Raw genomic sequence first — 54,250 nt, 5'->3', positions numbered from 1 at the left:
CGTCCGCCTGATCCCCGCCCTGATCGCACGGGGCTTGCGGGTCTCGACCATCAAGCATGCGCACCACGCCTTCGACATCGATCAGCCGGGCAAGGACAGCTACGAGCACCGTCGTGCGGGGGCGACGGAGGTGCTGATCGCCTCGGCCAATCGCTGGGCGCTCATGCACGAGTTGCGCGGTGCGCCGGAGCCTTCGCTCGCCGACCTCCTCACCCGCCTCTCGCCGGTCGATCTCGTCCTGGTCGAGGGGTTCAAGCGCAACCCGCATCCCAAGCTCGAGGTCTGGCGTGCGGCGACCGGCAAGCCGCCGCTCTTCCCCGAGGATGCCATGATCCGCGCCGTCGCCTCCGACGGGCCGGTTCCGGACTGCGATCGCCCCGTCCTTCCTCTCGACGACGTGGACGCGATCGCCGACTTCGTCATCCGCTCGGCGGGGCTTGCGGGGCGCGCGCGCGCAGTCGGCTGAGGCGGTGGCGCAGCTCTCCGACGACTGTTTCGCCTTCGGCGGCGCGCTGATGTCGGTGGATGCCGCGCTGGCGGCGTTGCGCGAGCGTCTCGTTCCGCTGACGGGCGTCGAGACCGTGCCCCTGCGTGCGGCGGTGGGGCGGATCCTGGCCGAGGACCTGATCGCGCCGATCGACCTGCCCCCGTTCGCCAACTCGGCGGTGGACGGCTACGCGGTGCGCCATGCCGATCTCGCGCCCGACACCGACACCGTGCTGCCGGTGACGGGCCGGGTGCCGGCGGGTGGCGCGCTCGGCAGGCCGCTGCGGGCGGGCGAGGCCATCCGCATCTTCACCGGCGCGCCGATGCCGGAGGGGGCGGATACGGTGATGATGCAGGAGGATGCGGAGGTGCTGCCCGACGGGCGGGTGCGCCTGCCGCCGGGTCTGAAGCGGGGGGCGAATGCGCGCGCCGCCGGCGAGGACGTGCCGAAAGGGACGGTGGCGCTCGCGCGCGGGACCATGCTTCGCCCGCAGGATGTCGGCATGGCGGCTGCGCTCGGTTTCGCCGCCCTGCCGGTCCGCAGGCGGCTGCGTGTTGCCGTGTTCTCGACCGGCGACGAGCTCGCCGAACCCGGCACCGCGCTCGCGCCAGAGCAGGTGTTCGACAGCAACCGCTTCACCCTGCAGGCTGCGCTTGCCCGCCTCGGCTTCGCGGTGAGCGACCTCGGCATCCTGCCCGATCGGCGCGAGGCGGTCGCCCGGGCGCTCGCCGCGGCCGGGGAAACGCACGACCTGATCCTCACCTCGGGCGGGGTTTCCACCGGCGAGGAGGATCACGTGAAGGCCGCCGTGGAGTCGGCGGGTCGGCTCGACTTCTGGCGGCTGGCGATCAAGCCGGGCCGCCCCGTCGCCCTCGGCCGCATCGGGCGCGCCGCCTTCGCCGGCCTTCCCGGCAACCCGGCAGCGGTGGTGGTCACCTTCGTCCACGTCGCCAAGCCGCTCGCGCTGTTGCTTGCGGGAGCGGTGCCGAAGCCCCCCTTGCGCTTTCCCGTGCGCAGCGCGTTCCGCTACCGTAAGAAAGCCGGGCGGCGGGAGTACGTGCGCGTCAGCGTCGCCGCCGCCGAGGACGGGGTGCTGGAGGCGCGCAACTACCCGCGCGAGGGGGCAGGGCTGATTTCCTCGCTCACCCGCACCGACGGCCTCGTCGAACTCGCCGAGACGCGCACCGACCTCGTCCCCGGCGAGACGGTCGCCTTCATCCCCTGGAGCGAGATCCTCTGAGACTCAGAGCCGTACCCCGGAGGTGGAGTAGGCCGCCTCGACAGAACGCTGCAGACGGGTGTCGAGCACATACGCCGCTCCGATGGCGATCACCACGGCGGCGAGAATGGCGAGCAGGAACGACTTCATGGCGCGTGCACCGGCTGTTGTGCGTCTCCCGGCGGCGATTCTTGCCGCCTCGCGCGTCAGACGCAAGCCGCCGCGGCGGCAACCAGGCTCAGGCCGCGGGGAATCGCGCGGCGAGCGACTGCGCGATCGCCGCGTCTTCGGGGGTGTTGACGTTGAAGAACGGATCGAACGGGTCGGCCGGCCATTCAGCCACCGCCACACCGTGGCGCGCCGTCCAGCGGTCGATCTTGCGCTCCCCCTCCTCGGTCAGGGCGCGCCGAAGGTCGGCGCGCAAGGCGACCGGCCACAGCCCGATCGGCGGATGGGTGCGCCCGCCTGAGGCGGCGCAGGCGAGCGGCACACCGGCTGCCGCGCGCGCCGCGTGCAGGCGGGCGACGAGGTCGCGCGGCAGGAACGGGCTGTCGGTGGAGACGGTGACGATCCAGGCGAGATCGGGCCTCTCCGCTGCCGCCCATTCGAGGGCGGCGAGAATGCCGGCGAGCGGGCCCGCGTAGCCCGCGATCGGATCCGGCACCACGGGAAGGCCCAAGCCCGCGAAACGGGCGGGCTCGCCGTTGGCGTTGATGATGAGGCCCGCGCAGGAGGGGGCAAGCCGCGCAACGATCCGCTCCAGGATCGTTCGCTCACCCACACGAATGAAACCCTTGTCGGCTCCGCCCATGCGCCGGCCCTGCCCGCCGGCGAGCAGCACCCCGAGCGTGGGCGGATGCGCCCCGCCCGTACGTTCCGCCGCGTCCACGCCGGCCTCAGTCGTCGTCGCGCGCACCCTTGCGCCGGTGCTTCGCACTCTCCTCCTCGACATAAGCCGGGTCGAGGTCGAAGACGATGCGATGCTCGCCGGAGAGGGCGAGGAAGCGCTTGCCGCGGGCGCGTCCGATCAGCGTCAGCCCCGCTTGGCGGGCGAGTTCCACCCCCCAGGCGGTGAAGCCGGAGCGGCTGACCAGGATGGGAATGCCCATGCGTACGGTCTTGATCACCATCTCGGAGGTGAGGCGGCCGGTGGTGTAGAAGATCTTGTCGGCCGGATCGATGCGGTGTCGATACATGTACCCGGCGATCTTGTCCACCGCGTTGTGCCGGCCGACATCCTCCATGTAGACGAGCGGGCGGTCCTCGCGGCAGAGCACGCAGCCATGAATCGCGCCGGCCTCGAGATAGAGGCTCGGCATGGTGTTGATGGCGTGGGTGAGGCGATAGAGCCAGGAGGTGCGCAAGGTCGCCTCCGGCAAGCGGATGCTTTCGAACCGCTCCATCAGGTCGCCGAAGGCGGTGCCCTGCGCGCAGCCCGAGGTCAGGGTCTTCTTCTTCAGCTTCTCCTGGTAGTCGGTGGTGCGCGCGGTCCGCACCACGACGACGTCGAGGTCCGGGTCGTGCTCGACCGCCGTCACCTCGTCGTCGGGGCGAAGCATGTTCTGGTTCAGGAGGTAACCGAGGGCGAGGTACTCGGGATAGTCGCCGATCGTCATCATGGTGACGATCTCGGTGCCGTTGAGGAACAAGGTCAGCGGCTTCTCGACCGTGACCGCGGCCTCCACCTCGGCCCCCGTGTGGTCGATGCCGCGCACGCGGCGCGTCAGCCGCGGGTCGGTCGGATCGGGAACGATGCGCGGGGCGTCGCAATCGGCCTCCATGCCTGCTAGATGCGGGGGCGACGAGTGGGCTTCAAGCTCCGGTCTGGGGGAAACGGATGGCGGATCGGCTGCTCGGCAAGGTCGCGCTGGTGACGGGAGGGGCATCGGGCATCGGGCGGGCGATCGCGCTGCGCTTCGCCCGCGAAGGCGCGATCGTCGTCATCGCCGATCAGACCGACCATCCGCCCGAGGGGGGCGAGCCGACGCGGGCGATCCTCGATCGCGAGGGCAGGGCGGCGATCTTCCGCAAGACCGACCTCACCTCGGAGGCCGACACCGAGGCGGCGGTCGCCTGCGCGGCGGATCGCTTCGGCCGCCTCGACGTGCTGGTCACCACCGCGGCCATCGGCTGGGGCGGGCGGATCACCGAGACCACGCTGGAGGCGTGGGAACGCACGCTGGCGCTGGCGGTGACGGGCGTGTTCCTGGCGAGCCGCGCGGCGGTGCGGCAGATGAGCGGCCAGGTGGAAGGCGAAGACGGGGTGCGCGGGCGCATCCTTGCCGTCGGCTGCCCGACGGTGACGGCGACCGCCCCCGGCACGGCCGCCTTCGCCGCCGCCAAGGCCGCGGTGCACGAACTCGCGCGCCGCATCGCCGTCGACCACGCGGCGGACGGCATCGTCTGCAACGTGATCGACCCGGGCGCGATCGTCGTCCATCGCTCCAATCGGCCGGAGGAGGTCGCGGCGGCCGAGCGCGCCGCTGCGCGCACGCCCTGGCGCCGGCCCGGGCGACCGGAGGATGTCGCCAACGCCGCCCTCTTTCTCGCCTCCGACGAGGCGTCGTTCATCACCGGGGCGGTGCTCGCCGTCGATGGCGGGCTCGCCGCCCATTGAGGGCGGCGTCGGCGGCGCCATCTCGCCCTTCGTGATGGAACCACCCTTCGTCAGCCCGACCGAGCCCAGCCCCGAAGCCGCGATCGCAGCCATCCGCGAGGAGCTCTCCTTCTTCGACGACTGGATGGACCGCTACGAGCAGGTGATCGACTGGGGGCGGGCGCTGCCGCCCTTTCCCGAGGCTTGGAAGGAGCCCGCGCGCCGGGTCGAGGGCTGCCAAAGCCAGGTCTGGCTCGAACACCGCGTGGCGGAGGGGCGGCTTTGGCTGGCGGGGGCATCCGACGCGGCGATCGTGCAGGGACTCGTCGCCCTGCTCTTGCGCGTCTATTCGGGGCGGAGGCCGGAGGAGATCCTTGCCGTCGACCCGCGCTTCCTCATCGAGCTGGACCTGATCGGCAACCTTTCGGCGAACCGCGGCAACGGGGTCGCGGCGATGATCCGCCGCATCCGGGCGCTCGCCGAGGAGGCGAGGGCGCGGGCGGGGTGACGCTCGCGAACGAATTCGGCTTCTGGTTGCGGTTGAATTGGACCTTTGTTGACCGTCATACTGACGTGTGTGGGGCGTCAACGGGGAGCGGCCCATGGGGCGAAATCCATTTCAGGACAATCGGCGCGGGTTCTTGCTGCGCTTGCTTGTCATCGGAGCGGCTGGGGCCGCGCCGGCGACACCCGCGACCAGCGCAAGGGCGCCAACCTCAGTTGAGGCCATGGCTGACCTGAAGCGGCGCGTGGCTGCGCTTCGGCAGCGCCTGGAAGCACCCATGAGCCCGTTGACGGCCCCTAGCGACGACCCGGTCCCCCTCTACAGTGCGCAGGAGGTTCAGTTCGGTTGCAACTCCGCTGCTGTCGATGAATTGGGTCAACGAGTTCTAGCCCAATGGTGGAACTGGTGGAATAACTGGCCGAACTGGGGAAATTGGGGAAATTGGTGGCGTAATTGGTGAGGCGGGATGCAAGGCCTAACCAAATGTCGCCTTGTTGTCCTCCAAAGCACGCCATTCTGTCCGTTCGAGTGTTCGTACTGCTATCTGCCTGATCGTGATGATCGGCGCTGTATGTCGGAGCGCGTGCTCTCCGCCGTCGCCGAACAGATCCTCCATCCGCAGTGGGCCGACCCCGTGCCGTCGGTGGTTTGGCATGCCGGTGAACCGTTGGCCTTGCGTGCCGATTGGTACGACGCGGCGATGAGCCTGATCGGTTCGCGGACCTTCCCCACAGTCTCGCCACGTTGGGGGTTACAGACCAGCGGAATTGGCCTCGACGATGCTTGGCTCGCGCTTCTCCGCCGCTGGAACATCGGGATCGGCCTTTCGCTGGACGGGCCAGCGGACCTTCATGATGCGACGCGACGTACGCGAGGCGGCAAGGGGACTTTCGGCGCAGCGATGCGTGCCGTCGGTCGGCTTCGGGAGGCAGAGATCCCGTTTCACGTCATCACGGTTCTCACGCGCGCTCATCTCGGCGAGGCGGATCGGCTGTTCGACTTTTACCTCGAGGCGGGAATTCGGCGAGTGTGTTTCAACGTAGAGGAGGTCGAAGGCGCACATCGCGCGAGCTCGCTCGCTTTCGCGGGCGTCGAACGGGCGTATCGCGCCTTTCTGGAACGCTTTCTCGAGCGATGGTCGGCATGCCCGGACCGCATTTGGGTGCGGGAGTTCGCCGAGGCGATTGCACTCCTGGCGACCGACGAGCGTGATGGTTTCAACGAGCAAACCGAGCCGCTCGCCGCCCTCTCGGTCGCCGTCGACGGTGGGGTGTCGAGTTTCTCGCCAGAGTTGCTGGGTCTCGCCAGCGACCGTCACGGCAGTTTCGTGTTCGGCAATCTCCTTGAGGAGCCGTTCGCGGTCATCGCCGAGCGGATCCGAAGTTCGGAGATCGCGCGCGAGATCGCGAGCGGCGTGGCGGCGTGCCGTGCGAGCTGTTCCTACTTTCCGCTCTGTGGCGGCGGCGCGCCGGTCAACAAGTTGGCCGAACATGGAAGGCTCGATGCGACCGAGACCCTCTTCTGCCGCCTCACCCGGAAAGTCCTGTTCGACGTCGTGCTCGACGCGCTGGAGCGGGGCCTCAGGCTGACCGACGAGGCGGTCGTCGCGTCTGACGGTCAGGAGGTCCACCTGTGATCCGGCGCGCGGTCGCCTTCGTCCTGACGGCGCTCCTCGGCGCTGCCGCTGCCACGATTGTCCTGTCACGCCTCGAACCGGACAGCGGCGGCGTGGTCGTCGGCACCCCCGAAATCTACACGCGCGAACGGCTTGTAAACGACCGTCTCGACCACGTCGCGTGGATCGACAGCAGGCTGAGGGAACTCGAGGAGAAACCGGAAACGTTCCGTTCCCAGATCGTCGAGACCCAGATGGTGGCCGAGATCGTCGCTCGGTTGGGGACGGGTGAGAACAAGCCTGAGCAAGGTCCACTTCGGCGGGACGAGAAGCTGACTGGAGCAGAGGCCGCACATCGCGAACCGACCCTGGATCTGTTTCACCAGATGAACCGTTATCGCTCCATCCTGCGTGAGGAACGGACGCGGGCCATGCTCGATGACCGGCACGACATCGACGGCAGCACGCTCCTGCAACTCAACCTGGATGCCACGGTCCTGCCGCCCGCGCGTAGGATCGTCGAACCGGTTCGGTGGAGCCGCCAGATCCTGGGGCGCTCGAGCAAGGGCCATGCCGCCGTGGTGGTTAAGGTCGAGAGGGAGCCTTTCGACGCTGAACGGAATGGCTGGGCGCTGTATCGCGACTGGGCCGAGGTCATGCAGCGCGAGATCGACTTTGCGATCTTTAGCCGCCAGGCCGTCCTGTTCGACCATCCGGTGCAAGCGCCGAACCGGGGCCTCGTCGAGCTTCTTCAGTCGCTCAGGATCGCTCTCTGCGCGCAGGTTCTCACGAAGGCAGGGGCGCAGGCGAACACGAACCAAGTTGATGTTCTGGCTCGCTGCCTGGAGGATTGGCAGCAGAAATCCCTGCCAGTGACGAGAGCAGACGCGAATACCGGATCGTACCAAGATATGACGCTAGCACAGCGTCTTCGTTCTTGGGTGAAGGAAGCCGAAGAGGCTTTCAATCGCCAAGCGCGAACCCACCACGGAGAAGTGCTGAAGAAGCTAGGCAAGGACCAGTACCTCGAAGCCCTGCGGGAAGCGTTCGTTGCGATCCAAGTTGCAGCCCGGCTGCGGCCCGCGGACGAGGCAAGGAGGCAGGCCGTGCAGGAGGCCGAGCAAGAGTGGCAGGACGCGTTCGTCCGCTTGTTCGGCTTCAATGCCCTTCATGAGCATCCAGCGTGCAAGGACCGACGTTCGCACCACCTGCCCTTTGCGCTCGTCGAGATCCACCCGCAGTTCCAGCACGTGATCAAATATCTCGAGGCGCTTCGGGCGACGTCGGGTGGTCAAGTGCCGATGGCTGTAAGACTGGCCCCGTTCCTTGTGCCCGCCCGTTCGGACACCTCCTCTTCGGGAGGTGCTGCAGCGCATTCCGGTCATGCCCAAGACCTCAGGTTCCAGCCGGTGCCGGTCCCATGCCCGCCCTCGTTCGGGGCGGTGGAGGAGGCGGCTCTCCTCGTGGCGCTCATTCGCGAGGTCCGGAACTCACCGTCGTCTTCGTTCCTCGACGATCATGTCAACCGATGTTTGACCTTTGACCATCCCGCCCTGCGTCGGTCCGATGCGGAAAGCGAAGTCTCCCAGCGCCAAGCTCGCGACGACCACTGCTCGGGTTCTTCCAGCTTTACCCCCCTTCGGATCACGGTGGATCGCGGAACTATGCTCTGTGCAGCCTCCGTGGCGCGCTGGGTGGAGTTGCACCGACCTTTGCCGACCACGGGCCGTCCCGAAGAAGGGCTTCGGCTGAGCGACCTTCTCGACCTTACGATCGTCGAGGACGCGAAATCGGGCCTCGGCTGCAGTCTCCTTGTTTCTCCAGTAAGGCAGGGAGGGCCCGCCGGCAATCCAATCCTCAGGGCCGACAAGTTGATGCGGGCGCTCGACGCCATCCATGCCGAAGTCTTCGCCTACGGCTTGACCCCGCGCGCGGTGACCGAGGTCGTCTCCACCTCGCAGCGTGAGGCCTTCGACCTGCTGGTCGCAGCCAGCCGGGCCATTCGCGATGCCGATGCGCAGATCGGGCGGCGGGCAGAGCACGCCCTCCGCCGTCACCGCTCGCCGGCCGTCGTGGTTAGCTTCACCCTTCCGCCGGAGGAACGATCGGAGCGCGCCGGCATGAGAGATGCGGGGCGGGACATCTCGACCACCTTCGGCTGGGTCTTTTCAGCACCGACCGGCGACGACGACCCGGACATGCAACTGCACAATCTCGGCGCCATGGTGTCGATCCCGTCATGGTGGCGAGGGTTACGAATCACCACAATCGGCTGCTGGCTTGCGGCTGACGAGCCGGCACGAGACCTGATAGCCGTCACGGAATGGGCGCGCCGCCGAGCCGACACGCCGACCCGCACAACCGCGTACGCTTCGGTGACGACCGGTGCCGGGCATGCCGACCCGCTCCCGCCGAACTGTCGCGAGCACGTCCATCACGTCCGGGTGCCGGGCGGTACGTCGGAGTTCCTGCGTGCGCTGCGCCTGGAGATCATCCAGACACCCTATCTTCGCCCATCGAACCCTACTCGCTTGTCCGCCACGGTCGGCCGAGGGGCGCGGTTCCTATTGCAAGGTGGCCGCCTGTGGCGAAGCCCAGTGGTCACCCTGGGCGGGCAGCCGGCGGATCGCGTCCGCATCCTGCCTGACATGATGGGAATCGTGGCCGAATTCGAGTGCGTCGAGGAACCCAACGAGTTCGAGCCGCGCGAACCGGCCTCGGCGCATGGAGGTCCTTCTCCCATGCCCCCGGCGCGCCCGGACTGGGAGGGACACCGTGAATGGAGTGTGCCTCTTCGCATCTTCACGAGCGAAGGCACGACGCAACCGATCATGGTTCACGTCATCGCCCCGCCAAGCGACCTCAGGATAACGACCCAACCCGGACAGGGAGTGTGCCCGAAACGCGGTGCGCGAGCTCCCGCAGCGCCGCCACCGTCTCCGGGATGAAGCGGAAGAACTTCGGCGCGAGCTCGTAGATCAGCACGCTGCCCTCCCGCAACGGCACGAGGGCGAGAAGGTCCGCCAGCGGAACATCGCCCCAGCCGGGTGGTGCGTGCAGGTCGGCCACCCCGAACGCCAAGGCCTCGCCGTGGCCGGGGACACGGATGCCGTCGGGGTGGCCGAACTGATCCTGCACGTGGACGTGCACCACATGCGGCGCCATCGCCCGCACGCTGGCGGCGAGGTTCTGCTGGCGAGTGCGCGCCGTCATCGCGGCATGCCCGAGATCGAGCGTCGCACCGACCTGCGGATGCGCCACACGCTCGAGCTGGGCGGCGATGCCCCAGGCGTCGTGCGTCTCGGGAATGGAGGAGATCGGCGGCAGGTTCTCGAGCGCGAGCGTCACCCCGCGCCGGCCTGCCTCGTCGCCGAGCCGCTGCAGCGCCTCAACCTCCAGCGCGCGACGCCGCTCGAACTCCACCGCCGCCAGCCCTTTCGGCCACACACCCCCGTGCACGATGAGCACGGCGGCGCCGAGCGCGGCGGTGACCTCGATGAAGGCCCGCGCCACCGCGACGTGGCGGTCGTGGTGGTCGGCATCCATCAGGTTCAGGCCCAGAGGCCCGTGCATGGTGTAGCGGAGGGTAAAACGAGCGAGCACGCGCCCGATCGCCTCCACCTCCTGCGCCTTCACCCGCCCGCCGCACACGGTGAAGCCGTTCTGCAGGGAAATCTCGGCCGCGGTGCAGCCGGCGGAGACGAAGCGGTCGAGCTCGCGCGGGAGCGCGTCGGGCTCGCAGGGGCCTTCGGTCGAGAGGCCGCAGAAGACGGGCGGGACGTGCGGGTCCATGCCCGTCCTCTAGCGCAGGCGGCTCAGGCAGCGGATGACACCGCGGTGTCGTTGCGTGCCTGAACCGGCTTCGGCAGGTCCTCGGGGCCGAGCGTCTCGCGCCTGAGCAGCTCCGCCGCCAGCCGGTCGAGCTCGGCGCGGCGTTCGGCGAGGATCGCCCTCGCCCGCTCGTGCGCCTCGCGCACCAGCTCCTTCACCGCGAGGTCGATCTCGCGTGCCGTCTCCTCCGAGAAGCGCCGCCCGCCCCCCTCGATGGGCAGGCCCAGGAAACGGCTCGTCTCCGTCTCGTAGGCGACCTCGCCCAGCTTTTCCGTCATGCCGTAGCGGGTGACCATGCCGCGCGCGATCTCGGTCGCGCGCATCAGGTCGTCCTGCGCCCCGGTCGAGATCTCGCCGAAGACGAGGTCCTCCGCCGCCCGTCCGCCGAGCAGAACCGCCATCCGGCCCTTGAGGTCGCGTTCGGTGAGCAGGAAGCGATCCTCCGTCGGCCGCTGCAGCGTGTAGCCGAGCGCGCCCACCCCGCGCGGGATGATGCTCACCTTGTGCACCGGGTCCATGCCGGGGATGGACAGCGCGACCAGGGCGTGGCCGAGTTCGTGGTAGGCCACACGACGCCGCTCGTCCTCGTTCATCAGTCGCGACCGACGCTCGATGCCGGCGACGATGCGCTCGATGGCGAGCGTGAAGTCCTCCATCGTCACCGCGGTGCGCTTGGCGCGCGTGGCGGCCAGGGCCGCCTCGTTCACCAGGTTGGCGAGATCCGCCCCCGTGAAGCCCGGCGTCAGGCCGGCGAGCGCGTCGAGATCCACGCCGGGCGCCAGTTTGATCTTGCGCACGTGCACGGCGAGGATGTCGCGCCGCCCCTTCTTGTCGGGCCGGTCGATCGTCACCTGGCGGTCGAAGCGCCCCGCGCGCGTCAGGGCGGGGTCGAGGATCTCGGGCCGGTTGGTGGCGGCGAGCACGATGATGCCGACCGAGGGATCGAAGCCGTCGAGCTCGACGAGCAGCTGGTTCAGCGTCTGCTCCTTCTCGTCGTAGCCGCCCGAGATCGGGCCCGCGCTGCGCGCCCGCCCCAGCGCGTCGAGTTCGTCGATGAAGATGATGCACGGCGCCGCCTGGCGGGCCTGCTCGAACAGGTCGCGCACCCGCGCGGCGCCGACGCCGACGAACATCTCGACGAATTCCGAGCCCGAAATGGAGAAGAACGGCACGCCCGCCTCGCCCGCCACGGCGCGGGCGAGCAGAGTCTTGCCCGTGCCCGGCGGCCCGACCAGGAGCACCCCTTTCGGCGGGCGCGCCCCCAACTGCCCGTAGGTCTCCGGGTCCTTGAGGAAGGCGACGATCTCCTCCAGTTCGGCCTTCGCCTCGTCGCAGCCTGCGACGTCGGCGAAGGTGACGCCCGTGTTCTTCTCGACGTAGACTTTGGCCTTCGACTTGCCGACCGACATCAGGCCCCCGAAGCCGGCGCGGTCGGCGAAGCGGCGGACGACGAACCACCAGAGGCCGAAGAAGACCAGCGCGGGCAGGGTCCAGGAGAGGATGTTGGTGAGGAAGGTGTTGGGCACCGCGCCGGTGAAGGTGACCCCACCCTTGAGCAGCTCCTCGGCGAGATCCTCATCCACCCGCTGGGTGACGAAGAACTGCCGCCCGTCCTGCGGCTCGCGGAACCGCCCGGTGATGGTGGTCTGCCCCACCCGGGCCTCGGCGATCTTGCCCTCGGCCACCAGCTTGCGGAACTCGGAATACGGAAGCGTCTCGGTCTGGCGCGAGGCCTGCAACAGGTCGGTGATGAACAGATAGGCGAAGATCGCGGCGAGAACGTACCAGAGGTTGATCTGCGTGCGTTTCTCCACGGCGAGCCACTCCGCTTGGCGTCACGGCACGAGCCAGGTTGCGCGCGGCTCGTCGCCCTCCCAGGCGAACCCTGCGCGCAAGTGGCCTTCGGCGGCAAGGGCAAGACGATCGATCGTCATCACCCTGACCCGGATGACGGCGAAATGGGCGGCCCCGTCGCCGTGCGCGACGTCCTCGGGGGCGGCGATCGGCGTGCCGGGCGGCAGGCGCGTCGCGTAGTCGCGCCGCGCGGCGGCGGGGGTCGCGGCCCAGGCGCGGGCGTGCTCGGGCCCCTCGTGCAGGACCTCGGCGCGGCCGCGCAGGCGAAGCTGCACCCGCGCGCGGGGGTCCCAGAACACGAGGGTGACGCGGGGGTCGCGCGCGAGCTCGGCCGCCTTGGCGCTGCGCCGGTCGGAGTGCAGGCGAAGCGTGCGCGTGGCGGGGTCGGCAGCGCGCAGCACCACCGTGCGGGCGTTCGGCGCGCCGTCCGCCGCGACGGTGGCGAGCACCGGCGTGCGCCAGGGGTGGCGACGGTCGGCGGCGGCGCGCACGAGGCCGCGCCAAGTGTCGTCGAGCAGGGCGGCGAGGGTCGAGTCCATGGCCAGCGCATGACACTGCGGCGGCCGTCGCGCCAGCGCGGTTGCACCGCCGCGCTGGCGCGCCGATATGCCGGGCATGGACGCGCTCGCCGAACGGATCCTCGACGCCGCACTCGATCGCGCCGCCTTCGAGGGCTGGCCCAATCTCCGCCTGCACGACGTGGCGGGCGAGGTCGGCATCACCCTGCCCGACCTTCTCGCCCGCTTCCGCGATGCGGACGCGATCGCCGATGCCCACTTCACCCGTCTTCTTTCCCGCATGCTCGCGCCCCCCGACAACCCCGCCGAGTTCGTGCTCGCCCCCGCGAGGGAGCGGGCGGAGACCGTGCTGATGCGCTGGTTCGCCGCGGCGGCGGAGCGGCGCAAGGTGACGCTGGAGATGCTGGCGGTGAAGGCGTGGCCGTCGCATCCGCACACCTGGGTGCCGATGGTGTTCAACCTCTCGCGCCTCATCCACTGGGTGCGCGAGGCGGCGCGGCTCGATCGCGGCGGGGTGGCGCGCATGGTGGAGGAGGTCGGGCTGACCAAGACCTTCCTCGCCGGGCTTGCCGCCTTCGCGCTGGATCGGACGGAGGATCTGGCCGGCACGCGGCGCGCCATCCGCTCCGCCCTCCGGTTCGTCCCGCTGGCCTGACGAGGGCGGCGGCTCCGTCACGTCCGTGTGCGGATGGGTTTTCCCGATCGCGGCGATGGGCGAGGCTCGCGGGAGGGACAGGGGGGTCGCCACGAACGGTGGTCGCCTGCTGCTTGCTGCCGCGCTCACCGCCGGCATCGGCCTGCCCGCCGTCGCCCATCACGGCTGGGGCGCCTACGACGCGCAGAATCCGCAGACCCTCACCGGCACCATCGAGCGCATCGCCTTCGCCAACCCGCATGCCACGGTCTGGCTCGCCACCCAAGGCAAGACCTGGGAGGTGGTGCTCGCTCCGCCCTTCCGCATGACCAACCGTGGCCTGACCGAGGCGGGCCTCGTCGTCGGTGCGAGTGTGACGGTGATGGGCTACCCGCATCGCGAGCGGGCGGAGGAACTGCGCGCGGAGTGGATCAGGGTCGGCGAGCGCACCACGCAGCTGCGCTGAGCCCCGGTGGGCGGGCACGGGGAGGCGGGCGTCGGGCCCGCTTGGGCCGTCGCGCTGGAAGCCTCCGCCCTCGGCCGCTTCGCCCGCGAGGACCTGCTGCTCTATCCGGCCGCCTCGGTGCTGCACGTGCTCGGCGTCGGGCTGCTGGTCGGCGCCATCCTCGCCTTCGACCTGCGCGTGCTGGGCTTCGGCCGGGCTGGTCAGCGCGATGGCGGCGAGCGGAGCGGCCGGCAGCAGGCCGGTCGTTCGCGCCACGCTGCGGCCGGACAGGTCGGCCGTGGCGGCCGGTGCCGTGGCTGCACGGCACGGCAAGGCATCACGCAGGGTTCTCGTTTCCCTGCCTCCCCAACCTGCGGACTGCGGAGCCCCCCGCCCGTCGTCACGCTCAAACGCGACGGTCATCTTCCGACCGGTTGCAAGGGGTGTTTTGCGTGGAGGCCGGGCTGATGCGAGCTATCCGGCCGTCCGCCCGCCGATGGCGCGGGTGACGTCCTCCGCCGCCCGCGCCACCGCGGGGCCGAGTGTGAGCACCTGCGCCTTGGTCAGGCGCACGGTGGGGCCCGAGATGGACAGGGCGGCGACCGGGGCCCCGGTCTCGTCGCGGATGGCGGCGGCGACACAACGCATGCCCTCAAACCGTTCCTCGTCGTCGATCGCGAAACCCCGCGCGCGCGTCTTGATCAGGTCGCGCGCGAGCGCGGTACGGTCGGCGAGGGTGCGGTCGGTGAAGCGCTCGAGGCTGAGGGTGGCGAGCCGCCGCTTCAGCGCCTCGTCGTCGAGCGCGGCGAGGATCGCCTTGCCCGCGCCGGAGGCGTGGTAGGGGCTCTTCGTGCCGGGGCGGAAAAAGGCACGGATCGGCGCGTGGGTTTCGACCTGCGCGACGAACAGCACGGCGTCGGGTTCGGGCAGTGCGAGGTTGGCGGTCTCGCCGGTGGCGGCGACGAGGGCCTGCAGGGCGGGGCGGGCCCGGTCGGTGACCTTGCGGCGGGCGAGGAAGGCCGTGCCGATGCGGAAGGCTTCCGCCCCGATGTGCCAGGTCTGGGCCGGCTCCTCGAACTCGACGAGGCCGTGGTGCTGCAGCGTGGTGAGGATGCGGTGCGTCGAGGAGGGCGGAAGCCCGGCGGCTTCGGCCGCGGCGGTCAGGCCGAGGCCGGGCCGTTCGGCGAGCAGGCGGAGCAAGGCGACCGCGCGATCGAGGGTGACGAGCGGGGCCTCGTTCGGCGTGGCGGCGAGACGGGGGCGTCCGCGCGGGCGTTTCTGCACCGTCATGGCGGGGGCTTGTTGCCACCGGCGCGCGGGCTCGTGAAGCGGAAAATCCTTCCGCGCTGCGTCGGAAAATCCTGCCGGAAAATCGCAAGACATTGGAACGGCAAGGCTTTCCTGGCTCTGCGGCCTGCGCGGAAAATCCTTCCGAAAAAATTGCGCGGCGGGCGAGGCTCAGGCATTGACGCGGCAGCAGACAGGGAAGGAGAGGAGACCGTCCGATGCCCAAGATGCGCGCCGTCGATGCCGCCGTGCTGGTGCTGGAACGCGAGGGGATCGAGTGCGCCTTCGGCGTGCCGGGGGCGGCGATCAACCCGCTCTACTCCGCGCTGCGCGCGCGGGGCACCATCCGCCATATCCTTGCCCGCCATGTCGAGGGCGCCTCCCACATGGCGGACGGTTACACCCGCGCCAAGCCGGGCAAGATCGGGCTGTGCATCGGCACCTCGGGCCCGGCCGGGACGGACATGATCACCGGCCTCTACACCGCGCAGGCCGACTCCCTCCCCATCCTCTGCATCACCGGCCAGGCGCCGCGCGCCAAGCTGCACAAGGAGGACTTCCAGGCGGTCGACATCGAATCGATCGCCAAGCCGGTGACCAAGTGGGCGGTGACGGTGCGCGAACCCGCCCTCGTGCCGCGCGCCTTGCAGCAGGCCTTCCACCTGATGCGCTCGGGCCGCCCGGGCCCGGTGTTGATCGACCTGCCGCTCGATGTGCAGTTGGGCGAGATCGAGTTCGACATCGCCACCTACGAACCGCTCCCCGTCTACAAACCCGCCGCCACGCGTAAGCAGATCGAGGCGGCGATGGACCTGCTCGAGCAGGGCGAGCGGCCGCTGATCGTCGCGGGGGGAGGCATCATCAACGCCGATGCCGCCGACCTGCTCGTTCGCTTCGCGGAACTGACCGGGATCCCCGTCATCCCGACCCTGATGGGCTGGGGCGCGATCCCCGACGATCATCCGCTGATGGCCGGCATGGTCGGGCTGCAGACCTCGCACCGTTACGGCAACGCGACCTTCCTCCGCTCCGACATGGTCTTGGGAATCGGCAATCGCTGGGCCAACCGCCATACCGGCTCGATCGAGGTCTACACGAAGGGCCGGCGCTTCATCCATGTCGACATCGAACCGACCCAGATCGGCCGCGTCTTCTGCCCCGACTTGGGGATCGTCTCCGACGCCAAGGCGGCACTCGCCCTGTTCGTCGCGGTGGCGGAGGAGCGCAAGCGCGCGGGGCGGCTGCCGGATCGTTCGGCCTGGGCGGCCGAATGCCTGCACCGCAAGCGGGTGATGCAGCGCCGCAGCCATTACGACGACGTGCCGCTGAAGCCGCAGCGCGTGTTCCAGGAGATGGTGGAACATTTCGGCGACGACACCACCTACGTGACCACCATCGGCAACGGCCAGATCCAGGGCGCGCAGTTCCTCAAGGTGTTCCGCCCGCGCCACTGGATCAATTGCGGCCAGGCCGGCCCCTTGGGCTGGACCCTGCCGGCCGCACTCGGCGTGCGCGCCGCCGACCCCGACCGGCGCATCGTCGGGCTTTCCGGCGACTACGACTTCCAGTTCCTGATCGAGGAGCTCGCGGTCGGCGCGCAGCACCGCCTGCCTTACGTGCACGTGGTGCTGAACAACGCCTATCTGGGCCTCATTCGCCAGGCGCAACGCAACTTCAAGATGGACTTCGAGGTGAGCCTCGCCTTCGAGAACATCAACATGAAGGACGGTTCGGGGCCGACCGGCTACGGGGTCGATCACGTCGCGGTGGCGGAAGGGTTGGGCTGCAAGGCGATCCGGGTGGAGAGCCCGAACGCGATCCGCGGCGCGCTGGCCGAGGCCGAACGGCTTGCCGCCGAACACCAGGTTCCAGTGGTGGTTGAGTTCGTCGTCGAGCGTCAGACCAACGTCGCCATGGGCACGGAGATCGACGCCATCAACGAGTTCGACGACACGCTCTGCCTCGATCCGTCACTGTCGAAGGAGAACGGCTGGGTGCCGGCGCCGGAGACGATCGAGGCGACCCGGCAGGAGGTGCTGGCGGCGGTCGGGTGAGCGCGACCGTGCTCAGGCGGCCGGCACCGGGCGCGGCGCGGGGCCGAAACGGTTCCCATCAACGCCGGCCGAACAGGCGTTCGAGGTCGGCGGCCTCGAGGCGGATCCAGGTCGGACGGCCGTGGCTGCAGGTGCCTCCGTTCGGCGTGGTCTCGAGCGCGCGCAGGAGCGCGTTCATTTCGGCCTCCGTCAGGCGTCGCCCGGCACGGATCGAGCCGTGGCAAGCCATGCGCGCCAGCACCGCATCGAGCCGCTCCGCCAGGGCACGGCTCTCCCCGCTTTCGGCGAGCTCCTCGGCGAGATCGCGCACCAGCGCCGCCGCATCGCAGCCCGAAAGGGGGGCCGGCACCGCCCGCACCAGCACCGCACCGCCGAAGGGTTCGACGACGAGGCCGAGCCGCGCCAGCGCCTCGGCCCGCGCCAGCACCGCCTCGGCCTCCCCGGGCGAGAGTTCCACCACGGCAGGCACGAGCAGCGCCTGCTTCGCAACACCGCCGGCAGCCAGCGCCTGCTTGAGCGCCTCGTGCCGGATGCGTTCGGCGGCGGCGTGCTGATCGACCAGGATCAACGCCCCGTCCGCCGTCTCGGCGAGGATGTACGTCGCGAGCAGCTGCGCCCGCGCCGCGCCGAGCGGGTGCTCGACGGGGGCGGGGAGAGGAACCGGCGCGGGGCGTGCGGCCGGCGGGGCGGTGAGGGGAAGGGCGGGGGCCTCGGCCAGAGCCGGGGCGGCCGCGCGCGGGGCGGCGAAGCGGAAGGCCGGCGGGCGGAGGGGCACCGGGGCCACCGTGCGCGCCGCCCCCAGCGCCTCGCGCACGGCGGCAATCACGAAGCCCCGAACCGCCTCGGCGTCGCGGAAACGAACCTCGGCCTTCGCCGGGTGCACGTTCACGTCCACCGCTTCCGCCGGCAGGTCGAGGGCGAGCACCGCGACCGGATGGCGCCCGACCGCGATCGCGTCCCCGTAGGCGACGCGCAGGGCGGTGCGCAGCAGACGATCCGTCACCGGGCGGCGGTTCACCGCGAGGTGCTGGTCCGCTTGCGTCGCCCGCGTCAGGCTCGGCGGGCCCACCCAACCGGCAAGGCGCAGCGCGCCCTTTTCGGCGGCGAGGGCGATGGCGTGGCGTGCCATCTCCTCGCCCAGCAGGTCCGCCATGCGACGGAACGGCTCCCCGGCCGCCAAGGCCAGCACCTCGCGCCCGTCCACCGTGACACGGAAGGCGACCTCGGGGTGGACGAGGGCGAGGCGGCGGAGGACGGCGAGCGCGGCGTCGGTCTCGGCGCGCGGGCTCTTGAGGAACTTCAGTCGGGCGGGGGCGCAGAAGAAAAGGTCGCGCACCGTCACGCGCGTGCCGAAGCCGGCGGCGGCCGGGCGCACCGGCCCCTTCACCCCCGCCTCGACGGTGATCTCCGCGCCTTCCGGCGCCCCGCGCGGGCGGGAGATCAGGGAGAGCCGGGCGACCGCCCCGATCGAAGGCAGCGCCTCGCCGCGGAAGCCCAAGGTGGCGATCTCGATCAGCCGTTCGTCGGCGAGCTTGGAAGTGGCGTGGCGTTCGACGGCGAGCGGCAGGTCCTCCGCCGCGATGCCGACCCCGTCGTCCTCGACCGCGATCCTCTCCACCCCCCCGCCCTCGAGGGTCACGGAGATCCGCCGCGCTCCGGCATCGAGGGCGTTCTCGACGAGCTCCTTCACCACCGAGGCGGGGCGTTCCACCACCTCGCCGGCGGCGATGCGGTCGGCGACCGCGGGCGGCAGGAGGCGGATCGCGCCCATCAGCCGAGCCTGCCGAGAAGCCGCACCGCCCCGGCCGAAGCAGGATCGAGCCCGCCGGTGTCGCCGGTGGCGAGCGCCTGCTCGAGAGGTCCGGCAAGACGCTTGCCGAGCTCCACCCCCCATTGGTCGAAGGCGTCGATGCGCCACAGCGCCGCCTGCAGCGCCACCGTGTGCTCGTAGAGGGCGAGCAGCGCGCCGAGATGGAAGGGGTCGAGCCGCGGCAGGTGGAGGAGGATGGAGGGCCTCTCACCGGGGAAGGTGCGGTGGGGGGCGAGGGCGAGGTCTTCGCCCTTCGCCCGGGCCTCGGCTTCGGCCTCCGCCTCGCTTCGCCCGAGCGCGAGTGCCGCTCCTTGCGCCAGCGCATGGGCGAGCAGGATGCGGTGGTTGTCGGCGAGGGCGTGGTCGGGGCGGGCGATGAGGATGATGTCGGCGGGGACGATGTCCGTGCCCTGGTGCAGCAGTTGCAGGAAGGAGTGCTGGGCGTTGGTGCCGGGTTCGCCGAACACCACCGGCGCCGTAGGATACGGCACGGGTCGTCCCGCCTCATCCACCCGCTTGCCGTTCGACTCCATCTCGAGCTGCTGCAGCCAGGCCGGCAGCCGGGCGAGGCGGGAGTCGTAAGGGAGGCACGCATAGGCGCGGTGGCCGCAGAAGGTGGCGTGCCAGGTGTGGGTGAGCGCCAGCAGGAGAGGGAGATTGCGGCGCGGACGCGCGGTGACGGCGTGGCGGTCCATCGCCTCGGCCCCGGCGAGCAACCCGGCGAAGGCGTCCCAGCCGCGGGCGAGGGCGATCGCCGCCCCGATGCTCGACCAGAGCGAATACCGCCCGCCGACCCATTCGCCGAAGGCGAAGATCCGGTCGGGGGCGATGCCGAAGGCCTCAGCCGCGGCCGGGTTGGCGGTGAGGGCCACGAGGTGCCGGGCCGCCCCCTCCTCGCCGATGGCGCCGGCGAGCCAGCCGCGCACCGCGCGCGCGTTCGCCATCGTCTCCTGGGTGGTGAACGACTTCGAGGCGACGAGCACGAGGGTGCGGGCGGCGTCCAGCCCGGCGAGCGTGGCGGCGAGCCCGTGCCCGTCGACATTGCCGACGAAGCGGGCGGCGAGCCGGGGGCGAATGGCGGCGAGCGCCTCGGTCGCCATCGCCGGGCCGAGGTCGGAGCCGCCGATGCCGAGGTTGAGCACCGCGGCGAACGGCACGCCCGAGGCGGTGGTGATCGCGCCCTCATGCAGGGCCTGCACGAAGGCGCGCAGACGGTTCCGCTCGCGCTCGATGAGGGCGGAGGCGTCCTGCCAGCCGTCGGGGGTCTCTGCGCGGATTCCCGCCCCGTCGGGGGCCCGCAACGCGGTGTGCAGGGCGGCGCGCCGTTCCGTCGCGTTCACCATCTCGCCCCGCATCTGCCGCTTCAGCCCGCCGATCAGGTCGGCCGCCTCGGCCAGCGCGAGCAGGTCTTCGAGCAGCGCCTCGTCGAGGGCGGTGCGGGAGAGGTCGAGCACCAGCCCCGCGCCCGAGGCGGAGAGGCGGGCGAAGCGGTTGGGGTCGCGGCCGAGCTTGCCCCGCACGCCGCGCGAGGCCGGGTCGGCGGCGCGGGCGGCGAGCCGGGCCCAGATCTCCTCACGGGCGGTGGGGGGCTGAGGGGCGGAGTCGGGCATCGCCGGCAGTGTCGCACGGGCCGAGGGCCGGCGGGGAGGGGCTCGACAGGCGCGGGCGACCGGGCTTAGGGCAGGCTCATGCCGAAACCCGCCACCCGCTTCGTCTGCACCGCCTGCGGGGCGGCCTTCGCCAAGTGGGCCGGGCAGTGCGGCGCCTGCGGGGCGTGGAACACCCTCGCCGAGGAGGCCGTCCCACGGCCGGGGCCCCCGGGCAGCGGGGCGGCGGCGCTGGGTGGGCGGGCGGTGCCGCTCGTCGGGCTCAGGGGCGAGAGCGAAGCCCCGCCGCGGCTTGCTTCGCGCATCGCCGAGCTCGATCGGGTGTTGGGGGGCGGCTTCGTCCCCGGCTCCGCCGTGCTGGTGGGGGGCGATCCCGGCATCGGCAAGTCGACCTTGCTCCTGCAGGCGGCGGCCTCCCTCGCCCGCGCCGGCCGGCGGGTGCTCTACCTCTCCGGCGAGGAATCCGTCGATCAGATCCGGCTGCGCGCCGCCCGGCTCGGTCTCGCCGAGGCTCCCGTCGCGCTCGCTGCCGTCTCCGCGCTCCGCGACCTGCTCGCCACGCTGGAAGCCGAGCCCCGGCCCGATCTCGCCATCGTCGACTCCATTCAGACCGTCTGGCTGGAGGAAGTCGGAGCAGCACCCGGCACGGTCGCCCAAGTGCGAGCCGCCGCGGCGGAGCTGATCCGCGCGGCGAAGGCGCGGGGCTTCGCGCTCGTGCTGGTCGGCCACGTCACGAAGGAGGGCGCGCTCGCCGGCCCGCGCGTGCTCGAGCACCTGGTCGATGCGGTGCTGTATCTCGAGGGCGACCGCGGCCATGCCTTCCGCATCCTGCGCGGGGTGAAGAACCGGTTCGGCGCCACCGACGAGATCGGCGTGTTCGAGATGACGGCGCGGGGCCTCGCCGAGGTGGCCAACCCCTCCGCCCTCTTCCTCGCCGAGCGACGTGGCAACGTATCGGGCTCGGCGGTGTTCGCCGGGGTGGAGGGGACGCGCCCGGTGCTCGTCGAGATCCAGGCTCTGGTGTCGCGGCGTGCCGGCGAGGGCCCCGCCCGGCGCGCCGTGGTGGGGTGGGATCAGGGCCGGCTTGCCTTGCTGCTCGCCGTGCTGGAGGCGCGCTGCGGGGTGTCGTTCGCCGACCGTGACGTGTTCCTCAACGTCGCCGGCGGCCTCAAGGTCAGTGAACCGGCGGCGGATCTCGCGGTGGCGGCGGCGCTGGTTTCGGCGCTGGTCGATCGCCCGACCGAGGCCGACTGCGTCTTCTTCGGCGAGGTGGGGCTGTCGGGCGAGGTGCGCATGGTCGGCCAGGCCGAGGCGCGGCTGAAGGAGGCCGCCAAACTGGGGTTCGCCACCGCCTGCCTGCCGAAGCGGGTGGCCGGGCGCGGCCGGGCGCTCGCTGTGCCGGAGGGCTTGCGCCTGTGGGAGGTGGGGCATCTCGCCGACCTGGTGGCCGCGCTCGCCTTCCCTGAGCGGCGAGCGGGCCGGGAGGAGGCTCCCCGGCCCGCCGTGCGCCGATCCTGAGGCAGACGTTCAGCCGCGCCAGTGGAGGGCGACCGGGCCTTCGACGCCGCGCTTTCCCCGGCCACGGCCCTATCGTATGCCGCCCGCATGCCCTGGTTCGACATCGCCGTCCTGCTCGTGCTCGGCCTTTCGGGCCTGCTTGCGGCTCTGCGCGGCTTCGTGCGCGAGACCCTCGCCATCGCCGCCTGGGTCGGTGCGGCCGCCGCTGGCTTGTTCGGCTACCCGCTGCTCGCGCCCCATCTCGTGGGCCTGGGCGGGCTGATCGAGCCGGGGCTGGTCGCGAACGGGCTTGCCGGGGGGGCCATCTTCCTCGTCTCGCTGATCGTGCTGTCGCTGATCGCGGGCAGCCTCTCCGACCTCGTGCAGGGGTCGCGGCTCGGCGCGATCGACCGCACGCTCGGCCTTGCCTTCGGCTTGGTGCGGGGTGCGGCGATCCTCTGTTTCGCCTATATTGCAGCGGCATGGCTTGCCCCGCCCGACCGCTGGCCGGACTGGGCGGCCAATGCCCGCACCCGCCCCGCCCTCGAGGCCGGGGGGCAGTGGATCGTGCGTCAATTGCCGGAGGGTCTGTTGCCTCTGCCGCCGCCAGCCCAGCCCGCCCAGGCCCGCCCGGCCGGCCGGGCGAACTGAGCCGCAGTGCGGGGCACGGGGTGAAGCCGGGAGCGGTCGGGTCGAGGGGTCGCGAGGGGGACGGGGTGATCGGACGCGACGAGGACCATCTGCGCGAGGAATGCGGCGTGTTCGGGGTGTGGAACGCCGCCGACGCCGCGGCGCTGACCGCGCTCGGCCTGCATGCCCTGCAGCATCGCGGCCAGGAGGCGGCCGGCATCGTCTCCTTCGACGGGGCGCATTTCCACAGCCACAAGGCGCTCGGCCTGGTCGGCGACATCTTCTCGGATGCCCGGGTGATGGCGCGGCTGCCCGGCCGCGCCGCCATCGGCCATGTGCGCTACGCCACCACGGGCGATACCGTGCTGCGCAACGTGCAGCCCCTTTATGCCGATTTCGAGTTCGGCGGGCTCGCGGTGGGCCACAACGGCAACCTCACCAATGCGCATGCGCTGCGCCGGGCCCTCGTTCGCCGCGGTTGCCTGTTCCAGTCCACCACCGACTCCGAGGTGTTCGTCCACCTGATCGCGATCAGCCTGTACGGCACGGTGGTCGATCGGCTGATCGACGCGCTGAAGCAGGTGCAGGGCGCCTATTCGCTCGTCGCACTCACCAACGACTCCTTGATCGGCGCGCGCGATCCGTTCGGCGTGCGCCCGCTCATCCTGGGGCGGCTGCCGCAGAAGGACGGGGCCTGGGTGCTCGCCTCCGAGACCTGCGCGCTCGACATCGTCGGCGCCCAGTTCGTGCGCGACGTCGAGCCGGGCGAGATCGTGGTGGTCGAGCAGGCCGGCATCCGCTCGATCAAGCCCTGGGCGAAACAGGCGCGACGCTTCTGCATCTTCGAGCACATCTATTTCGCCCGGCCCGATTCGATCGTGGAAGGAACACCCGTCTATCAGGTGCGCAAACGGATCGGGGCCGAGCTCGCGCGCGAGGCACCGGTGGCGGCCGACATCGTCGTGCCCGTGCCCGACAGCGGGGTTCCCGCCGCCATGGGCTTCGCGGCCGAAGCGGGCGTGCCGTTCGAGTTCGGCATCATCCGCAACCACTATGTCGGCCGCACCTTCATCGAACCGACGGATCAGATCCGCCACTTGGGTGTGAAACTGAAGCACAGCGCCAACCGTGCGCTGCTCGAGGGCAAGCGCGTGGTGCTGGTGGACGATTCGATCGTGCGCGGCACCACCTCGCGCAAGATCGTGGAGATGGTGCGCGCGGCCGGGGCGCGCGAGGTGCACATGCGCGTCTCCTCGCCGCCCACCACGCATTCCTGCTTCTATGGCATCGACACGCCGGAGCGCGAGGAACTGCTCGCCGCCCGCCACGACGTCGCCGCCATGGCGCGCATCATCGGCGCCGACAGCCTCGCCTTCATCTCCATCGACGGGCTCTATCGCGCGGTGTCGGGCGCGCCGCGCGATGCGCGGCACCCGGCGTTCTGCGATGCCTGCTTCACCGGCGACTACCCGATCCCGCTGACGGACCAGGCCGACCAGGCGAACGACCGCCAGCTCTCCCTGCTCGCGGAACGGCCGTGAGCGGACCCGCGCCCGCCTCTGCCGGCGAGGGGCCGCTCGCCGGCCGGGTCGCCCTGGTCACCGGGGCGGGGCGAGGCATCGGCCGGGCAGTGGCGGTGGCACTCGCCCGCGCGGGGGCCCACGTCGTCGCCCTCTCCCGCACGCAAGGCGCACTCGAGGAGACGGACGATCTTATTCGCGCCGCCACTGGGCGGTCCGCCACGCTGCTCGTGCTCGATCTGCGCGAGGGCGAGGCGATCGACCTCATTGGGCCCAATCTCGCCGCCCGCTTCGGCCGTCTCGACGTGGTGGTCGGCGCGGCGGCGTTGCTCGGGCGGCTCGGCCCCCTGACTCACCTCCCCGATCACGAGTGGAAGGACCTCTGGGCGGTGAACGTGACGGCGAACTGGCGGCTGATGCGCACCACCGAGCCGCTCTTACGCGCCTCCGACGCCGGGCGGGCGGTGTTCTTGACAGATTCCGTCGCTGGCGCGCCGCGCGCCTATTGGGGGCCGTACGGCGCCTCGAAGGCCGCGCTCGAGCACCTCGTCCGCGCTTGGGCGGCCGAGGTCGCCATCACGCCTCTGAAGGTGAACCTCGTCGACCCGGGCCCGGTCGCCACCCGCCTGCGCGCCGCCGCCTTCCCGGGCGAGGATGCGGGTCGTCTGCCCAAGCCCGAGGACGTGGCGCCCGCCATCGTCTCCCTCTGCCTGCCGGCGGAGACCCGATCGGGGCAAGTCATCGCCCTTTCGCCTGTGGCCCGCGCCGCGGCGTGACCGCTGGGCCCGCGATATGGACCTTGCGACGACGGAATCATTCGACTATCGTTGAACTATGGAAGAAAGAGCAGCCGCCGCGCAGCTCGCCGCCCTCGCCCACCCCACCCGGGTGGCGCTGGTGCGGCTGCTCGCCGCGCATGCCCCTTCGGGGCTGCCGGCGGGCGCCATCGCGGCCGAACTGGGGGTTTTGCCCTCCAGCCTCTCCTTCCACTTCCGCGAGCTCGAGGCCGCCCGGCTGATCCGCCCCGCCCGCGTGGGGCGCAACATCCTTTATGCGCTCGAGCTCGCGCAACTGCGGGCGCTCGCCGCGTTTCTCACCGAGACCTGCTGCGGCGGGCGGCCCGAACTCTGCGGCGAGGGCTTCGCCGCCGCTGCACGCCAGGAGCACGACCCGATGGCCGAGACCGACGCCGAGGGGAACAAGGTCTACAACGTCCTTTTCCTTTGCACCGGCAACTCCAGCCGCTCGATCATGGCCGAGTGCATCCTCAACCGCGAAGGCCAGGGCCGCTTCCGCGCCTTCTCCGCCGGCAGCCAGCCGAAGGGCGAGATCGACCCGCAGACCCTCGACTTCCTTCGCCAGCTCAACTATCCGACCGAGGGGCTGCGCTCGAAGTCGTGGGACGAGTTCGCCCGCCCCGGTGCGCCGGAGCTCGACTTCGTCTTCACCGTCTGCGACGACGCGGCGGGAGAGCCCTGCCCCGCCTGGCCGGGCCAGCCGGTGACCGCGCATTGGGGCGTGCCCGACCCGGCCAAGTTCGAGGGCAATCTCGCCCAGCGCGGTCAGTTCATCGCCGACGTCTATCGCATGCTGTTCAACCGCATCAGCGTCTTCGTCAGCCTGCCCATCCGCAGCCTCGATCGCCTCGCCCTGCAGAAGCGGGTGGACGAGATCGGCCGCATGCCGCGCATCCCGGAGGCGACCGGGCCTGCGGCGCAGCCCGCGGCCTGAGGGACCGATGCGCGTCGGCATCAACGGCATGGGCCGCATCGGCCGGCTCGCCGCGCGGGCGGGGCTCGGCGGGGTGGAGCGGGTGCCGGGAGACCCGCGCGCGGGCAACCGGCTCGACCTTGTGCACGTGAACGAACTGAAGGGCGGGCCGGCAGCGACCGCGCACCTGCTCGAGTTCGACTCCATCCACGGCCGCTGGCGCGCGCCGATCGCGGCGGAGAAGGACGCGATCGTCATCGGCAACCGCCGCATCGGCTTCTCCGCTCATGCCCACCCGCGCGACATCCCCTGGGGCGACTTGGGGGTCGATCTCGTGCTCGAGTGCACGGGAAAGTTCCTCAGCCGGGACGATCTCGAGGCCCATCTCGCGCGCGGCGCGAAGCGCGTCATCGTTGCCGCGCCGGTGAAGGACGGCTCGGCGCTGAACATCGTCGTCGGCGTGAACGACCATCTCTACGACGGCAGCCAAGCGATCCTCACCGCCGCCTCCTGCACCACCAACTGCCTCGCCCCGCTGGTGAAGGTGCTGCACGAGGCGATCGGCATCCGCCACGGCCAGATCACCACCATCCACGACCCGACCAACACCAACGTCGTGGTCGACGCGCCGCACCGCGACCTCCGTCGCGCCCGCTCCGCCATGCTGAGCCTCGCGCCGACCACCACGGGGTCGGCGACCGCGATCGGCCTGATCTACCCCGAACTGAACGGCAAGCTGAACGGGCATGCGGTGCGCGCGCCGGTGCTGAACGCCTCGCTGACGGATGCCGTGTTCGAACTCGCCCGGCCCACGACGGAGGACGAAGTGAACGCGCTGTTCGCCGAGGCCGCGGCGGGGGCGCTCGCGGGCATCCTCGGCATCGAGCACCGCCCGCTCGTTTCCGCCGACTACCGCTCGGACAGCCGCAGCGCGATCGTCGATGCGCCCTCGACCATGGTGACGGACGGCACCATGGTGAAGGTCTACGCCTGGTACGACAACGAGATGGGCTATGCCTGCCGCATGGTCGATCTCGCCACCATCGTCGCCGACCGGACGTGAGCGCCGGCGCGGGGGAGTGAGCCGGATGACGCACGAGGGCGGAACGATGCGTGAGCGTGCCGAAGCCGCTGCAGGGTGGGGGCGATGAGCGCGCGCCGCGCCTACGCCTCGGTGGTCGCCGCCTACTGGGGCTTCACGCTGACCGACGGCGCGCTGCGCATGCTCGTGCTGCTCCACTTCTTCACCCTCGGCTACACGCCGTTCGAGCTCGCCTTCCTGTTCGTCCTCTACGAGGTCGCCGGCATGGCGACCAACCTGTTCGGCGGCTGGGCGGCGGCGCGCTTCGGCGTCAACGTCACCCTCTCGGCCGGGCTCGCCCTGCAGGTGGCGGCCCTGCTCATGCTCTCCGCCCTCGACCCAGGCTGGTCGCGCGTCTGGTCCGTCGCTTGGGTCGTGCTCGCGCAAGGCCTCGCCGGCGTGGCGAAGGACCTGACGAAGACGAGTGCGAAGAGCGCGATCAAGCTCGTCACGCCGGAAGGTGATGCGGGAACGCTGTTCCGCTACGTCGCCTGGCTCACGGGGTCGAAGAACGCGCTGAAAGGGGTGGGGTTCTTCCTCGGCGGCCTGCTGCTTTCCGCCTTCGGCTTCGCGGCCGCGCTGTGGCTGATGGCGGGGATCCTCGCCCTCGTCTTCCTCGCCGTCGCGGCTACCCTGCCGCGCCTGTTCGGCAAGGCGAAGAAGGCCTCGCGCGTGCGGGAACTCTTCGCCAAGACGCGCGCGATCAACCTGCTCGCCACCGCGCGCATCGTGCTGTTCGGCGCGCGCGACGTCTGGTTCGTGGTGGGGCTGCCGGTGTTCCTCTACGGCGCGGGCTGGAGCTTCGCCGAGGTGGGCGGCTTCCTCGCCCTCTGGACCATCGGCTACGGCATCGTGCAGGGCCTTGCTTACCGCGTGGTGCCACGCTCGCCCGACGGGCTTTCGGCCGAAGTGCCGGCGGCACGGCTCTGGGCCGGCGTGCTCGCCCTCGTCCCCCTCGCCATCCTGGCGGGGCTTGCCGCCGCGCCGGCGCGGGCCGAGACGATCGTCGTGGGCGGGCTCGCGCTGTTCGGCGTCGTGTTCGCGATCAATTCCTCCGTGCACTCCTACCTGATCGTCGCCTACGCCGGGTCGGAGAAGGTGGCGGAGGATGTCGGGTTCTACTACGCGGCGAACGCGACGGGGCGTCTCGCCGGCACGCTCTTGTCGGGGCTCCTCTATCAGGCGGGCGGAATCGAGGCCTGCCTGATCGGTGCGGCGGCGATGCTCGCCCTCTGTTTCGCCGTTTCCTTTCTCCTGCCGCGTGATGCGGCTGCCGCCGCCGCGGTGCCGGCGGAATGAGGGATACGCCCGAGCTCGCCCCACCGCCCGGCTTGGGGCTCGTCGAGCGTTACCTCACGCTTTGGGTGGCGCTGTGCATGGCGGCCGGGGTCGCGATCGGCACCTTCGCCCCGGGCCTCGTGCGCGCCCTCGCCGCCGCCGAACTGGCGCAGGTGAACATCCCCGTCGCCGTGCTCGTCTGGGCGATGATCGTGCCGATGCTGCTGAAGGTCGATCTCGGTGCGCTCGCCGCGGTCGGGCGGCACTGGCGCGGCATCGGGGTGACGCTCGCGGTGAACTGGGCGTTCAAGCCGTTCCTGATGGCCGCCCTCGCCTGGGCCTTCGTCGGTTGGCTGTTCGCGCCGCTTTTGCCCGAGGATCAGATCGAGTCCTATATCGCGGGGCTGATCCTGCTTGCCGCCGCGCCCTGCACGGCGATGGTGTTCGTCTGGTCCAACCTCGCCGATGGCGAGCCCAATTTCACGTTGAGCCAGGTCGCGCTGAACGACGTGATCATGGTGGTCGCCTTCGCCCCCATCGTCGGCGTGCTGCTGGGGCTGTCGGCGGTGGTGGTGCCGTGGCAGACGCTTCTCCTGTCCGTCGTGCTCTACATCGTCGTGCCTCTGGTGGTGGCGCAGCTGTGGCGGCGACGTCTTCTCGCCTCCGGTCGTTTCGCGGCCACGCTCGCGGTGCTCAACCCGCTCTCCGTCGTCGCGCTGCTCGCCACCATCGTCCTGCTGTTCGCCTTCCAGGGCGACCGCATCCTCGCCGAGCCGCTGATCATCGCCCTGCTCGCGGTGCCCATCATCCTGCAGGGTTATCTCACCGCCCTGGTCGGTTACCTCGCCAACCGCGCGCTCGGCGAACCGCACGCGGTCGGCACGCCGTCGGCGCTGATCGGGGCGTCGAACTTCTTCGAACTGGCCGTTGCGACCGCGATCAGCCTGTTCGGGCTGTCTTCGGGGGCGGCGCTGGCCACGGTGGTCGGCGTGCTGGTCGAGGTGCCGGTGATGCTGTCGCTGGTGGCGATCTTCCGCCGCACGCGCGGCTGGTACGCCGCTGGCTTGGGCCGCCGTGCGCGCTGTCCGTAAGCCCGCCGTCAGCCCGGTGGAGCGGGGCAGCGCGCTACCCCCAGGGCCTCGAGGGCGGCGGCGACGCGAAGCGCGTGCTCTTCGCGCCACGGCGCGGCGACGATCTGCACGCCCAGCGGCAGGCCTTCGGCCGACCGCCCCACAGGGGCGCACACCACGGGCAGGCCGACGAATGAGAAGGGCGCGGTGAAGAGGCCGATCGCCGCCCGCAACGGAATCTCCCGCCCGCCGAGACGGATCGTCCCGCCCACCCCGAGGGGTGGGGCCGCGAAGGGGGTGGCGGGGGCCAGCAGCACGTCCACGGCGCGGAACGTCTCCATCACGCGTTCGAAGAACCAGCGCCGGAAGCGTTGCGCGGCGATCAGCCAGGCGGCGGGAACGAGCGCGCCGGCGAGGAAGCGGTCGCGCGTGGCCGGATCGTAGTCGAGCGCGCGCGTGCGCAGCCGGTCGAGATGCAGCACCCCCGCCTCGGCGGCGGTGATGATCTGGGCGGCGGCCCGGGCGCGCGCGATCTCCGGCAGGTCGATGGTGCGGGTCACGCCGAGCGCCTCGGCACAAGCCTCCACCGCCGCGATCGCTTCCGCCGTCGCCCCCTCGTGGAACGCCGCGCCGAGGCGCGCGATGCGCAAGCCCTGCGCGCCGAGGGGGAGACGGTCGGTGACCGGTTCGGCCGCCTTGCGCCGACAGGCGGGGTCGTCGGCGTCCCAGCCCTGCATCGCGTCGTAGGCAGCCGCGAGGTCGCGCACGCTGCGCGCGAGCGGACCGATGTGGTCGAGGCTGGCGACGAAGGGCACGGTGCCGGCGCGCGACAGCCGCCCGAAGGTGGGCTTCAGCCCGAAGATGCCGCAGAAGGCGGCCGGCACCCGAATCGAGCCGTTGGTGTCGGACCCGAGTGCGAGGGGCACCAGCCGCGCCGCCACGGCCGCCCCCGACCCCCCCGAGGAGCCGCCCGCCATGCGCGAGGGATCGTGCGGGTTGCGCGAGGGCCCGTCATGCGCGTTCTCGCCGGTGAAGTCGTAGGCGTACTCGCCCATGTTCAGCCCGCCCAGCAGCACCGCACCGGCGGCGCGCAGGCGTCGGATGGCGGTGGCGTCGCGCGCGGCGGGCGGGCTCTCGCGCCCGATCCGGCTGCCGGCGCGCGTCGGCAGGCCGCGGATGTCGAACAGGTTCTTCACCGCGAACGGCACGCCGGCGAGGGGGCCCGGGTCCTCGCCGCGCGCGAGGGTCTCATCGACCGCGCGGGCTTCGGCGAACGCGCGGTCGGCGGTGACGTCGGTGAAGGCGTTGAGCGCGGGGTTGTGCGCGGCGATCCGCGCGAGCGCCGCTTCGGCCACCGCCACCGCCGACACCGCGCGCGACCGCACCGCCTCCGCGATGGTCGCGGCCTCGGCGTCGAGCAGGGAATCGACGCTCACGGCCGGAACACCGGGGCGGGTTCGTCGCGGTCGGCGAGCGGAAAGCCCAGCACCAGGGCTGCGGCCTCGGACAGCCGGGTGAGCGCGTCGAGCGTGCCGGGCCGGCAGGGCTCGGCAACGGGAAGGGCGAGGGCGGCCGAGGCAGCGTCCAGCAAGCGTTCGGCTTCGGCGCGGCTGAGCGGGGCGGGGGCGGGAGAGGAACCGGCGTCGGTCATGCCGCCGATCCTCCGCCCGGCAACGCCATCGTCAACCCTCCGGAAACCCCCGCGTGCTTTTCTGGCACCGATGACGCGCCTGCTCCTCTCCTGGTTGGTTCTGGTCCTGCCGCTCGCCGCCTGCGGGACGAAGATCCAGGGCGCGCCGGCGCCGCTGGTCGCCGCCGGCGTCACGGCCGGCTCCTTCGTCGTGCTGCAGCGGGGGCCGGTGGATGCCGTGTACTCCCTCCTCTCCGGGCAGGACTGCTCGGTCCTGCACCTCGAACGCCGCGGCGAGTACTGCCGGACGGTGGAAGCCCCGGCGGAGGCGCCGTTCTGCACCCGCTCGCTCGGGCGGGTCGATTGCTGGACGGAGCCCCGCCCCTTCGGCCCACAGCCGGCGGTGGCGGACACGCCGGCCCGCCCCGCCACCGAACCCGCGCGCTGGTTCTCGCTGTTCTGAGCCGGCGACAGGGGCACGCCGCGGCGAGCGGGGGCGAGCCCGCACTACATTGGGGGCATGTTGAAGCGACGCCCGGTCCTGCTCGCCGCCCCCGCCCTCCTGCTCACCCGGCCGGCGGCGGCGCAGATCTTCCTTTCGCGCGAGGCGGAGGCGCGTCTCGGCGCGCAGGAACACCCGAAGATCCTCGCCCAGTTCGGCGGCGCGATGGAGGGCCCGCATGCGGCCTACGTGCGCGACCTCGGGCAACGGCTCGCCGCACTGTCGGATCGGCCGAACGACAGCTGGACCTTCACCCTCCTCAACACCACGGTGATCAACGCCTTCGCCGTGCCGGGCGGCTACATCTACGTCACCCGCGCCCTCTTGAGCCTCTGTGCCGACGAGGCGGAACTCGCCGCGGTGATCGGGCACGAGATCGGCCACGTCATCCACCGCCACGCCGCCCAGCGCTACGACCGTCAGGTGGGGGCGCAGATCGGCGGGGTGGCGGCGGAGATCCTCGGCCAGATCTTTCTCGGCGTGCGCGGAGCCGGCCAGATCGCCGGCCTCGCCGGACAGTTCTGGCTCGCCTCCTACTCCCGGGAACAGGAATTCGAGGCCGACACCTACGGCGTGCGGCTGTTGCGGGCGGGCGGCTACACCACGGAGGCCATGGCCTCGTTCCTCGATCGCATGAACGCCTGGGATCGGCTCGATGCTGCGGCCACCGGGCGGCGGCCGGGGGAGGATCAGTTCTCCTGGCTCTCCACGCATCCGCGCACGACGGACCGGGTGCGGGCGGCGATCGCCCAGGCCGGCGGGGATGCGCGCGGGCGGACGGCGCGCGATGAGCACATCCGCCGGCTCGACGGCCTGGTGTGGGGCGACGACGTCAATGAGGGCGTGGTGCGCGGGCGGACCTTCCTCCATCCGGGCCTCGGCATCCGTCTCGACTTCCCGGAGGGCTATCGGGTGGTGAACGGCAAGAACGCCGTCTCCGCCACCCACCGCGAGGGGGCGCAGATCGTGTTCGACGCCGCGCGGATCCGCGGCGACCTCACCCCCGACCAGTACCTGACGCGCGTTTGGGCGCAGAACGTCCGGCTTGGCGGTGTCTCCTCGCTCGAGGTCGGCGGCTGGCCGGCGGCGGCAGCACGGGGGCGGCTCTCCACGCGCGAGGGCACGATCGATCTCCTGCTGGTCGCCGCCAAATTCGCGCCGGGGCGCTACTGGCGCTTTCAGCTCGCCACGCGCGCCGACCGGCTGGAGGCCTTCCAGGCGGGGTTCAACGCCATGCTCGCCTCCTTCCGCCGCATCAGCCGCGAGGAGGCGGCGGCCATCCGCCCGCTCAGGCTGCGCGCCCACCAGGTGCGGGCGGGCGAGACGGTGGCTTCGCTGGCGCGCACGCTGCCGTTGCCGCAGCCCGAGCAGCGGTTTCGCGTGCTGAACGGGCTCGGCGCCGACGAGACCTTGCGACCCGGGATGTGGGTGAAGCTGATCGCGGCGTGAGTGTGCCTCCGCTTCACCGCAGCCCGTTCGTTCGCTACGCTTGCGGGCGATGCCGAGCGTGGTGGAGACGTCCGTCGCGTGCGCGGTCTGCGGGCGTGAGAGCCGGCAGCGCCAGGTGAAGGGGGGAGGGCCAGCCGGGCCGCCCGACCTCGATCTGCGGCCGCGCGATGCCGTGCGCAGCACCATGGCCTATTGGCTGCAGGCCTGCCCTGGCTGCGGCTACGTCGCGCCTCGGCTCGATCGGGCGAGCGAGGCGGAGAAGGCGGTGGTGTGGTCGGGGCCGTACCGCGCGCTGCTGGCCGAGACGAACTACCCCGCCCTGGCGCGCCGGTTCCTCTGCCGGGCGATGATCCTCGAGGAGACGGGCGAACTGCACGCCGCCGCCGAAGCCACCCTGCAGGCGGCCTGGGTGGCGGACGACGTCCGCCGGCCGGACCTCGCCCGCGAGTGGCGCCTCACCGCCGTCGCCCTGTTCCGTCAGGGGCCGCCGCCCGATCTCGAACAGCAGGTGCGCATCGTCGACATCCTGCGCCGGGCGGGCGACTTCGGTGGGGCGGCGGCACAGGCGAACGCGCTGGAGCGGGGCGCGCTGCCCGAGCCGGTGGATCGCGTGGTCGCCTTCGAACGGCGGCTGATCGCGGCCGGCGACGTGCGCGCGTACTCCGTCGCCTCAGCGATCCCGCCACCCGCGGCGCGGCCGCATGCGGCGAGCCGCGGTCCCTCCCTCTTTCGCGCCGAGCCGCGCCCGCGTGGCGGCCTGTTCGCGGCCTTGCTCAGGTTGTTCCGCCGCCGCTGAGCGGCCGCCCCCCGCGTCACCGCTCCCAGTGTTCCGGTGGGGGTTCCGCTCCGCCGGCGGCGATCGCGTCCTGCGCGTGCAGACCGATCGCCAGCCGCGCCACGGTGGACACGTTCGCCTCCAGGAGCAGCGTGCGCGGCGGCATCAGCGCCCGCCCGGCCCCTTCCGTTTGCCGCAGCCGGGCGGCGCGCTCCGGCGTGATCGTGCCCTGGTACGCCTCGACGCGGGCGGAGCACACCGGCGAGCCAGGATAGCGGGCCGGGATCCACAGCGTGCGCCAAAAGGTGAGATCCTCCGGGATCCAGCCGATCTCCTCCGCGAGTTCGCGCCGGACGGCCTCGTCCGCACTTTCGCCGTCCTCGATGCCACCGCCGAACAGGCCGTAGGCGCCGGGGCTGAGGATGCCGGGGCTGTGGTCGCGGATCTGCACCAGATAACGCCCGGTCGGGTCGCGGATCAGCGCCCCGGCGAAGGCGAGCGGCCACGCCGCGGCGGGCGATGGCGGTGCGGGCGCGGGCCGGAGCAGGATCATCGCCGCGACCGGGCGGATGGCCCGTCTCCTGAGAGGGCCTTGCGCGACGGTGCTGCGCCCGCGAGGGTCGTCGCCATGGTTCGCATCACTGTCGGTATCGGGGCGATGACGGGGGCGGCGGCCGTCGTGCTCGCCACGCTGCGCGCCCACGCCTTGCCCGCTCGACTCGACCCCACCTCGCTCGCCATGGTGGACAGTGCGTTGACCATGCTGGGCTGGCATGCGCTCGCCCTCCTCGCCGTCGCCGCCCTGGCCGAGCGGCTGCCCCGCCGCCCGCTCGCGTGGGCGATCGCGCTGTTCATCGCGGGCCTCGTGCTGTTCTGCGGCTCCGTGCTCACGCGCGCGCTCCTCGGCCTGTCCCTCGGCCCCCTGGCGCCGATCGGCGGGGGCGCGCTGATCGGCGGCTGGCTCGTCCTCGCTTACACCGCTTTCGTTGCTCCCAGGTGAACGCCGGGGCGTTTCGGTCCGCCTATCTCGCCGCTGAGGGCTTCGAGGCCCAGCTCGCCGACGAACTGGCGCGCCGCGGGGTGTCGGTGGCGTGTTGGCACGGTCGGCTCGCGCTCAGCGAGCACGCGCCGGTGGCGAGCGCCTGGGCCCTCAACATCTGGCGCGACCCTCGCCCGGTTCCGATCAGCTCGATCGCCGATGCGGCGGCGAAGCTGCGCGCGGTGCAGCGCAACTGGTGGCCCTATGCGCCGCTCCATCACCGCCGGGCGATGCTGATCGCCGGGAGGCTGCCGCATGTTGCGGCGAGGCCGCTCGCTTTTCCGGCCGCGGCACCGCAAGCCCCGCTCGGCTCCTTCACGCTGCTCGCGCCGGAGCTGATGCTCGCCGCGCCCGATTGTTCCTCGCCCTTTCCGAACGGCGAGGCGCGCTTCGTCGAAGACCGCGAGGGCCCGCCCTCGCGCGCCTACCTGAAGCTCTGGGAGGCGTTGGCCTTGCTCCGCTGCTGGCCGCAGCCGGGCGAGACCTGTCTTGATCTCGGCGCCTCACCGGGCGGTTGGAGTTGGGCGCTCGCCTCCTTGGGCGCGCGGGTGATCGCGATCGACAAGGCGCCGCTCGATCCGCGCGTCGCCCTGCTGCCGAACGTGACTGCGCGCCGAGTGAGTGCCTTCGCCCTCGACCCCGCGCGCTGGCGCGAGAGGGAGGGCGTTGTGGATTGGCTGTGCAGCGATGTGATCGCCTATCCGCAGCGTCTCCTGCGCCTGGTTCGCGCTTGGATCGCGGCCGGGGCGGCGCGGCGCATCGTCTGCACGGTGAAGTTCCAGGGCGTCACCGACCACGACACGGCGGAGGCTTTCGCCGCAATTCCAGGCACTTGGCTCAGGCACCTGAGCCACAACAAGCATGAACTCACCTTCGCCTGGGGCTTTTCCTGACGGTTCCGTGAAGAAATGCTTGCCAGCGGGGCGGGAACCATGTTCAATGTTCCGAAGATAACGAGCCGGGAGGAACGGACCGGGCCGATCGGGCGAAAGGGAGCGTCCCTTCTGCCGATGGATCATTCCGGTTGCCGACTCTCCGTGTGGGTTGTCGATTGCCCGTGAGGGATGGGGAGAGGAGAGGACGCCTCGATGAATAGGACAGTGGCCTTGAGCCGGCGCACGGCTCTGTTCGGCACGGCCGGTGCGGTCGTTGCCATCACGTTGGCGCCGAAGCCCGCGTCTGCGTCGCTGCAGCCGGCGACGGAAGCGGCGATCAAGAAGCTGATCGGCGACAAGAAGCTGAACGAGGGGCGCGTCACCCTGCGCCTGCCGCCGATTGCCGAGAACGGCAACACCATCCCGCTCACCGTGGTGGTGGAGAGCCCGATGACGGCGGGTGATCACGTCAAGACGGTGCACGTGTTCGCCGACCGCAACCCGACCCCGGATGTCGCCTCCTTCCACCTCACGCCGGCGATGGGCCGCGCCGAGGTCTCCACGCGGATTCGCCTCGGCCAGACGCAGGACGTGGTCGCCATCGCCGAGATGAGCGACGGGTCGCTGTTCATCGGTCGCCAGGAGGTGAAGGTCACCATCGGCGGCTGCGGCGGCTGAGCGGACCAACGAAGAGGACGAGGACACGACCATGGCAGCACCGATCGGACAGCCGCGCGTTCGCCTTCCCTCCGGCGTGAAGGCGGGGGACATCGTCGAGATCCGCACCCTGATCTCGCACCCGATGGAAACCGGCACCCGCCGCGATTCCTCGGGCAACCTGGTGCCGCGGGACATCATCAAGACCTTCATCGCCACCTTCGACGGGCAGGAGGTGTTCCGCATGGACCTTCACCCGGCGATCTCGGCCAACCCGTACATCGCCTTCGCCTTCAAGGCGGAGAAGACGGGCACCTTCGAGTTCACCTGGATCAACGACGCGGGCACCCGCGCCACGTCCCGGTCCGAACTCAGGGTCGGCTGACCTTCGAGGGTCGCGGCGGTGGCCGCCCGCGCGCTGTCGCGGGCGGCCGCTGACGCGCGCCACACCTCGCTGCGGCAGCGCCGCGGCGAGCCCCATCTGCCTCGTCGCGTAGGACTTTCGGCATGATCACGCGTCGCGACCTGTTGGCCGGAGCGGGCGCTCTGGCCGCGCTCGGCCCCTCCGCCATGCGCGCCGCCGCGCAGGGCACGCTCACCGAGGCCGACCTGCTGCGCTTCCAGCCGCTCGGCCAGGTCACGCTGATCCACGTCACCGACCTGCACGGGCAGATGCTGCCGATGTATTTCCGTGAGGCCTCGGTGAACGAGGGGGTGGGCGAGGGGCGTGGCCGCCCGCCCTTCCTCACCGGTGCCGCGCTGCGCGAGCACTTCCGCGTGCCCGCCGGCACCGCGATGGCGCACGCGGTCAGCCACGAGGACTTCGAGACCCTCGCCCGCACCTTCGGGCCGATGGGCGGGCTCGATCGCATCGCCACGCTCGTCAAGGCCATCCGGGCGGAGCGACCCGATCGCACCCTGCTGTTGGATGGCGGGGACACCTGGCACGGCGGCTACGTCGCCTTGGCGACCAACGGCGGTGCGATGGTCGAGCTGATGGGCCTGCTCAAGCCCGAGGCGATGACCTCGCATTGGGAATTCACCTACGGCGCGAAGCGGGTGAAGGAACTCGTCGAGCAGACGGAGGCCTCGGGCTGCGCGTTCCTCGCCCATAACGTTCAGGATACGGAATGGAACGAGGAGGTCTTCACCCCGGCCAAGATGTTCGAGCGCGGCGGGGTGAAGGTGGCGGTGATCGGCCAGGCCTTCCCCTACACGCCGATCGCCAACCCGCGCTGGATGATCCCCGACTGGAGCTTCGGCATCCAGGAGGAGAAGCTCGCCAAGCGCGTCGAGGAGGCGCGCGCGGAAGGCGCCGAGGTGGTGGTGCTCCTCTCCCACAACGGCTTCGCGGTCGATCGCAAGCTCGCCTCGCGCGTGAAGGGGATCGACGTCGTGCTGGTCGGGCACACGCATGACTGCACGCCGGAGCCGATCAAGGTGGGCGATACGCTGCTGATCGCTGCCGGGGCGCACGGCAAGTTCCTCAACCGGCTCGACCTCGAGGTGCGCGGCGGCAAGGTGGTGGCGTACCGGCACGCGCTGATCCCCGTCTTCGCCAACGCGATCCGCCCCGATGCCGAGATGGCGGCCGCCATCGCGCGGTTGCGCGCGCCGCACGAGGCGATGCTGAAGCGCGTCGTCGGCCGGACGGAGACCACGCTCTATCGCCGCGGCAACACGAACGGCACCTGGGACGACTTGATCTGCGACGCGCTGGTCGCCGAGCGTGATGCCGAGATCGCGCTCTCGCCCGGCTTCCGTTGGGGGCCATCGCTGCTGCCCGGCAGCCCGATCACCATGGAGGACATCTACGAGCAGACGGCGATGACTTATCCGAATGCCTGGCGGCTCGAGTTCACCGGCGCCCAGGTGAAGGAGATCCTCGAGGACGTCTGCGACAACCTGTTCAACCCCGATCCCTACTACCAGCAGGGCGGCGACATGGTGCGGGTGGGCGGCTTGGGCTTCACCATCCGGGTCGATCGGCCCGCCGGGCAGCGCATCACCGACATGGTGCTCTTGCGCAAGAACGAGCCGCTCGAGGCGTCGAAGCGCTACGTGCTCGCGGGCTGGGCCTCGGTGAACGAGGGCACGCAAGGCCCGCCGATCTGGGAGGTGGTGGAGAAGCACATCGCCCGCCTCGGCACGGTGGCGCCGAAACCGAACACCGCAATCCGCCTCGTTCGCGGCTGAACGCCGAGGCGGCCTCTCGCCCGAGGCGAGCAACGCTGCGATTGGGGGGCGGGGCGAAAGCGATGCGCCGACGCCAACGGGATGGCTTGGTGACCCTGTTTTGCCCGCGCGAGGGCGGCTAGGCTGCCCAGCATGGATGTCGGCCACGGCACGGCTCTGGTCGCGGGGATCCTCTCCTTCCTCTCGCCCTGCGTCTTGCCGCTGATCATCCCCTACTTGGGCTTCATCGGCGGCGTCACGCTGCAGGCGGGGGCCACCGGCACGGTGGTCGAGGCCGACCGGCTCCGCGTGGTGACGGCCGCCTTCTTCTTCGTGCTCGGCTTCGCCACCGTCTTCATCGCCCTCGGCGCCTCGGCGACCGCGATCTCGCAACTTCTCGCCGAGCACATGGAGACCTTCGCGCTCGTCGCCGGCGCGGTGTTGATCGCCTTCGGCCTTCACTTCGCGGGCCTCTTTCGCTTGGGCTTCCTCTATCGCGAGAAGCGGATCGAGGTTGACCGCAAGCCGACCGGGCCACTCGGCGCCTATGTGGTGGGGCTTGCCTTCGCCTTCGGCTGGACACCCTGTGTGGGACCGATCCTGGCCGGAATCCTCACCATCGCCGCCTCGTCGCAGTCGGTCGGCTACGGGGCGTCGTTGCTCGCGGTCTATGCCGCCGGCATCGGCGTGCCGTTCCTGCTCGCCGCCCTGTTCGCCTCGCGCTTCCTCGGTTTCGTGCAGCGCATGCGCCGCTATTTCCGGGCGGTCGAGCTCGCCGTCGGTGGGCTTCTCATCGTCACCGGCGTGATGATCATGACGGGCACCTTCAGCGTGATCGGGAACTGGCTGCTCGAGACCTTCCCGATGTTCTCCCGCCTCGGGTGAGCCGCGATGGCGGCCGACATCGCCGCCCTTCCCGTGGCTTCCCGTCCGTCCCCGGCAGGTGGCGCCCGCTCAGCCGCGGGCGTGGCGCGACCACCAGGCGGTGAAGGGCGTGCCGTCGGCGTAGGCTTTGTCGGCGACGTAGCGGAACATGCCGAGGAACTGGTCGGGCTTGAGAAGCCCGTGCATGCGGGCGACCTCGATCTCGTGGCCGGGGGCCTGCGGCACCGCCTCGCTGTCCGGGAAGAAGACGATGGTCGGCGTGAAGCGCACGCGCCAACGGCGGGCAAGCGCCTTCTCCTCCATGGTGGCGCCGTCGAAGTCCTGCACCTCGCGCGACCCGTGCAGGTCGAGCTGGATCAGCGCGAAACGCTCGCGCACGTAAGCGGCGATCTCAGGGTCGACCAGGTGTTTGGTGTGCATCTCGACGCAGTAAGGGCAGCCCCTCTGGTCGAACACGACGGCGAAGCGCTTGCCGTTCGCGCGTGCCTCGGCAAGGTCTTCGGGCAGGCGGAGGAAGGTGTCGAGGAACCAGGACTGGGTCCAGCCGTGATCCGTCCGCACCGGTTCCGGCCGCAGGACCCCGGGAGCAAGGAGGCCGGCACCGGCGAGGAGTGGGGCGGCAAGCAGGCTGCGGCGGGTGTTCGGCATCGACCCCTCCCTTCGTGTTTGTCGTTGAATGATGGCAAGGCAGACGGCGCGGATCAATCCGCCGCCGTCACGGATATGAGAGGATGGCCATGAAGCGCGCGTTGTTGATCGCTCTCGCCCTGCTGGTCGCGTCTCCCGCGACGGCCTCCCGTGAGCGCGCGACCGAACTCGCCGACCCCAAGCCGAGCGTGGATGCGCCGCGGCGGATCGTCGTCTCCCTTGCCGAGTCCGACCCCGCGCGCGCGAACGCGGTGTTCTCCAACGTGATCAACATCCAGGAGTTCTATGGGCCTGACCGGGTGGAGCTCGCGATCGTGCTCTACGGTCCGGGCGTGCGCCATGTGCTGAAGGGCGACAGCCAGGTGGCCGAACGCGTCGCCTCGCTCAGGGCCTACGACATCACCTTCATCGCCTGTGGCAACACGCTCGAGAGCATGGGACGCCCGCACGACGACCTGCTCGATGGCGTCGAGGTGGTGAAGAACGGCCTGCCCGAGATCGTCGAGAAGGTGCTTTCGGGCTGGGTGCACCTGAAGCCCTGAACCCAGGGGCGCACCCGGCCCGCCCGATCACGTCATTCACATCATCAGCCGGTCCTCGACCGCCTTGATGCCGGCCTTCGCGCAAGCGTCGTCCTCGGCCCCGCCGGGTGCGCCGGAAATGCCGATGCCGCCGACGATCATGCCGCCGGCTTCGACCGGAACACCGCCGCCGAGGAAGACGAAGCCCGGCAGGTGACGGATGCCCGAATTGAGCTGGCCCGCTTCCGTCACCTCGGCCAGCGTCAGCGTGTCGGTGCGGAAGCTCACCGCGGCGCGCGCCTTGCCGACCGCGGTGTCCGGCGTGTGTTGGCCAGCGAGCCGGTCGCGCAGCACGACCTGGACGAGACCGAACCGATCCGTCACGGCGACCGCGACCTGGTAGCCGCGGTCGCGGCAGTCCTTCAGCGCGGCCAGCGCGAGGTCGAGGGCGAGTTCGGGCGTCATCACCCGGAAGGTGGTGAAGTCGTCGGCGGCTGCGCGCGCCTCCTCACCGGCCGCCATCGCCGCCGCGAGCACCGCCGTCGCGAGCATGGTCTTTCTCATTGCCGTGCTTCCTCCGTTCGTTCGTTCAGTTTCGCGACCAGGGCCTCGGCCGCCTGCCAGAACAGCGCCTCGCCCTGGTAGCCGACGATGCGGCCGAGTTCCCGACCATCCTTCACCAGGACGAAGGTGGGCGTGAAGACCGCACCGCGCAGGAAGGCGAGATCGGGAGGCAAGGGACCGCGGCCGATGTCGACGCGACGGAGGGGAGCCCGGCGCCCGAGGTCGGAGGCGTCCCAACCGGGGCCCACCTCGCGCAGCCAGCGCCGGCAATAGGGGCAGTCGTGGCGCTCGAGCATCACGAGGCTGGCGCCGCCTTCGGCCCACGCCGGTTCGGCAGCGACGGCGGCGAGCCCGGCGAGGAGATGGCGGCGCCCGATCCTCATGTTCGGCCCTTCCGGCTCAGCTCTTCGGGCCGTTCTGCTTGAGGAAGGCGATCACGTCCTCGATCTGCTGCGGGTTGCGCAGGCCTGCGAAGGCCATCGAGCCCTTCGGCACGAGATCCTTCGGGTTGGCGAGGTACTTGCGGAGATTGTCCTCGGTCCAGGTCAGGCCGGCGCCGCTGAGCTCCTGCATGTTGGCGGAGTAGCGGAAGCCCTCGCGCTGGCCCGCCTTCCGGCCGACCACGCCGTACAGGTTGGGGCCGACCCCGTTGCGACCACCCTCCTCGATGGTGTGGCAGGCACGGCACTGGTTGAACACCCGCTGGCCGGCAGCGGGATCACCTTCGGCATGGGCGGCTGCGGCCACGGCAAGGGCTGCAACAAGGACGCTCAGGGAGAGTTTCATCGGGCGCTGTCCCTAGGGTGAGGTTGACGTTCCCCCGGCGTTCGGCCGCGCCCATTCAGCACCTTCGTGTCTGCGAAGATACCGCTGGACGCTGCCGATGCAGTCACTATACTGTGACGACCAATTGGGGAGGAGACCGATGCCAAGCACACTCGCGCGACTTGGCCGAATGGCTGCCCTGGCGGCGACCGCCGCACTCCTGGCCGGACTGCCGGCTGCGGCGAACGACCAGGCTCGCATCGCCCTGGTCACCGGCGGTTGCGTCGGCTGCCACGGCGGCGACGGGTCGGGCGGGCACGGCATCCCGAAGATTGCGCAGACGATGAACCGGGCCGACTTCGTCGCCATGATGAAGGCGTTCCGCGAAAACAAGAACAACCCGACCGTGATGAACCGGATCGCGCGCGGCTACACCGACGAGGAGTTCGCGCTGATGGCGATCCGCTGGGCGAAGCCGGAGTGAGAGGGAGACGACCGATGACCGATACCCTGACCCGTCGCGGTCTGCTCGCCTCTGCGGCCGCGCTTCCCGTCGCCCTCGCCGCGCCGCGCGTGTCCGCCCAGGCACGCATGCGCCTCGTCATCATCGGCGGCGGCTTCGGCGGTGCCTCCGCTGCCCGTTTCGCGCGCGACACGTTCCCCGATGTCGACGTGACCCTGATCGAACGTTCGCGCAGCTTCACCACCTGCCCCTACGGCAACCTCGTGCTCGGGGGCATGCGCAAGATCGAGGAGATCACCTTCACCTACGACGGGCTGGCTCGGCGCGGGGTGCGCGTGGTGCACGACGAGGCGGTCGCGGTCGACCCGGCGGCGAAGACGGTGCGCCTGCGCAACGGTGGGCCCGTGGCCTATGATCGTCTGGTCATGAGCCCAGGAATCGATCTCCGCTGGGGCGCGATCGAGGGCTACACGGAAGGGGCGGCCGAGCGCATGCCGCATGGCTGGGCGCCCTACCTGCAGCCGATCACCGTGCTGGAGCGCCAGTTGCGCGCTATGCCGGACGGCGGGGTGTTCGTGATGGCGATCCCGGACAACCCCTTCCGCTGCCCGCCCGGGCCCTACGAGCGCATCAGCATGGTCGCGCACTACTTCAAGCAGGCCAAGCCGCGCGCCAAGATCCTCGCGCTGGATGCGAAGAACGGCTTCTCCAAGCAGCCGCTGTTCCAGGAGGCGTGGGAGGAACTCTATCCCGGCATGATCGAATGGCGGGGTGCGTCCAACGACGGCCGCGTGGTGCGCGTCGACCCAAGCGCGATGACGCTGCGCACGGAATTCGGCGACACGGTGAAGGCCGACGTTGCCAACGTCATCCCACCGCAGATGGCCGGCAAGATCGCCCGCGACACGGGGCTTGCCAACCAGACCGGCTGGTGCCCCGTGAAGCCGCAGACCTTCGAAAGCGCGCTCGTGCCGGGGATCCACGTCATCGGCGACGCCTCGATCGCGGCCCCGATGCCGAAATCGGGCTTCGTCGCCTCCACCCACGCCAAGCAGGCGGTGGCGGCGGCGGTGGCGCTGCATCGCGGGCAGACGCCGCCCGATCCGGTCTACTTCAACACCTGCTACAGCCACGTCGGCACCGACTACGGCATCTCCATCGTCGGCGTGTTCCGCGCCGAGGGCGATCGTTTCATCGAGGTGCCGAATTCGGGCGGCATCAGCCCGCGCAACGCGACGATGAGCCGCGAGCGCAAGGAGGAGTACCGCCGTCTCGAAGCGCACTATGCCGACGGATGGTACGAGGCGCTGACACGGCAGATGTTCGGTTTGAGTTGAGGAACGAATGATGGGGAGTGAGATGGAGCGGAACGATTCGACCCCGTCACGGCGTGGCGTGCTGCGCGCCGGTGCAGGGCTCGCCACCGCGGCGGCAGCGGCTCTCGCAGGCGGACGCGCCGTCGCCGCCGGCAACGGCAATGGCGGCAATCCGGAGAACCTGCCGCCGAACCTGCCCGAATGGGGCCGCAGCTTGGGCCTCGGCGTGATCGAGGAGCCCTACGGCAACCCCTCGCGCCACGAGGCGCATGTCGTGCGCCGCTACGTGCCGTGGCTGACGGCGGATCGGATCGGCTCCGTCTCGTTCACCCCGCTCGCCGAACTGCACGGCATCATCACCCCCAACGGCCTCTGCTTCGAACGTCACCACGGCGGCTATCCGGACGTCGATCCGAACGACTGGCGGCTGATGGTGCACGGCCTGGTCGATCGGCCGAAGATCTTCACCCTGCAGGACCTGATGCGGATGCCGACCGTCAGCCGCATCCACTTCCTCGAGTGCCCTGCCAACGGTGGCATGGAGTGGCGCGGGGCGCAGATGTCCGGCGTGCAGTACACGCACGGCATGCTGATGTGCTGCGAGTGGACGGGCGTGCAGCTCAAGCACATCTTCGCCGAGACCGGGCTGAAGCCGAACGCCTCCTGGGTGCTGGCGGAAGGCGGCGATGCCTCACACCTCTCGCGCAGCCTCCCCATCGCCAAGCTGCTCGATGACTGCATCCTCGCCTGGGGCCAGAACGGCGAGATGCTGCGCCCGCAGCAAGGCTACCCCGTGCGTCTCGTCGTGCCGGGCTACGAGGGCAACGTGTGGATCAAGTGGATTCGCCGCCTCGAAGTGGGCGATCGGCCCTGGTATCACCGCTCGGAGACGCGCACCTACACCGATCTCCTGCCTTCCGGCAAAGCGCGCCAGTTCACCTTCATCAACGAAGTGAATTCCGTCATCACCTACCCCTGCCCGGAGAAGCCGCTGCGCGGCAAGCCGGGCTTCGTCGAGATCAAAGGGCTCGCGTGGTCGGGCTTGGGCAAAATCGCGCGCGTCGACGTTTCCGTCGATGGCGGCGACACCTGGCGCACCGCCGAACTGCAGGAACCCATACTCTCCAAGGCGCTGACCCGCTTTCGCATTCCCTGGGAATGGCGGGAAGGGACGGGGCCGTTCTATCTGCAGTCCCGCGCCATCGACGAGACCGGACGGGTGCAGCCGTCGATCCACGCGCTGCGCGACAAGCGCGGGGTGGAGAGCATCTACCACAACAACCGCATCCACACCTGGCTCGTCGAGAAGGACGGCACGGTGGTCAACGTGCAGATCGACGCCTGAGGAGAGAGAGCCGATGCGCAAGACCCTTCTTCTCGGCGCCGCGCTGATCGCCGTTGCCGGGGGCCTGATGCTGGCCGACCAGGTCGTGGCGCAGCAGCGCCAGCAGACGCAGTCCCAGCAACAGCAGCAGGTGCGCCAGCCGCAGCAGGCCCAGCCGGCAGCGGCGCAACCGGCCGCGCAGCAGGTCGCGGCGGTGCCGTTCTCGCGCGGCTTCGAGCAGTTCAAGCCGTTCGTTCCGCCGCCCGGCGGCAACACCTGGGAACAGCCCTGGCCGCAGCCGGCCGGCCTGCCGCCCCTGCCGAAGCCGCTCGGTCTCGGCACGGACGCCACGCCGGAACAGATCGCCGGGTGGGACATCGCGATCCGTCCCGACGGATCGAACCTGCCGCCCGGGCGTGGGTCCGTGAAGGACGGCGAGGAGCTCTATCTCGCCCACTGCGCCGTCTGCCACGGCGACTTCGGCGAAGGGCTCGATCGTTGGCCGGCGCTGATGGGCGGCAAGGGCTCGCTGAACACGGAAACGCCGAAGCGCACGGTGGGCAGTTACTGGCCTTCGGCGCCGATCGTGTTCGACTACATCCGACGCGCCATGCCCTACCAGGCGCCGCAGAGCCTGAGCATCGACGAGTATTATGCGATCACCGCCTACGTGCTGTATCTGAACGAGTTGATCCCCGAGGACGCAGTGATGGACGCGAAGACGCTCGCCGCGGTGCGCATGCCGAACCGCGACGGCTTCATCTTCGAGGAGCGGCCCGACACCCCCGACGTCGCCTGCATGACCAACTGCCGGCAGAACAAGACCGTCACGGTGCTGATCGACAGCCGCCAGTTCGTCGAACCGGGCTCGGGCTCCGGCACCAGCGAACCGCAGTAAGCGGGGTCCATTCGCAGCCAGCGAACGAGGGCGCGTCGCGCGGGCGGCGCGCCCTGTTCGCTTGCGCTAGCATCGGGTGCCCCAGCGGAGTCGCCCGATGCTCGACCTTCGTCGCTTCGCCGCCCTCACCTTCGATTGCTACGGCACGCTGATCGACTGGGAGAAGGGCATCGCCGGCTTCATCGCCCCCCTCGCGCGCGCGCAGGGGCACGACTGGTCCGAAGCGCACATCCTCGAGGTGTTCGCCGATCTCGAACATCGTGAACAGGAACGCGACCCCTCCGCCCTCTATCCCGTCATTCTCGAACGCACTTTTCTCGCCCTGTGCGACCGGTTGGGGCTTCGCCGCGACGCGGAGGCGGCCAAGGCCTTCGCCGCCTCGATCAGCGACTGGCCGCCCTTCGTCGACACGGCCGCCGCGATGGCGCAGTTCCACGGCCGGTTCGTGCTGGGCATCCTCTCCAACGTGGACGAAGCCTCGCTCGCGCGTTCGATTGCCGCCATCGGCACCGTGCCCGATTTCACCGTCACCGCCGAGCGCGTCCGCTCCTACAAGCCCGCACCGGCCCACTTCGAAGCCGCGCGCGCGATCCTCGCCGAGCGCGGGATCACGGTCGAGCGCTGGCTGCACGTCGCGCAGTCGATGTTCCACGACATCGCGCCCGCCCGCCGTTTGGGAATCCCCTGCTGCTGGGTGAACCGCCGCGCGCGCCGTTCCGGCCATGGCGCGACACCGCCCGCCCACGTCGTGCCCGACTACACCGTCTCCTCGCTCGCCGAACTCGCCGCTCTCGCCCGCTTGCAGGCGGATTGAGCCGCTCGGGCGGGACAACCTACCTCGCGGCTCGTCTCGAACGGCGACCAAGCCGCTGCCCCGGCGCTCGGACGCCTTCGGCGAGGTCGCGGTCCGCGGCGCCGTTCTCCGCCGGCTCGTTGAGCCGCCGGCTTGCCCGCCTCTCGCCCCGCGCCACATGCTGCGCGCGAACGAGGGAGGGTGTGATGAGCACGACGGCGACCTTCGGCGGCGGCTGCTTCTGGTGCCTCGAGCCGATCTTCCGCGACCTCAAGGGGGTAAGCGACGTCGTGTGCGGCTACGCCGGCGGGCACGTGCCGAACCCGACCTACGAGCAGGTGTGCAGCGGCACCACAGGGCATGCCGAGGTGGTGCGCGTCACCTTCGACCCCGAAACGATCCCCTACGCCGATCTCTGCGCGATCTTCCTCGTCGTGCACGACCCGACGACGAAGGACCGGCAGGGTGCCGATGTCGGCCCGCAGTACCGTTCGATCATCCTCGCCGAGGACGGGGAGCAGGAACGGACGGCGCGCGCGGTGATCGCCGAACTCGAGGCACGGCGGGTCTGGCCGGCGCCGATCGTGACCGAGGTGGCGCGGCTCGAGCGCTTCTGGCCGGCCGAGCCCTATCACCAGCGCTATTTCGAGCGGAACCCTTTCGCCGGCTACTGCCGGGCGGTGATCGCGCCGAAGGTGGCGAAGTTCCGCCAGGCCTTCGCGGAGCGGCTGAAGGCGGCGTGAGAGCGCCGTCGGTGCGGCGATCGCTCCCTTCGCCGACCTCGCCGCATCGTTACGTGTCCGTGCCGTCGCGTCTCGGCAACGTCTGCGTCGGTGCTGCGCCGAGGCCCGTCACGCCGCCTTCGGCTTGAGCACGCCGCGTCGGATTTGGTCCTCCTCGATCGACTCGAACAGCGCGCGGAAGTTGCCTTCGCCGAAGCCCTCGTCGCCGCGGCGTTCGATGAGCTCGAAGAAGATCGGGCCGATCACCGTGGTGGTGAAGATCTGCAGCAGCACCTTGGTCTGCCCGCCACCCACCACGCCCTCGCCGTCGATCAGGATCCCCAAACGGCGCAGGCGGCCGACATCCACGCCGTGGCCGGGCACGCGCGCATCGACCCTCTCGTAGTAGGTGTCGGGCGGGGCGGGCATGAAGGCGAGGCCCGCCGCGCGAAGCCGCTCGACGGCGGCGAAGATGTCGCGCGCACCCAAGGCGACGTGCTGGATGCCCTCGCCGCGATACTGGCGGAGGAATTCCTCGATCTGGCTCCGATCGTCCGCGCTCTCGTTGATCGGGATGCGGATGCGGCCGCACGGGCTGACCATGGCGCGGGAGAGGAGGCCCGTGAGTTTGCCTTCGATGGCGAAGAAACGGATCTCGCGGAAGTTGAACAGGCGCCGGTACCACTCGGCCCACACGTCCATGTTGCCGCGGCGGACGTTGTGGGTGAGGTGGTCGATGTAGAAGAGACCCACCCCCTCGGGCTTCGGGTCGCGGTCGCCCTCCCAGACGAAGTCGATGTCCCAGATCGAGCCCCGCGCGCCGTAGCGGTCGACGAAATAGAGCTGACTGCCGCCGATGCCCTCGATGGCGGGGATGTTGAGCTCCATCGGCCCCACCCGGGTCTCGGCCGGCTTCGCACCCAAGGCGAGCGCCCGGCGGTAGGCATGGGCGGCATCCACCACGCGGAAGGCCATCGCGCAGGCGCAGGGCCCGTGCGCCTCGGCGAAGCGGCGGGCGAAGCTCTCCGGTTCGGCGTTGACGACGAAGTTCACCTCACCCTGCCGCCACAGCGTCACCTTCTTCGACCGGTGCCGCGCGACGGGGCGGAAGCCCAGGGTGGCGAACAGGGCTTCCAGCCGTTCCGGTTCGGTCGAGGCGTATTCGACGAACTCGAACCCGTCCGTGCCCATCGGGTTGGCGTCCGAGATGGTCGCGGGCGGGGTGTGGTGCGGATAGGGACCCATGTCGTCCTCCCCAGTCTTTCTCCTGCGAGGCTAGCGCGCGCGGCGCGCGGTTTCCGCGCAATCCGCTGGCCTTGGGCCGGGGTTTGCGCGAGGATCTCGCGTCAGGGACGCTCCAGTTGCGGGAAACCCGTGCCGGTCGCGCTCGACGGTTTCGATCTTCGCCTGCTCGCCGCCGTGCAGGCGGACGGGCGGGCGAGCCACGTCGCCCTCGCCGAGCGGGTGGGGCTGTCCGCCAGCCAATGCGCGCGGCGTCTCGCCCGGCTCGAGCAGGCGGGGGTGATCCGCGGCTGGCAGGCGGTGCTGGACGAGAAGGCGGTCGGGCTCGGCGTCACTGCCCTCGTCTTCGTTCGCCTCGAACGCCACGACGAAGGCCGGGCGGCCGCCTTCCACCGCGCGCTCGCGGCGATGCCGGAAGTGACCGAGGCGCTGCTGCTGACTGGGGACGCGGACTATCTCCTGCGCGTCGTCGTGCCCGACCTCGAAGCCTTCGCCGCTTTCGCGCTGCGGCGGCTGATGCCGCTGCCGGGGGTGGCCTCGATCCGCTCCTCGATCGTGCTCGAGACGGTGAAGCGCGCCGGATCGCTTCCCCTGCCGCGCGGGTGACTCAGTCCGGTTCGGCGCCGCGCAGCTTGTGGCGGAGCCGCCGCACGTTCAGCCACACCGCGCCACCCACCAGCGGCACGGCGAGGGCGACCAACACCTCGTCCATGTGCTCCGGCAGGATCTTCATCCCTGGCAGGCCCTGCACGGCGAGCTTCAGCAGCGACACCGCGTAGTAGGTGATGGCGAAGATGGAGAGCCCCTCGACCGCCTGCGAAAGCCGCAGTTGCAGCCGGGCGCGGCGGTCCATCGCGCGCAACAGGTCGCGGTTCTGCGCCGCGAGCCGCACTTCGACGCGCGTGCGCAGCATGCCGGCCGCGCGGTTGAGGCCGTCGAGCAGGGTGCGCTCGCGCCGGGCGACCGCCGCGCAGGTGCGCAGGCCTGGCTGGAAGCGGCGCTCGAGGAAGGTGCCGAGCATCTGCAGGCCTTCCACCCGCCCCTCGTGCAGCTCCTTGATCCGATTCGCCACCAGCGCGCCGTAGGCCTCGGTGGCGGCGAAGCGGAAGCGGTTGGCGGCAGCGAGCGCCTCCGCCTCGGCGGCGAGCGCGGTGAGCCGATCGAGCAGAAGCGCATCGTCCTCGGCCGAGGCACTGGTGGCGGAGACGATGGCATCCAGGCGGCGTTCGAACTCGCTGAGGCGGGGAATGGCGGCGCGGGCCGGGGGCAGGCCGAGCAGGGCCGCCATGCGGTAGGTCTCGATCTCGACCAACCGCTGCGCCATCCGCCCGAGCCGGCCCGGCGTGAGGCGATGCGCATAGAGGAGCATGCGCGTGAAGCCGTCCTCGCGGATGCGGAAGTCGGCGAACACCACCCCGTCGCCGTCGCCGACCGTCGAGCCCACCACCTCGCCGGCGAAGGCGTCGTTCGGCGGCGCCGAGGCCACGCCCGGCAGGATCTTGAGGTGCACCGCCGTCAGCCGCTCGCCGGCAAGGAGTTCGACCCAACGGGTGAGCGGGGGGGTGAAGGCGGACCATGCGTGGGGATCGAGGTCGGGGGCGGCATCGGCCAGCACGGTGATGGATTGGAACTCGCCGTGCCGCTCCCAGCGCACGAGACGACCGAGCAGCGGCACGACGTGGTGGCGCGCGCCTTCCGGCGGCGGGGTCGCGCCGTGTTCGCGACAGAGATCGGCGAAGCCGCGCCGATCGCGCTCGGCATCGGTCTCCTGCGCCATCAGCACGACGTGGGAAAGGAGCGCCGGCGCGGTGAGCCGCAGGTGCGGGCGCGCGTGCAGCTCGTCGTTGATGGACGCGCGAAGCGGATGGTCCTTCATGTGCGCTGCACCATGCCATGCGTCCCCCTCGGGCGGGAAGGCGGGCTTGACCCCCGCACGGTCGCGGGGTCGGATCGCGCACGGAGGCCGCAACGAGAGGGAGGGACGCGGACGATGCGCGCGATGGCGGTGGTGGAGAACGGCAAGCCGCTGGTTCCCCTCGAGCTGCCCACGCCCGAACCGCGCGGGGCGGAGGTTCTGCTCGAGGTGACGCACTGCGGCGTGTGTCACTCCGACCTGCACATCTGGGACGGCTACTACGACCTCGGCGGCGGCAAGGTGCTGACGCTGAAGGACCGCGGGGTGACGCTTCCCCTCGCCATGGGGCATGAGGTGGTGGGGCGGGTGGTGGCGATGGGCCCGGAGGCGGCGGGCTCAGGCCTCAAGGTCGGCGATGTGCGGCTCGTCTTCCCCTGGGTCGGCTGCGGCAGTTGCGCGCGCTGCCGGGCGGAGGAGGACAACATGTGCCTCTCTCCCCGCTCGCTCGGCGTCTATCGCCACGGCGGCTACGCCACGCACATCCTGGTGCCCGAACCGCGCCACCTCGTTCCCATCGACGGGCTCGACCCGGCCCTGGCCGCGACCTACGCCTGCTCCGGGCTCACCGTCTATTCCGCCATCCGCAAGGTGATGCCGCTGCCGGCGGAGGAGCCGGTGGTTCTGTTCGGCGCCGGCGGGCTCGGGCTCAATGCGATCGCCGTGCTGAAGGCGCTCGGCCACCGGCGCATCGTCGTGGTCGATCTCGACCCTCGCAAGCGCGAGGCGGCGGCCGCTGCGGGGGCGAGCGACGTCATCGACGGGTCCGGGACGCCGGAGGAGGTGGCGGGCCGGATCACTGCCGCCTGCGGGGGGCCGGTGGAGGCGGTGATCGACCTGGTCGGGGCGGGGGCGACCGCGCGTGCGGGCTTCGCCGCCCTGCGCAAGGGCGGCACCCTCGTGCTCGTCGGCCTCTACGGTGGCGACCTCCCGCTGCCGCTGCCCATCATGGCGACCCGGGCGCTGACGGTGCGCGGCAGTTACGTCGGCAACCCGAAGGAACTGCGCGAGGTGGTCGCCCTGGCGCGGGCGGGCAAGCTGCCGCCGATCCCGGTCGCCACCACGCCGCTCGCGGAGGCGACTGCGGCGCTCGAGCGCTTGAAGTCAGGCGCGGTGGTGGGGCGGCTCGTGCTCGTCAACGACGGACGGTTCTGAGCCGGACGTGGTGCGCCGGCTGGCGCGGCTGCTAGAAGCCCCGAGTCGGACCGGAACGGACCGGGGTGGTGATGTCACGACGCAGGCGTGCTGCAGGATCGGGGGAAGGGATCGGCGACGCATGACGACCCGTCGTGCCGGGGTGCCGCCCGCCGCGCTGGCTGCGGACGCGGTGCTCGGCGCCAACCAGGCCTTCTACGAGGCGTTCAACGCCCGCGATGCGGCGGCGATGGAGCGGCTGTGGTCGGCCGAGGCGCCGGTGATCTGCGTCCATCCCGGCTGGAACCCGCTGACCACGCGGGAGGAGATCCTCGCCTCCTTCGCCGCCATCTTGGCCAACCCGGAGGCCCCCCAGCTCGAGTGCGAGGACCCCGAGCCGCTGCTGCACGGCGACGTCGCCTTCGTCGTCTGTCACGAGCGCGTGGAGGGGGCTTTGCTCGCCTGCGTCAATGCGTTTCGGCTGGAGGACGGGGTGTGGCGGATGATCCTGCACCAGGCAGGGCCGGTGGGCGAGGAGCCGACGCGGCGGCCGGCCTTCTCGTTCCGCTCGCGCCGCATCCACTGATGCCAATCGCGGCCGCTGTCGCGGGGGTACCCGTTCTAGGCCGTCGAGGATTGGTCGCCGCCAGCTTGGGGGCCTTCACCCTCAGCAGCCCTTCCACCGCGCGGCCACCGCCGGACCACGTTTGCGTCACCGCCTCTGCCGCCGCCGTGCCGGTGGCGCCGGATCGTCGCGCCGCTTTCGCGCTCGCGGCGCTGCGGGCGGCTGCCGATATCGTCTGCCTTGGCGTCACGGTGGTGGCGACGCCGGCGGGGCCCGGGTCGTCGGACGCGATCCTCGTCGAGGGCGACGCGATGGCAAGTACGGGCCAACCGCTTCGCGTCGTGCAGTGGCTGTGGTGGCGACAGGACGGGCGAACGGTTCGCGTTCTCCTCATCGCCGCTCGCGACCGGGTCGCCTCGGCCAAGGCCGCGGTCGCAGCGGCCCTGGCGTGAGGCTGAGCGTCCCCTCGGCGGCCCCCGTCAGCGGAGCGACCGGTTAGGCGCGCCCCAGGCCGCGATGTCCTCGCCGAAGTCGCGGCGCGGCGACGCTTCGGCGGTAGCGAGGGTGCCCGCGACGCCGGCGCGCGCGGGCCGGCCGGTCGCTTCGGCAAGCTCGACGATCTGGCTTTCGTCCCTGCTGCCGCCGAGGCGGCCAACGTAGGCCGGGCTCCGGGCAGCGGCCGCCGCCGCCCGCTGGGTGGCGCGTTCGACCCGCTCCGGTAGGGGCTGGCGGTCGGTGATGGGGCGGCCGGCCGGGTCGCGCGGATAGATGAAGCCCCAGGTGGCGTAGGTGCGCCCGTAATCGGAGCCGCGGCCGTGGATCTCGACGCGCACGGCCGTCCAGTCGTTGCCGGGCGAGACGTCGATCACGGACACGCCGCGGGCGATCCGCCCCTTCGGCACGCCTGGGCCTGGCCAGTTGGCGTGATCGACCAGGATTTCACGCGACGAGACGATGCCGGTGACCACCGAAACATGGCCGAGCCGCATGCCGCCCGAGGGGCGGAACACCAGCACCGAGCCGACCTCCGGCCGGCTGCCGCGGGCGTACCGGCCCTCGGCCTGGGCCCACCAGGTGCGCGCATCGCCAATGATGTCGATGCCCGAGAGGTGTCGGGCGAAGGGCACGCACTGCACGAGGTGGGAGGGTGCCGGCGAGGAACTTCGCGTCGATGGCGGGGACGAAGGGTTCGCCGAGAGGGGCGAGGCGGGAATCGACAGGGCGAGAACCAAGGTGGTGGCCAAGGCGATTCGCGGGCCGCGACGATCGACGCGCATAGCTGCTCCTCTTCCCGTTCATGACCGCGGGTGAGAAACCGCGTCGGGTCGGGTGAGGCAACCGCGGAACCGGCCTGCCACCGTATTGCCGCAAACTTCGCCCGGTTTCGGCTGTGCACAGAGCGCGTTTTTAGGACGTCTATCCTATCACGGTGGGTTTCGTTGTGTTTCGGCCATCCGGCCGTCGCCCGGCGAGTCGGCAGGAAAAAGCCCCGCCGCAGCGCTGCGGCGGGGCTCTGCGAGCGGCCTGCCGAGACCGGCGGAAGGGCTCACTTGCAGGCGATGACCATGATCTCGACCAGCATATCGGGCGATGCGAGCTTCGATTCCACGCAGGCGCGCGCCGGGGCGAGGCCCGGCGGCACCCAGGCCGTCCAGACCTCGTTCATCGCGTCGCGGTCCTTGATGTCCTTCAACCAGATCTGGGCGGAGAGGAGCCGCGTCCTGTCCGTGCCGCGTTCCTCCAGCAGCGTGTCGATCTGCTCCAGGATGTCACGGGTCTGCGCCTTCACGTCCCCCGAGGTGTCGCGCGCGGTGATGCCGCGCAGGAAGACGAAGCCGTGGTAGTCGACGGCGTCGGAGTAGATCTTGCCCGGATTGACCCGGTCGATACGGCCCATCGCTCTCTCCTCTCACGATCCGCCGGCCTCAGGCGCCGGCTCCTCGTCCCGGTAGCCCAGGCGGGCCGAGGCCGCCAACCCGTCAGGAGGCGGATGCGGGGAGAGCGGCGAGGCGGCAGCCGCACCAGGGGCAGAAGGACAGGCGCTGCAAAGCCTGCTCGAGATCGTCGCTGAGCGGGCGCCCCTCGAGCAGGGCGTCAAGCTCTGCCCGCAGGGAGTCGTGCAGCGAGGAGCGTTCGCAGGCGGAGGCG

59 protein-coding genes (2 of these 59 cut by a window edge) are annotated in these 54,250 nt (G+C 71.0%); 38 read left to right on the top strand and 21 right to left on the bottom strand.

All coding sequences use genetic code 11. The annotated features are described in order from the left end of the window. A protein-coding gene (gene mobB, locus DWB05_RS10585; RefSeq protein ID WP_114377175.1) for a molybdopterin-guanine dinucleotide biosynthesis protein B crosses the window boundary here: on the top strand, positions 1-466 show its 3' portion. The gene continues 53 nt to the left of window position 1, outside the view; only the last 466 of its 519 coding nucleotides appear in the window; the start codon falls outside the window, past its left edge; it ends in the stop codon at positions 464-466. Positions 467-470: 4 nt separating this feature from the next. Continuing rightward, the gene (locus DWB05_RS10580) at positions 471-1,727 is read left to right on the top strand and encodes a molybdopterin molybdotransferase MoeA (protein ID WP_114377642.1); all 1,257 of its coding nucleotides are present in this window, start codon (positions 471-473) and stop codon (positions 1,725-1,727) included. Positions 1,728-1,730: 3 nt separating this feature from the next. On the opposite strand, the gene DWB05_RS15245 is transcribed toward DWB05_RS10580, so the two are convergent. From DWB05_RS15245 to DWB05_RS10570, 3 genes are all read right to left on the bottom strand, one after another. Further along, positions 1,731-1,856: a hypothetical protein gene (locus DWB05_RS15245; protein ID WP_269815574.1), complete on the bottom strand. Its 126-nt coding sequence runs from the start codon at positions 1,854-1,856 to the stop codon at positions 1,731-1,733. Between the two features lie 88 nt (positions 1,857-1,944). Further along, the gene (gene mobA / locus DWB05_RS10575) at positions 1,945-2,595 is read right to left on the bottom strand and encodes a molybdenum cofactor guanylyltransferase MobA (protein ID WP_232818505.1); all 651 of its coding nucleotides are present in this window, start codon (positions 2,593-2,595) and stop codon (positions 1,945-1,947) included. 7 nt (positions 2,596-2,602) lie between these two features. After that, on the bottom strand, positions 2,603-3,487 hold the full coding sequence (locus DWB05_RS10570) for a formate dehydrogenase accessory sulfurtransferase FdhD (protein ID WP_114377173.1): 885 nt from the start codon (positions 3,485-3,487) through the stop codon (positions 2,603-2,605). Positions 3,488-3,543: 56 nt separating this feature from the next. On the opposite strand from DWB05_RS10570, the gene DWB05_RS10565 reads away from it, so the two are divergent. The 4 genes from DWB05_RS10565 (at position 3,544) to DWB05_RS14700 (ending at position 9,370) form a co-directional block, all read left to right on the top strand. Continuing rightward, positions 3,544-4,323 (top strand): SDR family NAD(P)-dependent oxidoreductase, encoded by a 780-nt coding sequence (locus tag DWB05_RS10565; protein ID WP_114377172.1) that lies wholly within the window; start codon positions 3,544-3,546, stop codon positions 4,321-4,323. A 34-nt stretch (positions 4,324-4,357) separates the two neighbouring features. Next, positions 4,358-4,810, top strand: coding sequence for a SufE family protein (locus DWB05_RS10560; protein ID WP_114377641.1), 453 nt, complete (start codon positions 4,358-4,360; stop codon positions 4,808-4,810). Positions 4,811-5,273: 463 nt separating this feature from the next. Beyond that, positions 5,274-6,443: a cyclophane-forming radical SAM/SPASM peptide maturase GrrM/OscB gene (grrM, locus tag DWB05_RS10555; RefSeq protein ID WP_114377171.1), complete on the top strand. Its 1,170-nt coding sequence runs from the start codon at positions 5,274-5,276 to the stop codon at positions 6,441-6,443. Further along, positions 6,440-9,370, top strand: a complete 2,931-nt coding sequence (locus tag DWB05_RS14700; RefSeq protein ID WP_157967170.1) for a hypothetical protein — start codon at positions 6,440-6,442, stop codon at positions 9,368-9,370. The genes grrM and DWB05_RS14700 overlap by 4 nt, the downstream gene beginning before the upstream one ends. Here the strand turns inward: DWB05_RS14700 and DWB05_RS10540 are convergent. The 3 genes from DWB05_RS10540 to DWB05_RS10530 are packed head-to-tail and all read right to left on the bottom strand — an operon-like array spanning position 9,285 to position 12,724. Next, the gene (locus tag DWB05_RS10540) at positions 9,285-10,214 is read right to left on the bottom strand and encodes a sugar phosphate isomerase/epimerase family protein (protein ID WP_114377168.1); all 930 of its coding nucleotides are present in this window, start codon (positions 10,212-10,214) and stop codon (positions 9,285-9,287) included. The two genes, DWB05_RS14700 and DWB05_RS10540, sit on opposite strands and share 86 nt — an antisense overlap. 23 nt (positions 10,215-10,237) lie before the next feature. Next, complete coding sequence (gene ftsH / locus DWB05_RS10535) at positions 10,238-12,067, bottom strand: ATP-dependent zinc metalloprotease FtsH (protein ID WP_114377167.1); 1,830 nt, start codon at positions 12,065-12,067, stop codon at positions 10,238-10,240. Between the two features lie 21 nt (positions 12,068-12,088). After that, positions 12,089-12,724 carry a pyridoxamine 5'-phosphate oxidase family protein gene (locus tag DWB05_RS10530; protein ID WP_232818504.1) on the bottom strand — a complete coding sequence of 212 codons (636 nt, stop codon included), beginning with the start codon at positions 12,722-12,724 and terminating at the stop codon, positions 12,089-12,091. Here DWB05_RS10530 and DWB05_RS10525 point away from each other — a divergent pair. From DWB05_RS10525 to DWB05_RS10515, 3 genes are read left to right on the top strand one after another with little or no spacing between them, the layout of a single operon-like run. After that, positions 12,723-13,280 carry a hypothetical protein gene (locus tag DWB05_RS10525; protein ID WP_114377165.1) on the top strand — a complete coding sequence of 186 codons (558 nt, stop codon included), beginning with the start codon at positions 12,723-12,725 and terminating at the stop codon, positions 13,278-13,280. The two genes, DWB05_RS10530 and DWB05_RS10525, sit on opposite strands and share 2 nt — an antisense overlap. Positions 13,281-13,335: 55 nt before the next feature. Beyond that, positions 13,336-13,725, top strand: a complete 390-nt coding sequence (locus tag DWB05_RS10520) for a DUF6152 family protein (protein ID WP_232818503.1) — start codon at positions 13,336-13,338, stop codon at positions 13,723-13,725. Positions 13,726-13,731: 6 nt separating this feature from the next. Beyond that, positions 13,732-14,172, top strand: a complete 441-nt coding sequence (locus tag DWB05_RS10515; RefSeq protein ID WP_114377164.1) for a hypothetical protein — start codon at positions 13,732-13,734, stop codon at positions 14,170-14,172. Positions 14,173-14,178: 6 nt separating this feature from the next. Here DWB05_RS10515 and bhcR read toward each other — a convergent pair whose 3' ends face one another. After that, positions 14,179-14,994 carry an HTH-type transcriptional regulator BhcR gene (bhcR, locus tag DWB05_RS10510; RefSeq protein ID WP_114377163.1) on the bottom strand — a complete coding sequence of 272 codons (816 nt, stop codon included), beginning with the start codon at positions 14,992-14,994 and terminating at the stop codon, positions 14,179-14,181. A gap of 215 nt (positions 14,995-15,209) precedes the next feature. Between bhcR and gcl the strand changes: the two genes are divergently transcribed. Next, on the top strand, positions 15,210-17,045 hold the full coding sequence (gene gcl / locus DWB05_RS10505; protein ID WP_114377162.1) for a glyoxylate carboligase: 1,836 nt from the start codon (positions 15,210-15,212) through the stop codon (positions 17,043-17,045). A 58-nt stretch (positions 17,046-17,103) separates the two neighbouring features. Here gcl and mutL read toward each other — a convergent pair whose 3' ends face one another. Both mutL and pgi read right to left on the bottom strand, forming a co-directional pair. Further along, positions 17,104-18,816 (bottom strand): DNA mismatch repair endonuclease MutL, encoded by a 1,713-nt coding sequence (gene mutL, locus DWB05_RS10500; RefSeq protein ID WP_114377161.1) that lies wholly within the window; start codon positions 18,814-18,816, stop codon positions 17,104-17,106. After that, positions 18,816-20,465 (bottom strand): glucose-6-phosphate isomerase, encoded by a 1,650-nt coding sequence (gene pgi, locus DWB05_RS10495; protein ID WP_114377160.1) that lies wholly within the window; start codon positions 20,463-20,465, stop codon positions 18,816-18,818. Before pgi ends, mutL begins: the two co-directional genes overlap by 1 nt. A 78-nt stretch (positions 20,466-20,543) precedes the next feature. On the opposite strand from pgi, the gene radA reads away from it, so the two are divergent. From radA to arsB, 8 genes are all read left to right on the top strand, one after another. Beyond that, positions 20,544-21,980 (top strand): DNA repair protein RadA, encoded by a 1,437-nt coding sequence (gene radA, locus DWB05_RS10490; RefSeq protein WP_114377159.1) that lies wholly within the window; start codon positions 20,544-20,546, stop codon positions 21,978-21,980. An 87-nt stretch (positions 21,981-22,067) separates the two neighbouring features. Next, positions 22,068-22,610: a CvpA family protein gene (locus DWB05_RS10485; protein WP_157967169.1), complete on the top strand. Its 543-nt coding sequence runs from the start codon at positions 22,068-22,070 to the stop codon at positions 22,608-22,610. Between the two features lie 65 nt (positions 22,611-22,675). After that, positions 22,676-24,130: an amidophosphoribosyltransferase gene (gene purF, locus DWB05_RS10480; protein WP_232818502.1), complete on the top strand. Its 1,455-nt coding sequence runs from the start codon at positions 22,676-22,678 to the stop codon at positions 24,128-24,130. Beyond that, positions 24,127-24,885, top strand: a complete 759-nt coding sequence (locus DWB05_RS10475) for an SDR family NAD(P)-dependent oxidoreductase (RefSeq protein ID WP_114377156.1) — start codon at positions 24,127-24,129, stop codon at positions 24,883-24,885. The genes purF and DWB05_RS10475 overlap by 4 nt, the downstream gene beginning before the upstream one ends. A gap of 58 nt (positions 24,886-24,943) precedes the next feature. Next, positions 24,944-25,840: an arsenate reductase/protein-tyrosine-phosphatase family protein gene (locus tag DWB05_RS10470; protein ID WP_114377155.1), complete on the top strand. Its 897-nt coding sequence runs from the start codon at positions 24,944-24,946 to the stop codon at positions 25,838-25,840. 7 nt (positions 25,841-25,847) lie between these two features. Continuing rightward, entirely contained in the window at positions 25,848-26,882 is a 1,035-nt protein-coding gene (locus DWB05_RS10465; RefSeq protein ID WP_114377154.1) for an ArsJ-associated glyceraldehyde-3-phosphate dehydrogenase, read from the top strand. Between the two features lie 84 nt (positions 26,883-26,966). Continuing rightward, complete coding sequence (arsJ, locus tag DWB05_RS10460) at positions 26,967-28,199, top strand: organoarsenical effux MFS transporter ArsJ (protein WP_114377153.1); 1,233 nt, start codon at positions 26,967-26,969, stop codon at positions 28,197-28,199. Further along, positions 28,196-29,269, top strand: coding sequence for an ACR3 family arsenite efflux transporter (gene arsB / locus DWB05_RS10455; protein WP_198669140.1), 1,074 nt, complete (start codon positions 28,196-28,198; stop codon positions 29,267-29,269). The genes arsJ and arsB overlap by 4 nt, the downstream gene beginning before the upstream one ends. Before the next feature lie 8 nt (positions 29,270-29,277). On the opposite strand, the gene DWB05_RS10450 is transcribed toward arsB, so the two are convergent. Together DWB05_RS10450 and DWB05_RS10445 are read right to left on the bottom strand one after the other, a co-directional pair. Continuing rightward, positions 29,278-30,684 (bottom strand): AtzE family amidohydrolase, encoded by a 1,407-nt coding sequence (locus DWB05_RS10450; protein ID WP_232818501.1) that lies wholly within the window; start codon positions 30,682-30,684, stop codon positions 29,278-29,280. Beyond that, positions 30,681-30,899, bottom strand: a complete 219-nt coding sequence (locus tag DWB05_RS10445) for a DUF4089 domain-containing protein (RefSeq protein WP_114377151.1) — start codon at positions 30,897-30,899, stop codon at positions 30,681-30,683. Before DWB05_RS10445 ends, DWB05_RS10450 begins: the two co-directional genes overlap by 4 nt. A 70-nt stretch (positions 30,900-30,969) precedes the next feature. Here DWB05_RS10445 and DWB05_RS10440 point away from each other — a divergent pair, with 70 nt between their 5' ends. From DWB05_RS10440 to DWB05_RS10430, 3 genes are read left to right on the top strand one after another with little or no spacing between them, the layout of a single operon-like run. Continuing rightward, a complete protein-coding gene (locus tag DWB05_RS10440; RefSeq protein ID WP_114377150.1) occupies positions 30,970-31,341 on the top strand; it encodes a hypothetical protein in 372 nt (123 codons plus the stop codon). Positions 31,342-31,398: 57 nt separating this feature from the next. After that, positions 31,399-32,829 (top strand): M48 family metalloprotease, encoded by a 1,431-nt coding sequence (locus DWB05_RS10435; protein ID WP_114377149.1) that lies wholly within the window; start codon positions 31,399-31,401, stop codon positions 32,827-32,829. 58 nt (positions 32,830-32,887) lie between these two features. Beyond that, a complete protein-coding gene (locus tag DWB05_RS10430; protein ID WP_157967168.1) occupies positions 32,888-33,625 on the top strand; it encodes a hypothetical protein in 738 nt (245 codons plus the stop codon). A 16-nt stretch (positions 33,626-33,641) separates the two neighbouring features. On the opposite strand, the gene DWB05_RS10425 is transcribed toward DWB05_RS10430, so the two are convergent. Then, complete coding sequence (locus tag DWB05_RS10425; protein WP_114377147.1) at positions 33,642-34,157, bottom strand: NUDIX domain-containing protein; 516 nt, start codon at positions 34,155-34,157, stop codon at positions 33,642-33,644. Between the two features lie 75 nt (positions 34,158-34,232). Between DWB05_RS10425 and DWB05_RS10420 the strand changes: the two genes are divergently transcribed. From DWB05_RS10420 to DWB05_RS10395, 6 genes are all read left to right on the top strand, one after another. Beyond that, on the top strand, positions 34,233-34,604 hold the full coding sequence (locus DWB05_RS10420; protein WP_114377146.1) for a DUF423 domain-containing protein: 372 nt from the start codon (positions 34,233-34,235) through the stop codon (positions 34,602-34,604). Beyond that, complete coding sequence (locus DWB05_RS10415) at positions 34,601-35,536, top strand: SAM-dependent methyltransferase (protein WP_114377145.1); 936 nt, start codon at positions 34,601-34,603, stop codon at positions 35,534-35,536. Before DWB05_RS10420 ends, DWB05_RS10415 begins: the two co-directional genes overlap by 4 nt. A 213-nt stretch (positions 35,537-35,749) precedes the next feature. Continuing rightward, the gene (gene soxY / locus DWB05_RS10410) at positions 35,750-36,196 is read left to right on the top strand and encodes a thiosulfate oxidation carrier protein SoxY (protein WP_456298230.1); all 447 of its coding nucleotides are present in this window, start codon (positions 35,750-35,752) and stop codon (positions 36,194-36,196) included. Between the two features lie 31 nt (positions 36,197-36,227). After that, positions 36,228-36,560: a thiosulfate oxidation carrier complex protein SoxZ gene (gene soxZ / locus DWB05_RS10405; RefSeq protein ID WP_114377143.1), complete on the top strand. Its 333-nt coding sequence runs from the start codon at positions 36,228-36,230 to the stop codon at positions 36,558-36,560. Between the two features lie 122 nt (positions 36,561-36,682). Further along, positions 36,683-38,371, top strand: coding sequence for a thiosulfohydrolase SoxB (soxB, locus tag DWB05_RS10400; protein ID WP_114377142.1), 1,689 nt, complete (start codon positions 36,683-36,685; stop codon positions 38,369-38,371). A 132-nt stretch (positions 38,372-38,503) separates the two neighbouring features. Beyond that, positions 38,504-39,235, top strand: coding sequence for a cytochrome c biogenesis CcdA family protein (locus DWB05_RS10395; RefSeq protein WP_114377141.1), 732 nt, complete (start codon positions 38,504-38,506; stop codon positions 39,233-39,235). A gap of 69 nt (positions 39,236-39,304) precedes the next feature. Here DWB05_RS10395 and DWB05_RS10390 read toward each other — a convergent pair whose 3' ends face one another. Then, the gene (locus tag DWB05_RS10390; RefSeq protein ID WP_114377140.1) at positions 39,305-39,883 is read right to left on the bottom strand and encodes a thioredoxin family protein; all 579 of its coding nucleotides are present in this window, start codon (positions 39,881-39,883) and stop codon (positions 39,305-39,307) included. A gap of 83 nt (positions 39,884-39,966) precedes the next feature. On the opposite strand from DWB05_RS10390, the gene DWB05_RS10385 reads away from it, so the two are divergent. Then, positions 39,967-40,425: a DsrE family protein gene (locus DWB05_RS10385; protein WP_114377139.1), complete on the top strand. Its 459-nt coding sequence runs from the start codon at positions 39,967-39,969 to the stop codon at positions 40,423-40,425. 36 nt (positions 40,426-40,461) lie between these two features. Here DWB05_RS10385 and DWB05_RS10380 read toward each other — a convergent pair whose 3' ends face one another. Genes DWB05_RS10380 through DWB05_RS10370 form a run of 3 tightly spaced genes read right to left on the bottom strand, consistent with a single transcriptional unit; the run spans position 40,462 to position 41,754 of the window. Next, positions 40,462-40,956 (bottom strand): GlcG/HbpS family heme-binding protein, encoded by a 495-nt coding sequence (locus DWB05_RS10380; RefSeq protein ID WP_114377138.1) that lies wholly within the window; start codon positions 40,954-40,956, stop codon positions 40,462-40,464. 8 nt (positions 40,957-40,964) lie between these two features. Continuing rightward, positions 40,965-41,351 carry a thioredoxin fold domain-containing protein gene (locus DWB05_RS10375; protein WP_114377137.1) on the bottom strand — a complete coding sequence of 129 codons (387 nt, stop codon included), beginning with the start codon at positions 41,349-41,351 and terminating at the stop codon, positions 40,965-40,967. 16 nt (positions 41,352-41,367) lie between these two features. Then, positions 41,368-41,754 carry a c-type cytochrome gene (locus DWB05_RS10370; RefSeq protein ID WP_114377136.1) on the bottom strand — a complete coding sequence of 129 codons (387 nt, stop codon included), beginning with the start codon at positions 41,752-41,754 and terminating at the stop codon, positions 41,368-41,370. Positions 41,755-41,893: 139 nt separating this feature from the next. Between DWB05_RS10370 and DWB05_RS10365 the strand changes: the two genes are divergently transcribed. From DWB05_RS10365 to msrA, 6 genes are all read left to right on the top strand, one after another. After that, positions 41,894-42,217 (top strand): c-type cytochrome, encoded by a 324-nt coding sequence (locus DWB05_RS10365; protein WP_157967167.1) that lies wholly within the window; start codon positions 41,894-41,896, stop codon positions 42,215-42,217. Positions 42,218-42,231: 14 nt separating this feature from the next. After that, positions 42,232-43,533, top strand: coding sequence for an FCSD flavin-binding domain-containing protein (locus DWB05_RS10360; RefSeq protein WP_114377134.1), 1,302 nt, complete (start codon positions 42,232-42,234; stop codon positions 43,531-43,533). A 10-nt stretch (positions 43,534-43,543) separates the two neighbouring features. Next, the gene (gene soxC / locus DWB05_RS10355) at positions 43,544-44,857 is read left to right on the top strand and encodes a sulfite dehydrogenase (RefSeq protein WP_232818500.1); all 1,314 of its coding nucleotides are present in this window, start codon (positions 43,544-43,546) and stop codon (positions 44,855-44,857) included. Between the two features lie 13 nt (positions 44,858-44,870). Further along, complete coding sequence (locus DWB05_RS10350; protein WP_198669139.1) at positions 44,871-45,734, top strand: c-type cytochrome; 864 nt, start codon at positions 44,871-44,873, stop codon at positions 45,732-45,734. 97 nt (positions 45,735-45,831) lie between these two features. After that, positions 45,832-46,548, top strand: a complete 717-nt coding sequence (locus DWB05_RS10345; RefSeq protein ID WP_114377132.1) for an HAD family hydrolase — start codon at positions 45,832-45,834, stop codon at positions 46,546-46,548. A 185-nt stretch (positions 46,549-46,733) separates the two neighbouring features. Then, positions 46,734-47,270 (top strand): peptide-methionine (S)-S-oxide reductase MsrA, encoded by a 537-nt coding sequence (msrA, locus tag DWB05_RS10340; RefSeq protein ID WP_114377131.1) that lies wholly within the window; start codon positions 46,734-46,736, stop codon positions 47,268-47,270. Positions 47,271-47,378: 108 nt separating this feature from the next. Here msrA and hppD read toward each other — a convergent pair whose 3' ends face one another. Continuing rightward, a complete protein-coding gene (gene hppD, locus DWB05_RS10335) occupies positions 47,379-48,494 on the bottom strand; it encodes a 4-hydroxyphenylpyruvate dioxygenase (protein ID WP_114377130.1) in 1,116 nt (371 codons plus the stop codon). Between the two features lie 129 nt (positions 48,495-48,623). On the opposite strand from hppD, the gene DWB05_RS10330 reads away from it, so the two are divergent. Further along, positions 48,624-49,097 (top strand): Lrp/AsnC family transcriptional regulator, encoded by a 474-nt coding sequence (locus DWB05_RS10330; protein ID WP_114377129.1) that lies wholly within the window; start codon positions 48,624-48,626, stop codon positions 49,095-49,097. Position 49,098: 1 nt separating this feature from the next. Here the strand turns inward: DWB05_RS10330 and DWB05_RS10325 are convergent, their stop codons facing one another. Continuing rightward, on the bottom strand, positions 49,099-50,367 hold the full coding sequence (locus tag DWB05_RS10325) for a DUF3422 family protein (RefSeq protein ID WP_114377128.1): 1,269 nt from the start codon (positions 50,365-50,367) through the stop codon (positions 49,099-49,101). 114 nt (positions 50,368-50,481) lie between these two features. Between DWB05_RS10325 and DWB05_RS10320 the strand changes: the two genes are divergently transcribed. The 3 genes from DWB05_RS10320 (at position 50,482) to DWB05_RS10310 (ending at position 52,554) form a co-directional block, all read left to right on the top strand. Then, positions 50,482-51,558 (top strand): alcohol dehydrogenase, encoded by a 1,077-nt coding sequence (locus DWB05_RS10320; protein ID WP_114377127.1) that lies wholly within the window; start codon positions 50,482-50,484, stop codon positions 51,556-51,558. A 121-nt stretch (positions 51,559-51,679) separates the two neighbouring features. After that, positions 51,680-52,123 (top strand): nuclear transport factor 2 family protein, encoded by a 444-nt coding sequence (locus DWB05_RS10315; RefSeq protein WP_114377126.1) that lies wholly within the window; start codon positions 51,680-51,682, stop codon positions 52,121-52,123. Positions 52,124-52,188: 65 nt separating this feature from the next. Beyond that, the gene (locus tag DWB05_RS10310; protein ID WP_157967166.1) at positions 52,189-52,554 is read left to right on the top strand and encodes a hypothetical protein; all 366 of its coding nucleotides are present in this window, start codon (positions 52,189-52,191) and stop codon (positions 52,552-52,554) included. A gap of 27 nt (positions 52,555-52,581) precedes the next feature. On the opposite strand, the gene DWB05_RS10305 is transcribed toward DWB05_RS10310, so the two are convergent. The 3 genes from DWB05_RS10305 to DWB05_RS10295 all read right to left on the bottom strand — a co-directional run. Continuing rightward, positions 52,582-53,379 (bottom strand): CHAP domain-containing protein, encoded by a 798-nt coding sequence (locus DWB05_RS10305; RefSeq protein WP_114377124.1) that lies wholly within the window; start codon positions 53,377-53,379, stop codon positions 52,582-52,584. Positions 53,380-53,648: 269 nt separating this feature from the next. Beyond that, the gene (locus DWB05_RS10300) at positions 53,649-53,999 is read right to left on the bottom strand and encodes a RidA family protein (RefSeq protein ID WP_114377123.1); all 351 of its coding nucleotides are present in this window, start codon (positions 53,997-53,999) and stop codon (positions 53,649-53,651) included. Between the two features lie 82 nt (positions 54,000-54,081). Next, a protein-coding gene (locus DWB05_RS10295) for a hypothetical protein (protein ID WP_114377122.1) crosses the window boundary here: on the bottom strand, positions 54,082-54,250 show its 3' portion. Its footprint extends 107 nt past the window's final position; only the last 169 of its 276 coding nucleotides appear in the window; its start codon lies beyond the right edge, outside the window — the gene reads right to left on this strand; the stop codon is at positions 54,082-54,084.

The organism is Elioraea thermophila (ex Habib et al. 2022) (assembly GCF_003336755.1).
GTDB lineage: Bacteria > Pseudomonadota > Alphaproteobacteria > Acetobacterales > Acetobacteraceae > Elioraea > Elioraea thermophila.
Note: the sequence above shows the minus strand (reverse complement) of the source record. Positions and strands in the feature narration are given on the sequence as shown.

Bases quoted from the DNA above. Each gene is read 5' to 3' on its own strand.
- DWB05_RS10440 (WP_114377150.1), top strand. From the start codon at position 30,970: ATGACGCGCCTGCTCCTCTCCTGGTTGGTTCTGGTCCTGCCGCTCGCC.
- soxC (WP_232818500.1), top strand. From the start codon at position 43,544: ATGGGGAGTGAGATGGAGCGGAACGATTCGACCCCGTCACGGCGTGGC.
- DWB05_RS10520 (WP_232818503.1), top strand. From the start codon at position 13,336: ATGGGCGAGGCTCGCGGGAGGGACAGGGGGGTCGCCACGAACGGTGGT.
- DWB05_RS10425 (WP_114377147.1), bottom strand. From the start codon at position 34,157: ATGATCCTGCTCCGGCCCGCGCCCGCACCGCCATCGCCCGCCGCGGCG.
- DWB05_RS10570 (WP_114377173.1), bottom strand. From the start codon at position 3,487: ATGGAGGCCGATTGCGACGCCCCGCGCATCGTTCCCGATCCGACCGAC.
- bhcR (WP_114377163.1), bottom strand. From the start codon at position 14,994: ATGACGGTGCAGAAACGCCCGCGCGGACGCCCCCGTCTCGCCGCCACG.
- arsJ (WP_114377153.1), top strand. From the start codon at position 26,967: ATGAGCGCGCGCCGCGCCTACGCCTCGGTGGTCGCCGCCTACTGGGGC.
- gcl (WP_114377162.1), top strand. From the start codon at position 15,210: ATGCCCAAGATGCGCGCCGTCGATGCCGCCGTGCTGGTGCTGGAACGC.
- hppD (WP_114377130.1), bottom strand. From the start codon at position 48,494: ATGGGTCCCTATCCGCACCACACCCCGCCCGCGACCATCTCGGACGCC.
- DWB05_RS10435 (WP_114377149.1), top strand. From the start codon at position 31,399: ATGTTGAAGCGACGCCCGGTCCTGCTCGCCGCCCCCGCCCTCCTGCTC.
- grrM (WP_114377171.1), top strand. From the start codon at position 5,274: ATGCAAGGCCTAACCAAATGTCGCCTTGTTGTCCTCCAAAGCACGCCA.
- DWB05_RS10565 (WP_114377172.1), top strand. From the start codon at position 3,544: ATGGCGGATCGGCTGCTCGGCAAGGTCGCGCTGGTGACGGGAGGGGCA.
- DWB05_RS10370 (WP_114377136.1), bottom strand. From the start codon at position 41,754: ATGAAACTCTCCCTGAGCGTCCTTGTTGCAGCCCTTGCCGTGGCCGCA.
- DWB05_RS10305 (WP_114377124.1), bottom strand. From the start codon at position 53,379: ATGCGCGTCGATCGTCGCGGCCCGCGAATCGCCTTGGCCACCACCTTG.
- DWB05_RS10540 (WP_114377168.1), bottom strand. From the start codon at position 10,214: ATGGACCCGCACGTCCCGCCCGTCTTCTGCGGCCTCTCGACCGAAGGC.
- DWB05_RS10320 (WP_114377127.1), top strand. From the start codon at position 50,482: ATGCGCGCGATGGCGGTGGTGGAGAACGGCAAGCCGCTGGTTCCCCTC.
- DWB05_RS10465 (WP_114377154.1), top strand. From the start codon at position 25,848: ATGCGCGTCGGCATCAACGGCATGGGCCGCATCGGCCGGCTCGCCGCG.
- DWB05_RS10385 (WP_114377139.1), top strand. From the start codon at position 39,967: ATGGCCATGAAGCGCGCGTTGTTGATCGCTCTCGCCCTGCTGGTCGCG.
- DWB05_RS10530 (WP_232818504.1), bottom strand. From the start codon at position 12,724: ATGCCCGGCATATCGGCGCGCCAGCGCGGCGGTGCAACCGCGCTGGCG.
- msrA (WP_114377131.1), top strand. From the start codon at position 46,734: ATGAGCACGACGGCGACCTTCGGCGGCGGCTGCTTCTGGTGCCTCGAG.
- pgi (WP_114377160.1), bottom strand. From the start codon at position 20,465: ATGCCCGACTCCGCCCCTCAGCCCCCCACCGCCCGTGAGGAGATCTGG.
- DWB05_RS10525 (WP_114377165.1), top strand. From the start codon at position 12,723: ATGGACGCGCTCGCCGAACGGATCCTCGACGCCGCACTCGATCGCGCC.
- DWB05_RS10325 (WP_114377128.1), bottom strand. From the start codon at position 50,367: ATGAAGGACCATCCGCTTCGCGCGTCCATCAACGACGAGCTGCACGCG.
- DWB05_RS10345 (WP_114377132.1), top strand. From the start codon at position 45,832: ATGCTCGACCTTCGTCGCTTCGCCGCCCTCACCTTCGATTGCTACGGC.
- DWB05_RS10350 (WP_198669139.1), top strand. From the start codon at position 44,871: ATGCGCAAGACCCTTCTTCTCGGCGCCGCGCTGATCGCCGTTGCCGGG.
- DWB05_RS10365 (WP_157967167.1), top strand. From the start codon at position 41,894: ATGCCAAGCACACTCGCGCGACTTGGCCGAATGGCTGCCCTGGCGGCG.
- DWB05_RS10445 (WP_114377151.1), bottom strand. From the start codon at position 30,899: ATGACCGACGCCGGTTCCTCTCCCGCCCCCGCCCCGCTCAGCCGCGCC.
- DWB05_RS10300 (WP_114377123.1), bottom strand. From the start codon at position 53,999: ATGGGCCGTATCGACCGGGTCAATCCGGGCAAGATCTACTCCGACGCC.
- DWB05_RS10395 (WP_114377141.1), top strand. From the start codon at position 38,504: ATGGATGTCGGCCACGGCACGGCTCTGGTCGCGGGGATCCTCTCCTTC.
- DWB05_RS10380 (WP_114377138.1), bottom strand. From the start codon at position 40,956: ATGCTCGCGACGGCGGTGCTCGCGGCGGCGATGGCGGCCGGTGAGGAG.
- soxZ (WP_114377143.1), top strand. From the start codon at position 36,228: ATGGCAGCACCGATCGGACAGCCGCGCGTTCGCCTTCCCTCCGGCGTG.
- DWB05_RS10360 (WP_114377134.1), top strand. From the start codon at position 42,232: ATGACCGATACCCTGACCCGTCGCGGTCTGCTCGCCTCTGCGGCCGCG.
- DWB05_RS10420 (WP_114377146.1), top strand. From the start codon at position 34,233: ATGGTTCGCATCACTGTCGGTATCGGGGCGATGACGGGGGCGGCGGCC.
- DWB05_RS10485 (WP_157967169.1), top strand. From the start codon at position 22,068: ATGCCCTGGTTCGACATCGCCGTCCTGCTCGTGCTCGGCCTTTCGGGC.
- soxB (WP_114377142.1), top strand. From the start codon at position 36,683: ATGATCACGCGTCGCGACCTGTTGGCCGGAGCGGGCGCTCTGGCCGCG.
- DWB05_RS15245 (WP_269815574.1), bottom strand. From the start codon at position 1,856: ATGAAGTCGTTCCTGCTCGCCATTCTCGCCGCCGTGGTGATCGCCATC.
- DWB05_RS10315 (WP_114377126.1), top strand. From the start codon at position 51,680: ATGACGACCCGTCGTGCCGGGGTGCCGCCCGCCGCGCTGGCTGCGGAC.
- DWB05_RS10560 (WP_114377641.1), top strand. From the start codon at position 4,358: ATGGAACCACCCTTCGTCAGCCCGACCGAGCCCAGCCCCGAAGCCGCG.
- DWB05_RS10470 (WP_114377155.1), top strand. From the start codon at position 24,944: ATGGAAGAAAGAGCAGCCGCCGCGCAGCTCGCCGCCCTCGCCCACCCC.
- mutL (WP_114377161.1), bottom strand. From the start codon at position 18,816: ATGGGCGCGATCCGCCTCCTGCCGCCCGCGGTCGCCGACCGCATCGCC.
- DWB05_RS10375 (WP_114377137.1), bottom strand. From the start codon at position 41,351: ATGAGGATCGGGCGCCGCCATCTCCTCGCCGGGCTCGCCGCCGTCGCT.
- radA (WP_114377159.1), top strand. From the start codon at position 20,544: ATGCCGAAACCCGCCACCCGCTTCGTCTGCACCGCCTGCGGGGCGGCC.
- arsB (WP_198669140.1), top strand. From the start codon at position 28,196: ATGAGGGATACGCCCGAGCTCGCCCCACCGCCCGGCTTGGGGCTCGTC.
- DWB05_RS10390 (WP_114377140.1), bottom strand. From the start codon at position 39,883: ATGCCGAACACCCGCCGCAGCCTGCTTGCCGCCCCACTCCTCGCCGGT.